Source organism: Hoeflea algicola, from assembly GCF_026619415.1.
GTDB classification, from domain to species: Bacteria; Pseudomonadota; Alphaproteobacteria; order Rhizobiales; family Rhizobiaceae; genus Hoeflea; species Hoeflea algicola.
Genome location: NZ_JAOVZR010000001.1, coordinates 2,508,141 through 2,565,607, shown reverse-complemented (window position 1 = coordinate 2,565,607; position 57,467 = coordinate 2,508,141). Strand labels below are relative to the sequence as shown.

The following is a 57,467-nucleotide window of genomic DNA, read 5'->3' as shown; positions in this document are numbered from 1 at the left end:
GTCCCGGTACAGGCTTGGGTGTCTCTTGCATTGTCTCGTCTTCTTCTACTCCGATCGTTCTGGCGGGTGAGGGCGGTTATGTCTCTCTACCGGTTCAGGATGAGCGAGAGATTGCCATTTGGCAGGTGTTGCGCAGGCGGTATTCACGCGTCTCAGCAGAACGGGTCTTATGTGGCAGCGGCTTGGTCGAGCTTTACCTAGTCCTTTGTGAGCTAGATGGTCAGCAACCGGGCCTTGCCGACCCTCCCCAGGTGGTCAAAGAGGCCCGTAGCGACAAGACTGGACTGGCGCGGGAAGCAGTCGAGATATTTATGGCGCTGCTGGGTGATACAGCCGGAAATGTTGCATTGACGATGGGCGCGCGCGGGGGCGTGTTTTTATCAGGTGCTCTGCTGGATAGTATTTCATCAATGCTGGAGGACAGCCGCTTTCGGGCGCGGTTTGACAATAAGGGCCGCGGTGAGACGTTTGTGCGGGAAATCGCGACGACCCTGGTCTTAGACCCCTTTGCGGCTTTGGGTGGGTGTCTACAAATCATTATCGCCAACCAAAATCCAGTGCAGTTAACGGAAATCGGTTATGTCGCTTCTTAAGCCATCAGATCGTCGTGTGATGCTTCGCGAGATCAACGAAATCCCTTCACGCGTCGAAAGGCAACTGGCAGTCCATGGTGAAGCATACCGTGAACGGGGCGCCTGGCTAAATCGGGAACCGCCGCGCTTTGTTACCACTTGCGCACGCGGGAGCTCGGACTGTGCTGCCTTGTACCTCAAATATCTTGTGGAAATGCGCCTTGGAATCCCGGTATCTTCAATAGGCCCGTCGGTCGCGTCGCTCTATCTTTCATCCCTGCAAACTCAAGGAGCAGTTTCCTTCGCTGTTTCGCAATCGGGTGGTAGCCAAGATATTGCAGCATTGCACCAATCACTTCAATCGGGAGGTGCGAGAGGAATTGCATTAATCAATGCAGATGATTCACTGCTCGGTAAAATTAGTCAGCATACCCTCCCGATCGGGGCCGGCAGTGAAGTAGCGGTGCCGGCCACGAAGAGCTTTGTTTGCAGTTTGGTGGCCATAGCGTCAATTGTGGCCGAGTGGGCAAATGATCAGCATCTTGCTTCCGCATTGGAAGGGTTGCCGGAGGCATTGGCAAAAACGCTTAGTCTGAATTCTGATGACCGCTTTGGTGTCTTAAGTAACAAAAACTCCGCCTTTGTCTTGAGTCGTGGGCCATCGCTTGCTGTGGCTCAGGAAGCCGCGTTGAAGCTCAAGGAAACCGCATTTGTTCATGCAGAGGCATTCAGTGCTGCTGAAGTTCTGCATGGTCCGGCAGCGCTGGTCGACAGTGGTTTTGTCTGTATGATTTTCCCACCCCAGGATCAGGCTCGCGATGAGGTTCTTGAAACTGCTGGTCAGCTTAAAAAGATGGGAGCCCAAATTATCACCATGGAGGTGGAGGAGACGACGGCTGCCATCCATCCACTCCTGGTGCCTTTGCTTCAAATCATACGGTTTTATGTTCTTGCTGAAGAATTTGCACAAAAGCGTGGACTCAATCCAGACATGTCGCGAAATCTGCGGAAGATTACTGACACTTTGTAACGTCCCGTGCGACATGGTTTGTATACGCAGCCTTCGTCTCAAGGCTTATTAGGGGATGGCATATGCCTAACGACTGGCATCAAACCGAGGTTCAAGGGCGCAATGCAACGCTCGCGGGAACAAATCTGGAAAATGCTAAGCAGCACAATCGCCGTGTGGTTCTGGAGGCGTTGCGGTTGCACGGAGAGTTGTCGCGTGCGGATTTGAAGAGACTAACGCGGCTCTCGACACAGACGGTCTCGAATATCGCCGATGAATTTATCGAGCGATCGCTTTTCGTTGAGTCTGACAGGCGCCCGACGGCAAGAGGCAAACCACCGAGAATGCTCTCGATCAACGCCAAGGGAGCGTATTCGATCGGGCTTCAGCTCGATCACCGCAAACTGATCGGCGTGCTTTTGGATCTTGGCGGAGAAGAGCTCGCGCGGACCCGCTTTGATGTGTCGCACCCCAATCCCGAAGAGGGGTTGCCTGCCTTGGAACAGGCTGTCGCCGAACTGATTACCAAGTCCAAAGTGGAACGCTCACGGATTTGCGGTATCGGGGTGGTGATGCCCGGCCCTTTCAACGTCAATGAAATTGCCGCCAGCGGTCCCACAGTCCTACCGAATTGGCAGTCATTTCCATTGGTTAAGAAGCTGTCACAGTCAACGGGATTGCCGGTTTATCTGGAAAACGATGCAACCGCCGCGGCGATGGGAGAATCATATTTCGGGGCGGCCAAAGGCATGCGCACTTTCGCCTGTGTGTATATTGGTACCGGCCTCGGTGGTGGCTTGGTTATCGAAGGCAGACCCATTCGCGGCAAGAATGGCAATGCTGGTGAAATCGGTCATGTGTCGATATTTCCTGACGGGAAGGCCTGCTATTGCGGGAACACAGGCTGCGCCGAGCAGTATCTCTCCCTGCATTCGGCTTATGAATGTTTGGGATTAAACAGCGCGACGTCTAATCCCGATTCTCTTGAAACAGCATTTGAAAACCGGGAACCAAAACTTTTTGAATGGATGCAGACGGCAGGATTGACTTTGAAACTGATGATCTTGGGGCTTGAGAATACTTTGGACCCAGAGACAGTCGTGATCACCGGCTATATGCCTGAAAAATTGCTGGATCAAATATTGCGGGTCATGGAGCCGTTGGCTCGCAGTGTTTCTGCACATGATGATCGCGAAATTCCGCGTGTCCTCATAGGAACTGCGGGTGATGAGGTGGCGGCTTTGGGTGCTGCGGTGTTTCCGCTTCTTCAATCGTTCGGTTTAGTGGCGCCCGTTTTGGGGGCGCCAAATGGAGGGTAGATGACATGACAAACAAAGCTCCCGTAAAGCTTAGCGTAAACAATGGCTTCATGATGAAGAGGTGGCCTGAGCCTCAGATCTGGGCTGACCTTATAGCTCAAGAGCTTGAGATCACTGATGTGCAATTCTCCCTCGATCTTGTAAATCTCGAATTCGGAGCGAAGTCTCTGGGACCTGCAACGCGCGAAATCCTTACTGCCTGTGCACAGTCAGGTATTGAGATTTCCAGTGTGTTCTCCGGACTCGGGCACTATTGTCAGAACCTGATGTCGCACCCCGAAAAGGGGCGCCGGCTTGAGGCTTTTGAACAATACAAGCTGGCAATTGATTTCACTGCTGCTTTGGGTGTCGACACGTTCGGAGGCCATATGGGTGCAATGAGTGTCCGAGATCATGGCGATGAGGCACGCCGTGCAGCCCTGCATGACGAATTGATGGAGCTTGTCGAACAACTTGCGCTTCACGCTGAGGGAGCTGGGTTGAAGCATCTACTTTGGGAGCCGATGCCAGTTGCCCGAGAATGGCCAAGCACTCTGGAGGAGTGCCATGAGCTTTCAGCAAAAATGCAGAAGCTTCCCGGTGCGCAATTGGGACTTTGTCTCGATGTTGGGCATTGCTGCCGATACGATTTGGGTGGGGAAGATAGTGACCCATATCGTTGGGTAAGGGAGTTGGCTCATGTCAGCCCGATCATCCACCTACAGCAAACAGACGGGACGCGTGACTACCATTGGCCATTCACAGAAGCAAACAACGAAATCGGCATAATTCATCCAGAACCTTTGCACGAAGCAATCGCACAAGCTGAAAATTCGGTAATTACACATTTGACGTTTGAAGTGTTTCCTGCATTTGAACAACCTGATGATGCTGTGATTCTCGATATGAAAGCCAGCTGCGATTACTGGCGTGGATGCGAGATAGTCAATGAACAAAAATAGGGTTCACATGGGCTGTTTTCCTGAAGGGAACCTTAGACCATACTGAAGAACTAACCTTTTATCGGATTTTCTAATGGTCGGGAGCGTGACGAATACTTGAATGCGTACCTGTTCGAAAGCCTATGGTATGCCCGCCATCTGGTCGCGGGGTGGCTCGACGATATTGATCAGTACGAATGCTCGCCTGCGGACATCCGAAATCCGTTCGTTGCGAAGCGCCGGAAGTGCCTCACTGGGAGGGGGTTAAACTATGCACCTCGGCGACATTCGGTGATGTCGGATTTGCGTTGGTCGCCTTCTGGATGGCCAGCATTTCGGCTCGGTCGCGTGCTTGGTTGATGTCACCCAAGACACTCCCATTGTTGGTTTATCTGGGTGTCGGCGTGGCGCTAACAATCGGTTTTGAATACTACTATACCCAAATTGCACACCGCTGGGCCTATTGCTGATGGGCAATGGAGACCGATCATCGAGGTTGTCAGGCGTTGCGACGACCACAAGGGCTTCAAGGTGCTTCCGCGCCGCTGGGGTGTCGAACGTACCTTCGCATGGCCGGAAAAGTCCCGCAGGTTGGCGAAGGGCTGAGAGAAATCCATCCAGCGTTCAACAGCATGGACCCTCATAGCCCATATCCTCATCCTAATGCGGCACCTGGCAAGGTACTTCCATAATTGGAAAACTTTTGAATCGGACTCTCAAAGACGAACTGCTCTGCTAGGTCTTGTTCTCATCATTGCCCCTTGCTCGGGCGAGCCTCATCAAATGGCGGCTCGACTACAGTGACAGTCGACCGCACTCACAACTCGGATGGCAAACACCAGACGAGTTGGTCACCACCTTCAACCCGCTCCAGGAACTGGCGTTGCGCAAAATCGAACGCTACGCGCCATCGCCGGTCGCATCAACCGTCTGTCAAGGCAAAAATAACGCCGGAAACGAACTCAACGCTGGATAAAAGCTGGGGGCAAGGCCACCGCGCGGAGACTATTTCAGCCACTGCGCATTCCGGAGTATCCGGCCGGCCATTCCGATAACATCCGGCCACCTAAACCGGGGTATCCGGCCACCCTTATATAGCGGCTGCGAGGCCTGATGATTTGGTTATCAGGATTGGATGCTTTCGTCACCTGTTCCGAGTTTGGTTTTCCTCATGCTCTGGCCGTCGAGTTCGACGCGATAGGCGTTGTGTACGAGGCGATCGAGAATGGCATCGGCGAAGGTGGGTTCCCCGATCACGTCATGCCAGGTGTCGATGGGCAATTGGCTTGTGATCAAGGTTGATCCAACCTCGTATCTGTCCTCGACTATTTCCATAAGGTCACGACGCTGACTGGCATTGAGGCGATCCGGTCCCCAGTCGTCCAGGATTAGCAGTTGAGTTTTGGTAAGGGCCTTGAACAGACGCGGAAAGCGTCCGTCACCATGGGCCAGTTCCAATTCATCAAAGAGACGTGGCATGCGCTTGTACAGCACAGTGATACCGTCTCGGCAGGCGGCTTGCGCCAGAGCGCAGGCCAACCATGTTTTGCCAACGCCGCAGGGGCCAGTGATCATCAGGTTGCGCTTGTCCTTGATCCAGCGCCCGGTCAGCATCTGCTGGAACATGGCTTTGTCGAGGCCGCGCCGCGACTTGTAATCCACGTCCTCCGGCGAGGCACCGACGTGGCGCAGTTTTGCTGTACGCATGCGGCTTTCAAATCGCCTCGTCTCACGACTGGCGGTCTCTCGATCAATGAGCAGCCCAAGCCATTCAGCGTGGCTAAGCCCGGCTGTGCCGTCCTGTTTTTGCATCTCGGCAAAGGCTTCTGCCATGCCGTCGAGCCTGAGTGTTTTGAGCTGATCCAGCGTTGGGTGATCAAGCATTCTCTATCCTCTTCAATGGAAGTAATCCGCACCACGGATATTGGGGTGAGTGATCGCAGGGCCGTCCGTGGTGGGTTCGCGGCGCTGACGGTCCAAACCATTCTTCAGAATGGAATGCAGGGATGTGTAGGAGTGGGCGTTGATCTCAAGCGCACGCAAACAGGCGGCATCCAGGCGCTCCCGCCCGAAGGTCTTGGCCAGCCGTAAAACACCGAGGCACGTTCTGTATCCTTGTTCGGGATGTTTGCGCTGGCGCATGATCACATCGACAAAGACCTCAACATTTGGGCCGATGCGCACAGCTTGCCCGCGGATACGCTGTGGCGTCCAATCCTCGCGGAAGCGATGATGGGCGGGCATGTGATCGCGGATCGTGGAGTGCTGGCGATTGCCCGAGGTTCTGGCGTGAGAGGCAACGCGTTGCCCATTAAAGTATACCTCTACGGTGCGTGCGGTGATCCTTGCCCATAGTTTTTGCTTCAGCAACTGATGCGGCACCGAGTAATAATGGCGGCCAATATCGACATGGTAATCGAGGCCCGCGCGGCACTGCTTCCATTCGGCATAAACATAGGCCTCCATAGACAAGGGCTTCAGAGCGGGCCGATCCAGGCGTTCAAACAGATCGCGGCGGCTTGCACCAAGATGGCGACTGACTTTGCCGTTGAGCTGATCCAGCAATGGCCGGATGGCAGCGTTCACCTCATCAAGGCCAAAAAAGTGCTGGTTGCGCAGCCGCGCCAAAATCCAGCGCTCGGCCAGCAAAACAGCGCCTTCCACCTTTGCCTTGTCTTTCGGCTTTCCAGGCCGCGCCGGAACGATGGCGGTATCGTAATGTGCCGCCATATCACCATAGGTGCGATTGATCTCAGGATCATAAAAACAGGCCTTGGTGACGCCTGCCTTGAGATTGTCTGGAACCAGCTGCGCAGGCACGCCACCGAAGAACTCAAAGGCACGCACATGGCTGGATACCCAGTCCGGCAGGCCCTGTGTCCAGCTGGCTTCGACATAGGTGTAATTGGACGCTCCCAGCGTCGCGACAAAGATTTGTGCGGTGCGCACCTCTCCCGTTTTGGGGCAGACAACATCAACTGTCGGGCCCGCGTAATCGACAAACAGCCGCTCGCCTGCAGGATGACGCTGACGCATCACCGGAGACAGCTTGCCTTCCCAGCGGGTGTAGAGCTCACAGTATCGGCTATAGCCGTATCCATCGTGATGAACCCCGCGATACTCCTCCCACAGCAGCGACAGCGTCACGCCCTTGCGCCGCAACTCGGCATGCACATGCGCCCAGACAGGCTGAGGAACCGCGCGACGGACATCGCCGGGGCAAACGGGAAACAGGCGGTTCTCAAGGTCGGCGTCCGACAGATCAGCAGACAGAGGCCAGCTCAAACCTTCCAGATCAGCGCGCCGAAAATATTCCGAAATCGTCGCACGGGCCACGCACAGGCTTTGCGCCACCTGGCGGCCTGAAAATCCATCCGCCCGAAGCCGCAGGGCTTCCCTTATCTTCCGCATAGGCAATCTCTTCATAAAGGGCTCTCTCCATCCAAAGGAACGGAACAGTAGCCCTGTTACAGATCGCCTCGCAGCAGCCTAAACTGGGTTGAAATGGGGGTGGCCGGATGCCCCGGAATCCCCGGCCGGATCAAATCGGAATGGGTGGCCGGATGCTATCGGAATCAGTGGCCGGATCGTCCCGGAATACGCACACTGTGACCTGTCGGCTGCAAAGGGCTTCCTTAATTTGGCGATTGCCCGCCACGGCCGCCCGGACCTTCGTCACCTTTTCGTCGATTGAGGAGATTAGGTGAGGCTCATGTTACCAGAGTATGGCCGGGTGGCCTCCTCGAATAAATATTTTCGCCCCTAGACGACCGGTCTAATTGACCTATATGCACTGCATGGAACCGCAAAAAGATACCCGTTCACTGATATTGTCCACAGGCCGCCGCCTTACGGCCAAGCGGGGCTACACAGGTGTTGGCCTCAGTGATTTGCTAAAGGAGGCTGGCGTTCCGAAAGGTTCGTTTTATCACTACTTTCCGTCGAAAGAAGCCTACGGATGCGCCGTGTTGGATGACTTCATCCAAGAATACAACGCGCGGCTAGGCAGTTCGCTCAGGCAACCGGAGATGGATGCGAGGACGCGGTTCCTTGCCTATTTCGAAGATTGGCACCGCAATCAGGTAAGCCCCAATCCCGAAGACCGTTGTCTGGTGGTTAGATTGTCAGCTGAGGTGGCTGACCTGTCCCCAACAATGAGCAGGATTTTACAGCAAGGCGTCATCGGCATTGTTGAGCATCTGGCCAATACTCTAGAGGAGGGCGTCGCAGATGGCACGATTGGCCCGCTTGGCGATCCCAGTGCCATGGCGGAAACGATCTATCATATGTGGCTCGGGGCTAGTCTCGTTGCTAGCCTGTCGCATGATGATGCGTCGCTTAAATCCGCAATGCGCGCCACGCAGGAGCTTATTCCTCGCCTTTGAGGTGCCGCAATAATTTGTCCGCGGTCTTGCCGAGCGGTCTAATAATGAATGGATAGACCATGAAGATTTTCGACACGACCGCCGCACCGGCAACGGGCGGACGCTCAAGAACCTCAGCCTAAACCACGGCCGCTTTTCGATCCGCCCGGACAGCGGAAAGACCGGTTTAAACCTCGAACAGCTGTTCGCGTCTGTTCTGCAGCCTGTTTTGACAGCCCTATGGACCTGACCACAACGCAGCCCACGCTTGATACGATTGGGGCAAAAATTTCGATCGAAATGGGGATCAGCCGACGCGCAGAGGGCGGTTACGGGCCTGATCTCGACTTCGCTACTTACGGTCCGAGCATGACCCGCGACGGCGCACAGCGTCTGATCGAGGTGACACGTCAGCTTGGCTCTTACTCCAACGCCCGCGGAAGCATCGACATCCGCCTGCCCATTGAAACTCAAGGAAACTGAGAAATGAAGAATTTCGACTTTCGCAATCCAACACATATCCTGTTTGGCAAGGGCCGCATCGCGGACCTGAAGGATCAGGTTCCCGCGGACGCAAAGGTGCTGATCCTCTATGGTGGTGGCAGCGCGGAACGCACCGGCGTTCTGGCACAGGTGCGCGCAGCACTTAAGAGCCGCACTATAGTCGAATTCGGTGGGATCGAACCAAACCCGCGTTACGCGACGGCGTTAAAGGCGGTTGAGGTGATCGCCAATAATGACATCACCTTCTTGCTTGCCGTGGGCGGCGGGTCGGTGATCGACGCCACCAAATTCATCGCAGCAGCCACGCTGTATGACGGCGATGCCTGGGACATTCTGACCTCGCGCGGATCTGTTGTAAAACGGGCAATGCCTTTCGGCACGGTGCTGACCTTGCCTGCAACCGGGTCGGAGATGAACTCGGGTTCCGTGATCACCAACCCTGAGAAGGGCGCGAAACTGCCGTTTATGAGCGCCGTCACCTATCCGGTGTTCTCGATTCTCGATCCAGAGCTCACCTACACCTTACCCCCGCGTCAGATCGCCAACGGCGTGGCTGACGCCTTTGTTCATGTCATCGAACAGTATCTGACCTATCCGTCCGCTGCGCGGGTTCAGGACGGTTTCGCTGAAACCCTGCTGCGCACTTTGATTGAGCTTGGGCCGAAGGCGCTTGAAACCCCGAATGACTACGACATTCGTGCCAACCTGATGTGGACAGCGACGCTGGCCCTGAATGGTCTGATTGGTGCCGGTGTGCCGCAGGACTGGGCGAGCCATATGATCGGGCACGAGATTACCGCGCTCAACGATACCGACCACGCCCGCACCCTTGCGGTCGTGTTGCCCGCGCTGATGAACGACCAGCGTGGCCCCAAACGCGAGAAACTGCTGCAATATGCTGCCAATGTCTGGGAAATCCGCGACGGTTCGGATGACGCACGGATTGATGCCGTGATCGCAGCGACACGTGAATTCTTTGAGAAGATGGGCATTAAAACCCGTCTCGGCGATTACGACATTGCCGCGCCTGAAATTGATCGCATCGTCGCTGCCTTGCAAGATCACGACATGACTGCGCTTGGCGAACATAGCGCCATTGCCCCCGACGATGCCCGCCGCATTCTTGAAACCGCTTTGTAGGAGAAAATGGACATGACACAGACCGAAACCATCAACCGTCAACTTGTGTTGGCACAACGCCCCAAAGGCGAGCCAACGAAGGACACCTTGAAACTTGTCGAGGCAGCTATCCCTTCCGCAGGTGCCGATCATATGCTCTTGCAGACTGAATTCCTGTCGCTTGACCCCTATATGCGGGGCCGGATGAGCGATGCTCCGTCCTACGCTGCACCGGTCGAAATCGGCGATGTGATGGTTGGCGGGACTGTTGCGCAGGTCGTCACCTCGAAAGTCGAGGGCTTCGCGCCGGGTGACTGGGTGCTCAGCTTCAACGGTTGGCAGGACTATGCCCTTTCGGATGGCTCGGGGGTCACCAATCTCGGCAAATCACCTGCGCATCCGTCTTGGGCGCTTGGCATCATGGGCATGCCGGGCTTTACTGCCTGGGCCGGCCTGACGCGAATCGGCGCACCACTACCCGGAGAGACCATTGCTGTGGCCGCCGCGACCGGCCCTGTCGGCGCCACTGTCGGCCAGATTGGAAAACTGCTCGGCTGCCGCGTTGTAGGTATCGCGGGCGGAGCGGAAAAATGCGCCTATGCGGTCAATGAACTGGGCTTTGACGCCTGCATCGATCACAAGGCGGATGACTTTGCCGAGCAGCTCGCCAAGGCCAGCCCAGACGGTATCGATGTCTATTTCGAAAATGTCGGGGGAAAGGTGCTGGACGCGGTAATTCCGCTTCTGAACCCCAATGCACGGATGCCGGTTTGCGGGCTGGTATCGCAATATAATGCCACCAAGCTGCCCGATGGGCCGGATCGGATGAACTGGCTAATGGGGCAAATCCTGCGCAAAAAGATCAAGGTACAGGGCTTTATCATCTTTGACGATTTCGGCCATCTCTATCCGGAATTCGCCAAGGAAATGAGCGCCTGGATCGAAGGCGGCAAGATCAAGTACCGCGAAGAGATCATCGACGGGCTGGAGAACGCCCCCGACGCCTTCATCGGTCTTCTCAAAGGCGAAAACTTCGGCAAGCGCGTGATCCGCGTTGGCCAGAACTGATAGGACATACCATGAAAATTCTGATGGTACTGACATCGCACGATCAACTGGGCGACACCGGCAAGAAAACCGGCTTCTGGCTGGAAGAGTTTGCAGCACCCTACTACGTCTTCAAAGATGCAGGGGTCGACATCACGCTGGCCTCGCCCAAAGGGGGCCAGCCGCCGATTGATCCGTCCAGCGATGATGACGGCGCGCAGACCGACGACACCCGCCGGTTCAAGGGTGATGCCGAGGCGCAAAAGCAGCTTGCGGGCACACTGAAGCTGTCCGATGTGACCGAAGATGGCTTTGACGCGATCTTCTATCCTGGTGGACACGGCCCCCTGTGGGATCTGGCCGAAGACGCAGACAGCAAACGCCTGATTGAGGCCTTTGCCGCCGCTGATCGCCCTGTCGGGGCGGTCTGCCACGCCCCCGCCGTGTTCCGCCACACACTGGGCACGGACGGGAAGCCGCTGGTTTCAGGTCGCCGCGTGACCGGCTTTACCAATACCGAAGAGGAAGCCGTGGGCCTGACCAAGATCGTGCCCTTTTTGGTTGAAGACATGTTGAAAGCCAACGGCGGCACCTACGAAAAGGGCGACGATTGGACGAGTTTCGTGTTGCGCGACGGCAAACTGGTGACCGGCCAAAACCCGGCCTCATCCGCCGCCGCCGCACGAGAAATCCTCGCATTGCTGACCTAAGGCAGGTCGCGCCAAAATGGATTCATTTGAACGATAACGTATATGCATCAGTTCGAAGAGTTACAGCGCCGCGCATCCAATTGGATGCGCGGCGCTGTAAGTGCCTGTCCAAGAACGGTTGAGACTGCCTGTAAGGTTGAGTGAAGGGCGGCAATCAGATTCTTTGTGTTTTGCGACAAATTTGGAGGGATCGAATGGCCTGGGCATCCTTCACCGACGGAACCATGGCCGGAGCAGCCTGCGCTACGCAAGCGACTTGACGGATCGGGAAAGCGAAGGGCTTTTGCGTTCGATGTTTGATATGTTGTGATTGGACCTGCCTTGCGGCGTTGGTGGCATCTGGCGTTTTTGTTGGAACCATGCGGGCATTTCAGGGGGTGTTTCAATCGTTCGGCGCTGCAGAATTACAAGTCACTGTGCAATCACGCCCTCGCAACCAAAATCATGACGAATTGTCCCAAATCGACGCCCTCACGGGCGTTTTTTGCGTTCACAATAGTTGCGCTAAGAAGCCGCTTGTCCTCGCCCGGCAGGCAATTGCGCAGCAAGCGGCTAAGAGGGGGCATTCTGGAGGCGCATCAGCCGGGGCTGGGTGCGAAGGAGCCATGACGTCAGCGATACGGCCTTCGACAAGTGACGTGCGAAGTTTGGCGGCATGGAAGGGTCGGACGCCAAGAAGCTGAAGGCGCTGGAGGCCGAGAACTCCAAACTCAAGAAGCTGCTGCCTGCGTATTCCGGGACGATCCGGCCACTGATTCCGATAGCATCCGGCCACCCATTCCGATTTGATCCGGCCGGGGATTCCGGGGCATCCGGCCACCCCCATTTCAACCCAGTTTAGGCTGCTGCGAGGCGATCTGTAACAGGGCTACTGTTCCGTTCCTTTGGATGGAGAGAGCCCTTTATGAAGAGATTGCCTATGCGGAAGATAAGGGAAGCCCTGCGGCTTCGGGCGGATGGATTTTCAGGCCGCCAGGTGGCGCAAAGCCTGTGCGTGGCCCGTGCGACGATTTCGGAATATTTTCGGCGCGCTGATCTGGAAGGTTTGAGCTGGCCTCTGTCTGCTGATCTGTCGGACGCCGACCTTGAGAACCGCCTGTTTCCCGTTTGCCCCGGCGATGTCCGTCGCGCGGTTCCTCAGCCTGTCTGGGCGCATGTGCATGCCGAGTTGCGGCGCAAGGGCGTGACGCTGTCGCTGCTGTGGGAGGAGTATCGCGGGGTTCATCACGATGGATACGGCTATAGCCGATACTGTGAGCTCTACACCCGCTGGGAAGGCAAGCTGTCTCCGGTGATGCGTCAGCGTCATCCTGCAGGCGAGCGGCTGTTTGTCGATTACGCGGGCCCGACAGTTGATGTTGTCTGCCCCAAAACGGGAGAGGTGCGCACCGCACAAATCTTTGTCGCGACGCTGGGAGCGTCCAATTACACCTATGTCGAAGCCAGCTGGACACAGGGCCTGCCGGACTGGGTATCCAGCCATGTGCGTGCCTTTGAGTTCTTCGGTGGCGTGCCTGCGCAGCTGGTTCCAGACAATCTCAAGGCAGGCGTCACCAAGGCCTGTTTTTATGATCCTGAGATCAATCGCACCTATGGTGATATGGCGGCACATTACGATACCGCCATCGTTCCGGCGCGGCCTGGAAAGCCGAAAGACAAGGCAAAGGTGGAAGGCGCTGTTTTGCTGGCCGAGCGCTGGATTTTGGCGCGGCTGCGCAACCAGCACTTTTTTGGCCTTGATGAGGTGAACGCTGCCATCCGGCCATTGCTGGATCAGCTCAACGGCAAAGTCAGTCGCCATCTTGGTGCAAGCCGCCGCGATCTGTTTGAACGCCTGGATCGGCCCGCTCTGAAGCCCTTGTCTATGGAGGCCTATGTTTATGCCGAATGGAAGCAGTGCCGCGCGGGCCTCGATTACCATGTCGATATTGGCCGCCATTATTACTCGGTGCCGCATCAGTTGCTGAAGCAAAAACTATGGGCAAGGATCACCGCACGCACCGTAGAGGTATACTTTAATGGGCAACGCGTTGCCTCTCACGCCAGAACCTCGGGCAATCGCCAGCACTCCACGATCCGCGATCACATGCCCGCCCATCATCGCTTCCGCGAGGATTGGACGCCACAGCGTATCCGCGGGCAAGCTGTGCGCATCGGCCCAAATGTTGAGGTCTTTGTCGATGTGATCATGCGCCAGCGCAAACATCCCGAACAAGGATACAGAACGTGCCTCGGTGTTTTACGGCTGGCCAAGACCTTCGGGCGGGAGCGCCTGGATGCCGCCTGTTTGCGTGCGCTTGAGATCAACGCCCACTCCTACACATCCCTGCATTCCATTCTGAAGAATGGTTTGGACCGTCAGCGCCGCGAACCCACCACGGACGGCCCTGCGATCACTCACCCCAATATCCGTGGTGCGGATTACTTCCATTGAAGAGGATAGAGAATGCTTGATCACCCAACGCTGGATCAGCTCAAAACACTCAGGCTCGACGGCATGGCAGAAGCCTTTGCCGAGATGCAAAAACAGGACGGCACAGCCGGGCTTAGCCACGCTGAATGGCTTGGGCTGCTCATTGATCGAGAGACCGCCAGTCGTGAGACGAGGCGATTTGAAAGCCGCATGCGTACAGCAAAACTGCGCCACGTCGGTGCCTCGCCGGAGGACGTGGATTACAAGTCGCGGCGCGGCCTCGACAAAGCCATGTTCCAGCAGATGCTGACCGGGCGCTGGATCAAGGACAAGCGCAACCTGATGATCACTGGCCCCTGCGGCGTTGGCAAAACATGGTTGGCCTGCGCTCTGGCGCAAGCCGCCTGCCGAGACGGTATCACTGTGCTGTACAAGCGCATGCCACGTCTCTTTGATGAATTGGAACTGGCCCATGGTGACGGACGCTTTCCGCGTCTGTTCAAGGCCCTTACCAAAACTCAACTGCTAATCCTGGACGACTGGGGACCGGATCGCCTCAATGCCAGTCAGCGTCGTGACCTTATGGAAATAGTCGAGGACAGATACGAGGTTGGATCAACCTTGATCACAAGCCAATTGCCCATCGACACCTGGCATGACGTGATCGGGGAACCCACCTTCGCCGATGCCATTCTCGATCGCCTCGTACACAACGCCTATCGCGTCGAACTCGACGGCCAGAGCATGAGGAAAACCAAACTCGGAACAGGTGACGAAAGCATCCAATCCTGATAACCAAATCATCAGGCCTCGCAGCCGCTATATAAGGGTGGCCGGATACCCCGGTTTAGGTGGCCGGATGTTATCGGAATGGCCGGCCGGATACTCCGGAATGCGCAGCTGCCCGAGCAACTCGCAATTCTCGCCGCATAACCGGTTTTGGACTAGGCCAATTCGCACTTGCCGTTAACCGTCGCAACAAAACTCTGCTCCAACGGCATGACGTCGAAATGACGATCGATAAATACTGTCGGTAGCGGGCATAAACTGTGTGTTGACCGATGGTATCCACCCGTGTACAAATGAATATATTGGTAATGCGAGCGAGGCACTACGGCTATCCACTTGATAGCCATGCAAGCCGTCGCGCGGTGAGATTGAAGATTGTGGAGGCCCAAAATGGTGGAATCATCTGGCAAAACGGACGCTGGTCGTCATGGGACGTTGTCGGCGACGGAGGCCGAGCGCCTTTCTCTGGTCGAGCGCCTGCTGCCCGGCGCGGGCATTTCGGCGTCGAACCTTGCGGAAGGGACCCGTTTCATCACGGCCCGGGCCGAGGGCGCGCGGGTTTATGATGAAAGCGGCAATTCCTATGTCGATTTCATCGTTGGCGCTGGGGCGCTGATCCTTGGCCATGCGAACGCGGCGGTGCAAGCCGCCGTTGTTGACCAAGTGACAAAGGGGACCCATTTCGCGCAACTGATAAGCAGCCCGGCGGTCGATCTCAGCCAGGAGCTTATCGACGCAATTCCGTGTGCCGAGAAGCTGGTTTACACGACCACCGGATCTGAAGCGACGTTCTATGCAATGCGGATCGCCCGGGCGTTCACGCAGCGCGGCAAGATCCTGAAGTTCGAGGGTGGCTATCACGGCAACCATGACTATGCCCTCCAAAGCACAACGCCATTCACCACGTCCAATTTTCCGGCAGGCCGTCCCGATACGGACGGAATTCCGCCGAATGTGGGTGAGAGCGTTCTGGTTGCCCCGTACAATGACCTTGAGGCAGCCAGAACCATCATTGAGGAACACAAGAGCGATCTTGCCGCCATTATTGTCGAGCCGATGCAGCGAAGCATTGCGCCCAAGCCTGGCTTCCTGGAGGGACTGCGGGCCTTGGCAAACAGCCATGGCGTGCTGTTGATTTTCGACGAGATCGTCACCGGTTTCCGTCTCGCTTACGGCGGTGGTCAGGAATATTTTGGCGTCACGCCGGACCTGGCAACCTACGGCAAGATTATCGGTGGTGGTTTTCCGCTGGGGGCCGTTGCCGGTCGTGCCGATGTGATGGATGTCTGCACAGTCTCGAGACGAGGCAAGGAGCCCTATGCCTTCGTCGAGGGTACGTTTTATGCAAACCCCGTCGCCTGTGCTGCCGCTCTTGCGACGCTTAAGGAATTGCGGAAGCCCGGTTTTTACGATCGCCTCAATGCGCGAGGTGAAGAGCTGCGTACGGAATTCCGCCAGATTATCGCCAAGCACGCAATTCCAGCGAAGATCCTTGGTGATGCATCGGTCTGGCAAATCTTGTTTTCGGATTCCGACCCTAGCAATTACGCAGAATATGCAAGTGGTGACATAGCCAAGACGAGAAATTTTGACGTCGATCTCGTCAGGAATGGCGTTCTGGTGTTGCCGTGTACCCGCCGTCAGCTTTGCGAGGCCCACACACAGCACGATATTGAAGATGCATTGCGTGCCTTTGATGCGGCATGCCGCGCAGCAAAGTAGTTCTTGCCGATATGTTCCGTGGATAAACAGGGTCTCCAGAATGAATGATCAATTCGAATCTCGCCTATTTCTGAAAAATGGTTGGCAGACGTCGAAGTCGACCTTTGATGTCTTGAACAAATTCAGCGGCGACAGCATTGCCACGGTGTTTGAAGCCGATCAGGAACAGGTTGCCGCGGCAATTGCCCATTGCCGCGACGCGTTTGGCAAAGGGGTGCCGAACCCCTATGAGCGAAGCGAGATCCTGCGTCGGGCCGCTGACATCTTGTCGGACGAACGCGCGCTTTTCGAAGCGACCTATGAAGCAGAAACCGGATTTACAAAGTCTGATGCGCGCGCCGAGGTGTCGCGATGCATCGAGACCTTCCGGCTGTCGGGCGAAGAGGCAAGAAGATTCGATGCCAACGAAACCATCCCGATGAGCGGCGCGCCGGGCTCCGCCAGGCGTTTCGGCTATTTGCGACGGATGCCGATCGGGCCGGTGGCGGCAATCACGCCATTCAACTCGCCGTTGAACACGGTTGCCCACAAGGTGGCGCCGGCAATTGCGGCGGGGAACCCGATCATTCTCAAGCCGTCATCGCAGACACCGCTTTGCGGTGCGCTTATCATTTCGCTGTTGCTGAAGGCAGGATGGCCGGGAGATCTTTGTGCATTGCTGCAGGGAACACGCAATGTCGGCCGGGCGTTGTTGTCAAACCCCGATATCGCCTTCTTTACATTCACCGGTTCGACCGAGGTTGGCAGGGATGTCCATGCTGCGGCCGGATTGCGCAAAACCCAATTGGAACTCGGGTCGATCGCGTTCACCATCGTTGCGGCAGACGCAAACCTGGATGATGCAATCGCCAAAATATGCAGTGGCGCCTTTCGCAAGGCAGGGCAGGTATGTACCTCGGTGCAGACCGTTCTCGCCGACAAGTCCATTCTTGCCGAGATGACCGAGCGGCTGGCCGAAGCAACCGGAAACGCGGTCTACGGAGACCCTTCGGCAGAAGGTGTGCTGACCGGGCCGATGATCTCGCTTGCGGCTGCAGAAAAAGCCCAGCAACGCATCGACAATGCGGTCAGGCAGGGTGCGCAGGTGGTTCGCGGTGGCAAGCGTGACAGAAGTGTGCTGCAGCCGACCTTGCTCGTCGGGGCGGATCCGACCGCAGACGTGCGATGCCGGGAGATGTTTGCGCCGGTGGTGTCGGTGGCGCCTTTCAACACGCTGGATGAGGCGATATCCATCGTCAACGCTACGCCTTACGGTTTGGCGAGCGGCTTGTTCACGACCCGGATCGACGCGGCTTTCAAGGCGGCCGAGCGCCTCGACGTCGGTAATGTGCATATCAACAATACATCAAGCGCGCGGGTGGATCTGATGCCCTATGGTGGCGTCAAGGACAGCGGTCTCGGTCGTGAAGGGCCGGCCTACGCCATGCGTGAGATGACCCATGAGAAGCTTGTCACGTTTGAGCTTTAAAATGCGCCCGTTCTCTCGGGCACTTGGGATGAGGCGTCTGACCGTGCCATGCTTGGAAGACGGGAGATCTGCTTTTGCTTGGATTTTCAGCGAATCTGTCTTTTCTTTATACCGAATTGCCATTCCTAGACCGGTTTGCTGCCGCCGCCGCCGATAGTTTCACGGCGGTAGAGTTTGTCTCTCCGTTTGAGTTGCCACCGGAAATACTGGCCACAAGGTTGGCTCGGCTCGGCTCGGCCTGGTGCTGGATCTGTTCAGTTTGCTGGCCGGTGACCGGCAATCCGGCGAGCGGGGTATCGGTTGCCTTCCTGAACGCATCGGCGAATTTCGCTGCGGCAACCATCAGGCCATTGCATATGAGTATGAGTTGGGGTGCTCGAAGATGAACTACCCGGCGGGGATTCCGGCTGAAGACGTTGAGCCCGTGCGGCTAGGTGCGGTTCTCTTCAATAATCTGAGATATGCAGCGCCGCGGCTTTCGGACGCCGGCCGGCAAATTGAAACGTGTCAACACAGATCGAAAAATAACATCTCGCGGCTTGCAGCACGTTACCCAGCCTGATGGCGCTCCGACTTTTGGCTAACAGTACTTTTTTGGACATGTCGCCGTGTCGAGATTAGGATGTGGAGCCGGTGCCCGGGATCAGATTTTCCGGACCAGACAAGATTGGCTTTGTCCGGTTCATGCGGGATAGGGATCGTGACTGGGTGCCATACAGGATACGGCTAGCGTGTCAGGGCGTGAAATAGGCGATGGATGCCTTGTCACCTTAAGTGAGCCGGACTACAAGGGCTTGGATACAACTGAATGCGAAGAATTTTGCGAGGCCGCTTTGGTACGGAAAAATGACAAGTCGATGGGCTCTGAAACAGTCGATGCACCGATACGCGGCGACGCTCTGGCGGAGAATGCATACCAGCATATTCGCGAAGCGATCAGTGATGGGACATTGCAGCCTGGACAGCGGGTGACCGAAACGCAATTGGCGAACTGGCTCTCGGTAAGCCGGACTCCCATCCGTGCAGCGATACAACGCCTGGAATCGGAAGGATTGTTTGCGCAATCGCCGCGTCAGGGCATGATCGTGCGGCAACTCGACTACCAGGAAGTCGTCGAACTCTATGCCATGCGTGAAATTCTCGAATGCAACGCTGCGCGACTGGCCGCACAGCAAGCGACGGAGCCGGACATCGATTTTCTGGCTGATATTCTCGAGTTGGAAGAGAGTGTCCCTGAAGGCGACCATGTTGCTGCCGCACGCGCCAACCGTACGTTTCATACGACGTTGCACAAATCGGCGCACAATCGCTACCTGATCGAGAGCATTGCCGCATTGTACAATGCGATGATCCTTCTGGGCGGAACCACACTTGCCGTCGACGGGCGCCGTAGCGAGGCGCTCGAGCAGCACCGGAATCTGGTGCAGGCTATTCGCGATCGTGATGGCGATGCGGCCTATGCGGCGATGTCCAATCATATCCGCTCGGCCCAGCGCAACCGGCTCAAATTGATCATGAATTCACTGGCGACATCTGCCACTCTTGATTGATGGCTTGAAGGCGCTTTTCACGCCGATATTGATGTGCCGTATAGCAGTCGCACTATGGACGCGCGCCTGATCCGCCATCAACATTGATAACGCTGCCGCTGATATAGCCGGCGCGCGATGATGCAAGAAAGGCGATGACGTTTGCAATGTCGCCGGGTTCTGCCGCTCTTCCGAACGGCAATCCTTCAACCAGTTCTGCCCAGCGCGATTCGTCGCCGAACTCGTCCGCGGCCTGCTTCTTCCACAGCAGTCGAGCCCGTTCAGTCGCGGTGACACCGGGGTTGACGCCAACGATGCGTACCCCGTGAGCCGGGCTTTCCGCACCGAGCGCCCGCGTCATCGCCACCAATGCCGCATTCGCGCCTGACAGCGCGATCGCCTTCGCATTCACGCGCTCGCCAGACATGCCAATCACATTGACAATTGCCCCCGAGCAACGCTGTTTCATCAGGGGGTAAAAAGCCTGGATCATGCCAAGATAGCCAAATACTTTTGGCTGCCATCCGGCCTCGATGTCGCTCAGGGAGAGCTCTGCAAGGCTTCCAGGCGGAACGCCGCCTGAATTGTTGACCAGGATATCCACGTCCGGAAAAGCGCAGGCAAGGGCAGACGGGGTGTCTGGGTTCCCAGTGTCATGCGATGCAACTTCGATCATTGCTCCGGTTTCAGTCGCAATCTCGCGTGCGCTGGCGTTGAGCATATCCAGGTTCCGAGCCACCATGATGACTTTGCAACCTTCCTGAGCCAGGAGCCGGGTTGTGGCCAGCCCAATTCCTTTGCTGGCTCCTGTTACCAAGGCAGTCCTGCCGTTCAATGCCAATTCCATCTCAAGTTCCTCCAGGTAATGCTATTGATCGCGACGAAGCTTGCCAACCGCCGGTTCTCACCAGCTAGCGATGACGCCGCTCACACGCGAAGGCAAATTTCATTTGATATATGCAATTGGATACAGTTAAATACAATAGAAAATTGTCACGACCAAACCTGAGAGAGCCATATGCTTGTCCACACTGCACATCTTCGTTGCCGCCCAGATGCCGTTGAGCAATTCAAGTCGCGCCTGCAAAAACATGCGGAAATTACGCTGAATGCAGAGGAAGGATGTCAGAAATTCGCTATCCACCAGGCGCGCGAGGAGCCGACCTGCTTCTTGCTTGTCGAGCACTATCTTGACGAAGAGGCGCTCGAAATCCACCGCGTAGCGCCGCATTATCTGCAATTCCGCAAGGATGTCAGCGATTGGATCACCAGCCGTGACTGGTGGTTTTGGGACCCGCTCAACTAAACGCGGATGAGATCGTTGGCCATGGTAGTCGGTTTGCCACGGTCATCCGAGAAGAGGGAACAGCTCCGGAACTGGCTGGCATCCTGCATTCGTGATGTCAGGTCAGAGGTTCTAAACCCCACCAGTCAATACGGCGCGCAGGGGAAGCCGCTTCCTGCAATCACTACGAAGGCCTTTCCTTCCGTTCGCCACCACAGGTTCCATTTTCCGGTGCGGCGTCGGCCGGTGTAGGCCCACTTGTCCGCGACCCACCGCCGGTTCATGTGGTTTCGCTTGTCTGCGATGATCTTTGGCTCCAGACACCAGACCCGGTAAAGCGCGCGCCTCCCGTTCCCCGCAGTCTGAACCGCCGCATACCCATGATAATCTGCGATCACGCCACTTCCGGCAAATCCAGGTTGTTGTGGCGGGGCACTCGTTGCGGGAATGGGCACGGTTTTGGCGCCAGTGGCTCAAACGCTTCTACGGGAAGCGCTTCGGCGAGTGGGCCAATTTCGATACGACAGCATAATGCCGCTCGTAACCGGGGCTTTATCATCCATAAATCCCGGCTAATTTAAGGGGATGATAGCTGCCCCCTTGATTCGTGAACTCGTTCGTGTACAGTTGTATCCTTAAACATCCAAAAGGGGGAACGTAATGCATAGTTTTAAGGTTAGAATTGGAGCTGTCCTGGCGGCGTCGACACTGGGTCTTCTCGCATCGGTCACCGCAAGCTCGGCTGACACATGCGGCGAGCCGGGAAAGTCCACATTGCAGATTGTCCAGGAGCGCGGCGTGTTGCGGGCGGGTGTCCGGCCTGATTTCCCTCCGATCGGCTCTGTTGATTCGACAGGCAAGATTGTCGGATTCGGCGCAGATATTGCACGTGAGTTCGCCAAGCATCTGGGCGTTGAAGTCGAGTTCATTCAGACCACCAGTTCAAACAGATTTCCCAATCTGTTGACATGCAAGACCGATGCGGATTTCGGCGCCACGACGGCGACCAAGGTTCGTGACGAGCAAGTCGACTTCGTCCCGCACTATGCTTGGGACGTCGCGGTTATTCTGGTCCAGAAAGGTCAGCCGACAGATCCGAATGTCTATTTGAAGGATGCCGATGCGGTCGTCTGCTCTACGCAGGGCGGTATCTGGGGCAATGTCTGGAAGGAAAAGGCGCTGGAGATGGGCACCGACACGGATGTCAAACTCTACCGCGAGGAACCAGACATCGTCTTGGCAATGGCGTCTGGCAAATGCGACATCGCGCCGATTGCCCTGAACACCGCACAGGTCATCCTGGGAAAGCTGGGTGAGCAGGCGGCCAACGTCGTCATTGGTGGTGAGTTCCAGAAGGATGCAAACGGGCTGTTTGTCCGGGAGAACGATTCCGACTGGCGCGATTGGCTGAATTGGGGCCAGCAGCGGCTTTATGCCGAAGGCCGGTTCCAGGAGCTCTATGTCGAGCATTTCGGCTATGAGCCGTCCTTTGTGCCGTGGGAGCAGGGCATGCTCCAGCCGCAGGTCATGGAGGTCGCCAAAGAAGGCGATAAATGGTGATCCAATAAGGTTCAAATATTTGTGCAGTATACCAGTCTGCGCAAGTTTAGTGGTCCATTGACCGCAAGATGAAAGCTGCTGAGCCGCCCCTCTTTTGCGGAGGGTCGGCGCAGCGGTGCGCAACTGGCAAAAACTGCAGGTGGAGAGCAATGACCGAAGCGCCGTCCAAACCCGAAAATACCATCATAGAGTTTTCCGCAGTCAACAAGAGCTACGGAGCCTTGCATGTGCTCAAAGATATCAACTTTTCGGTCAATTCCGGAGAGGTGGTTGTCATTTGCGGACCGAGCGGATGCGGCAAGAGCACCCTTATCAGGTGTATCAATGCCCTGACGCCGTTCAACACTGGCGAGATGATTGTTGATGGTCGCGATCTCTCCGATGCAAACATTGACGTTAACAATCTGCGTGCTGAAGTCGGGATGGTATTTCAGCAGTTCAATCTTTACCCGCATCTCAGTGTTCTGGATAACATTACGCTGGCTCCAAGACTTGTTAAGAAAATCGACAGGGCTGAGGCTGAAGAAACGGCCAGAAAGCTTCTCGACCAAGTGGGAATTCATCAGAAAGAGGATGCATATCCCGGGCAATTGTCCGGCGGTCAGCGGCAACGCGTTGCCATTGCGCGAGCCCTGGCGATGCAGCCGAAGATAATGCTGTTCGACGAACCCACTTCGGCCCTTGATCCCGAGATGATCAGCGAAGTGCTTGATGTTATGGGCAATCTGGCAGAAGCGGGGATGACCATGCTGGTCGTGACCCATGAAATGGGTTTTGCCAAACGGGTGGCAGATCGCGTTGTGTTCATGCACGAAGGCAGGATCATCGAGGAGAACCAGCCGGACGCGTTCTTTTCAAACCCGGTGGACAGCCGGCTTGTTTCATTCCTCGACAAGGTTCTTTCTCATTGAAGGACGGGACCCGGAACAGGGATCGTCGATATTCCGCAAGGAAACACAACACGATGCAAAGGCGTCTGTTAGCAAGGGGGGAGCATTTGCTCCGTAAGCGATGGATTGGTTCATACTATGGGACTATCGCGAAGATCTTCTAAACGGCATGTTGCTGACAGCCGAACTGTCGGTTGTTTCAATCATCGCCGCTACGCTGGTAGGAGTTCTGGCCGGCTGCATGCGTGCAATGCCATCATTCTTCATAAGAAGAATAGGCAATGCCTATGCCGAGATATTTCGAAATACGCCGATTTTGGTGAAGCTGTTCTTTCTGCATTTCGTATTGGATTTTGATGCGCTCGCAGCTGGTTTCGGTGCATTGGTACTGCACCAGAGCTCCTACATATCCGACTACACCCTGGCTGGCTTCAGATCTGTTCCGCCGGGCCAGCTGGAAGCGGCTCAATCCACCGGGATAAGTTACGCCAAGGCAATATGGTATATCATTATACCTCAGGCAATACGCCCAGTGATACCGCCGTTTACAATACAATATATTCAAGTCGTAAAAGACTCTTCTATTGTAAGTATTATCGCTGTCTACGACATCATGTATGTAATCAATCTTATCAACAACGATACCTTCAGGGCCGTTGAATCCGCGGTCGGTGCGACTTTCATCTATTTGAGTTTCGTGGCGGTCGTCGTTGTGTCGATGTCAATTCTGCAGTCGATCGTGGATAGGAAATTCCATCATGCCAACAGGTAGAACCCTCGAAGCTCTTTCAAGTAAAGAGGTCAGAAACGAGTTCATTTGGTACACATCCATTCTTGCCGCAATACTTAGCGGAATATGGTTGGTGCGAGACTGGAGATGGGGGTGGTTTATGACGCCATTCCGTTTCTTGCACGTACACTGGGCGTGTCCTGGGTTCTTGCAATCTTGTCCATTGTCGCTGGAATGGTGATCGCGGTGCCTCTGGCTGTCGGTCGAATGTATGGACCCATCGGCGTAAAGCAGTTGTGCATTGCCATCATCGAAGTGGTGCGCGGAATTCCGGACTTGCTCATCATATTCTGGGCTTACATGGCGCTACCAATTTTCTTCAATTTCAATGTCAGCAGCTGGTGGGCAGCGGTCATCGCCTTGACGGCATTGGCCAGCGTCAATCTTGCCGAAGTTATCAGAGGTGGCGTCTATTCGGTTTCGAATGAACAAATCCAGGCAGGAAAGGCGACCGGATTGGGAGGCGCTCAGATTTTTATGTACATCGTACTTCCGCAAGCGATCCGAAACATGATTCCGGCAATGGCCGGGCAGTTGGTCAGCATATTCAAGACAACTTCGCTGGTTTACGTGATCGGAATGGTCGAGTTCTTTCGGGCGGTTACTTTGGTCAATTCGTCAGTCGTCGCGCCATACCCGTTATACCTGACAATGGCGGTCGTGTATTTTATCTGCTGCTTTACGATATCGTTTGGTGTTCGGTTGCTTGATCCTGATTATATCGTCGTCGATTGATGAGGCCGGAGTCTGCAGGTGGTTGAGACCGGGTGATGCCAAACCTGATGGATTGGCCGCGTCTCGGTTCCCGCGGCGGTAAAGGCGGGAACTCTGGCTTCGCTGTTAGCACTGCGCCCGCAACGATGGTCCTATATGAGATCCTGGCGCTCTGACTGCACCCGCAACAAGCCTTTCGCAAAGCTGGACCGGATCAAATCTTTCCTCGGTTACCTGCCTCCGGTCAATGACCACATGCTCTATGAAGACAATCCGTTTGCCTCATTATTTGATCTCATGCACGCGCGTGAGCGATTGGGTTTCGAGCCAAAATACAGCGCCAGATCCGTGGTCGGCCTGAATGATTGAGAATGATAAGGACACCCCGAACCGTAACGCTGCGCCTGCATGACATGAATTCGCGATGATCCCCGGATGGGTCAGAATTTGTAGCCAGACGCAGGTGCGCACCTTCGCACCCACCATGATCCAACGCCATTATTTGGAGACAGACGCGACCAGATCATCGCGGGAGGTGGCAATGCCAAGGTGTGGCGGCTGTCTGTGGGAATATCGAAACCCACAATAGTGGGCCCGGGGTCGAAGGCTTCGGGAACATGTCATCGAATGCCTCGATGGAGAACATTGGGCGTGTGTCAACATTACATCTGGCCGGAAAAGGCCATGAATCTCCATTCGAGATCACTTGGTTGACAATAAGGATACATCAGGATACAAAAGAATTCAAAGAGGAAAATGAATACTGCGGATCACCACAGGCAGCATGAATATGCCTGAGGGTTTCGGGAGGCCGGGGGGGCGGCAAACACTGTCGCTTCGGCAGAGCCCTATCGGTATTTTAAGGAACCAGAACTTCGGGCAGCGGGTCGCATTCCAGGATCCGCCAGAGATGGGAGTGAGAAATAGCTAATGGCGATTAAAAAAGGTGGCGACCTGATCGCGGAATTCCTGGTCAAGGAGAAAGTTCCGTATGTATTTGGCATCTGCGGTCATGGAAATGTTGGCCTGCTGGATTCGCTCAGGGACGTACAGGATGACGTCAAGCTGGTGTCTCCACGCCATGAGCAGACGGCTGTCCACATGGCAGATGGATATTTCCGCGTAAGCCACGTTCCGGCGGCGACGCTGACCTCGACGGGTCCCGGTTCCGCAAACCTGATCATGGGACTGGCCGTCGCCCAGACGGACTCGTCGGCGATCCTGTCGATTACCGCCAACGTCCCGACCTCGCAGTTCAACCGTGGTCCGTTTCAGGAGCTGAACCAGAACCATCAGGCGGATTTCAACAACGTCATCAAGCCTGTCGTTAAGCGGTCCTTCCAGCCAAGCCGGGTGGAGATGCTTCCGCTTGCCATGCGCCAGGCGGCGACCACGATGACCAGTGGCCGCCCAGGGCCGGTCAACCTGGATATCCCCTATAACCTGTTCATGGAATCGGCGGATGTCGTCGAGGAGCCGGCGTGGAACGGGTATCTGAGCCGGCGTAGTGGTGCCGGCGCCGAAGATGTCGGTCGCGTGGTCGATATGTTGTTGGCAGCAGAGCGACCGGTGATCTTCATCGGTCACGGCGTAGCCCTTTCCGAAGCGCAGGATCAGCTCTGCGAATTGGCTAAATGGCTCTCAATCCCCGTCATCAGTTCGCCCAACGGAATGGGCTGCATCGATATGGAAGACCCGCTATCGCTCGGGTTTATCGGTCGCAACGGCGCCTATGCTGCCAATCAGGCCGGGCGGCATTCAGATCTTGTGTTGGCGATCGGTGCGCGCTTTGATGATCGCTCCGCCTCGTCATGGAAGCCCGGCTATTCCTGGAATTTCCCGCATACAAAGCTCATCCACGTTGATGTGGACAACGCGGAAATCGGCCGCAACTATCCGCCGGATCTCGGAATTCTTGCCGATGCAAAGGCGTTTCTGTTGCAGGTCCTGGCCGAGCTCGAGCACAGGAATGTAACTGCCGAACCACGTCGCAAGACGTTTTGGGATGATATTGCGAAATGGCGCAACGAGTGGGAGACATTCGTCCGGCCCGGGTTCGAGATGCACAGCACGCCGATCCGTCCGGAGCGCATTGTCGCCGATTGCCGTGCGGTCTTGCCCGATGATGCGATCATTTCGCTGGATTCGGGTATTCACCACAATTGGTTCATGCAATTCTGGCAGGCCCGCAGACCCCGCAGCATGCTCAACACCTGGGGCTATTCCGGGATGGGGTTCGGCCCCAGTTCGATCCTCGGCGCCAAACTCGCCGCGCCTGATCGGGTCTGCGTGTCAATCTGCGGAGACGGCGGCTTTACCATGGTTCCGCACGTGCTGTGCACGGCAGTGGAATATAATATTCCGGTCGTCTGGGTTGTCTGGAACAATTTTGCATGGGGCGCGATTCGTGACCTGCAATACGCCTATTTCGAGGGGCGTGAATACGGGACAGCCTTCTATTCCGGGCCCGACAAGAAGCCCTATAATCCCGATTTCGCGGCTTGGGCCCGCGCGGCTGGCGTCGATGGTTATACGGTCACCCGCTCGCAGGACTTCGCACAAATTCTTAGCGAGGCGGTGCAGTCAAACAGGCCGGCCTTGATCGACGTGCATGTGGATGCAGACATCCGCCCTCCCTCGACCGGCTCGTGGGAATTGCCGCCGATCACGCCGAAGGAACCAGTGTTCGGCAAACCCTGGATGCCCTCCTGACAAAATCAAATCGGCCTGCGGCGCTGTCCGCAGGTCACCTGATTCTGAATGCAGGTTGAATCTGGGCTTCGCGGCGGAGCGTGAATGAGGTTGGGGTATAACATGCAGGTGGATTACAAGCCCAGGGTCGTTGTCCTAGGCGCCGGGGCGATGGGCTGCCTTTTCGGTGGACACCTTAAATCCAGCGGACTGGATGTTTGGCTGGTCGATGACTATGCGGCGCATATCGCAGCAATTAACGACAACGGTCTGCGCATGACAGGAGACTGGGGCGAAAAAGTCGTGGAGATTTCTGCAACCACCGATGCCTCGGTTATCGAGGGCGCCGATGTGGTGCTGGTGCAATGCAAGGGGATGCAAACTGCGCAGGCAGTTTCGAAGGCGCGCCACTTATTTTACGAGGGTGGTGCTGTTGCCATCAGCTTTCAAAATGGGTTGGGCAATGAAGAGGTGATTTCGGACATTGTCGGTGCCGAAAATGTGCTCGGAGGCCTCGCTGTTCCAAGTGCGCTGCTGCTCGAGCCAGGGGTTATCCTTTGCTACAACGATATGCACCTGCCATCCTATATCGGTGAAATGGGCGGTGGGGTTTCCGACCGCACAAACCAGATTGCGGCTGCTTTCTCGAAATCTGCACTCAACGTAACGGCAAGTGCCGATATCCGGCGCGAGATGTGGACCAAGTTATTGGGCAATATCGGTTTGGGCGCGCTTTCGGGCGTTACCGATCTCACCCAGCACCAGATTATGAGTGATGCCGGTTTTCGCACCGTGGTCCTGCGCTCCATCGACGAGGCAATGGCCGTGGCCAAAGCTTCCGGAGTAGCCCTTACTATCGAGGATCGAGACTCGATCCTCGCCATGCTGACCGGCAGGGAAGGTGGCGGCGACACCAAGTCGTCCATCCGCATGGACCTCGAGCGGCACCGCAAAACCGAGATTGATCATATTTACGGCCCGGTAATCGAATCAGGACGCAAGTTTGGCGTCCATACTCCCACTCTCGATACGCTCTCGGCCATCATCAAAGGCATGGAAACACGTTATCTGAACGGCACTATTCCCTCCGTTTCGTGAAAGCAGACCGGGTTCGTCCATCCATTTAAGCAGGTCACGCAGAGGCTTGTGTGAGCCGGTTACCAAAAGCACAGAGGTGTCACAATGACGATTACATCCAGCAGACGAAGTGTACTCAGTTCGCTGGCCGACCGCCTGGTTCGTGCCTGGAACGAAGGCGATGTTATCGATCCGCCCGCTCCCGAGGTTTTTCCGGCCAATCGCTCGGAAGCCTATGTGGTACAGGACATGATGGCGGCCGCGCTTGAGGATCTGACAATAGGCTGGAAGATCGGCGCGTCAAGCGTCGAAATGCAAAAGCGGGAAGGACATGACGGCATCATCGCCGGGCGTCTCTTCAAGTCACGCGCCTGCTTCGAACCCGATGGTTTACTCGATGCCGGTATCTTCGGCGGCGCCAGGATCGAAGCGGAGTTCGCGCTCAGGCTGCTGCAGGATCTTCCCGCCGGCGCAGCGAAACTCCCTCGGAACGCGTTGCTAGACCGCGTCGCTTTCCATCCTGCAATCGAAGTCATCGGCAATCGATACCCGAAGAATGGCACCTTCAAAGGCGGAACGCTTCCGGCAATAGCCGACAATGGCGGAGGTGTTGGGATCGTCGTCGGCGCCGAAGTCGCCGGTTGGCAGGATGTGGATTTTCTGCTGCATCCGATCTCGCTGCAGATCAATGACACCGACGTCGGGCAGAATCTTGCCAGTGAATTGCGTGCTGATCCGATCGAGGCCTTGCGCGATCTCTGCGATCAGCTCGACCAGAGAGACATCACGCTGAAGGCCGGTGATATTGTCTCGACGGGTGGTTCCACGGTGCCGGTGCCGATTGCTCCGGGAGATCGTATCATCGCCGATTTCGGGTCCCTGGGATCGGTCCGGTTCTCGCTCAAGGCACTGTAAGGCGTTTTGGCCTTGGCTGCTTGCTGGGGTAGCCCCTAACTTTTCCGGAGAGGTGACACGCTCATGAAGATTCTCGTGCCGATCAAGCGGGTTGTTGACTACAACGTCAAGATCCGGGTCAAGCCCGATGGCAGCGGCGTCGATCTCGCCAATGTCAAAATGTCGATGAATCCGTTTGACGAGATCGCGGTGGAAGAGGCGTTGCGGCTCAGGGAAGCCGGCAAGGCGAGCGAAGTGATCGTCGTCTCGATCGGCCCGGCCAAGGCCGAGGAAACGCTGCGCACCGGACTGGCCATGGGCGCTGACCGGGCAATCCTGGTCGAGGTCGAAGGCACGGTTGAACCGCTGTCGGTTGCCAAGATTCTCAAGGGCATTGTCGGCGAGGAAAACCCCGACATGGTCATTCTCGGTAAGCAGGCGATCGATGACGACGCCAACCAGACCGGCCAGATGCTGTCGGCATTGCTCGGCTGGAGCCAGGCCACATTCGCTTCCAAGGTCGAAATCGGCGACGGATCGGCCAACGTCACCCGCGAAGTCGATGGCGGCCTGCAGACCATCTCAGTCAAGCTGCCGGCCATTGTTACCACCGATTTGCGTCTCAACGAGCCGCGCTATGCTTCCTTGCCCAACATCATGAAGGCCAAGAAGAAGCCGCTCGACAAGAAAACTGCCGCCGATTACGGCGTCGACACCGCGCCACGGCTCGAGGTGATCAAGACCGAAGAGCCAGGCGGCCGCAAGGCCGGCGTCAAGGTCGGCTCAGTGGCCGAACTGGTCGACAAGCTCAAGAACGAAGCAGGCGTGCTGTAAGCGCGGGAAAGGAAGAGATTATCATGGCCATTCTCATTATTGCCGAACACGATCACGCCTCGCTGTCCGACCAGACCGCCAAGGCCGTCAGTGCCGCCACCCAGATCGGTGGCGACGTCCATGTCCTGGTTGCAGGCAAGGATGCCAAGGCAGCAGCCGATGCCGCCGCCAAGCTCGATGGCGTATCCAAGGTGCTGCACGCCGAGGGTGACGAATATGCCAACCGGCTTGCCGAACCGCTGGCAGCGCTGGCTGTTTCGCTTGCCGGCGACTACGACACGCTGATGGCACCCGCCACCACGTCGGGCAAGAACGTCATGCCCCGGATCGCAGCACTTCTCGATGTCATGCAGATTTCCGACATCATTGAGGTTATTTCGGCTGACACCTTCAAGCGGCCGATCTATGCCGGCAACGCGCTGCAGACCGTGCGCTCGACCGATGCCAAGCGTGTCATCACCGTGCGCACCGCCTCCTTCTCCGCCGCTGGCGAAGGCGGATCGGCTTCGGTTGAAAGCATCAGCGCTGCGGGTGATCCCGGCCTGTCATCCTTCGTCAAGGATGCGATTGCCACCAGCGACCGCCCCGAGCTGACGTCGGCGAAGATCATCATTTCCGGTGGTCGCGCGCTTGGCTCCTCGGAGAAGTTCCAGAGCGTCATCCTTCCCGTGGCTGACAAACTTGGTGCCGCTGTTGGTGCGTCGCGCGCAGCTGTTGATGCGGGCTATGCCCCCAACGACTGGCAGGTCGGCCAGACCGGCAAGGTTGTTGCGCCTGATCTCTACATTGCCTGCGGTATTTCCGGTGCCATCCAGCACCTGGCCGGCATGAAGGATTCCAAGGTTATTGTTGCCATCAACAAGGACGAGGAAGCGCCGATCTTCCAGGTCGCCGACTACGGCCTGGTTGCCGATCTGTTCGAGGCTCTGCCCGAACTTGAAAAGGCGCTGTGAAACTTATCGCCCAGTTTCTCATCATCTTAGCCCGCGCTGGCTCCGGTGCCGCTGTTATCGTCTTTCGAGCCCGGGCGGTTGAGTCTGGTTTGCCCTTGGCAGCAGGATGGTGCATCGGGGATATCTGGCCAGCTTGATGATCTGCGCTCCGGACAGTCTGCGTTGGTCGCCAAAACGAAAAATCAGCGGCGCATGCAGGAGGCAAGCCTCACAATCATAGGGTCGGCCCGCATAAGCCGGCAAAGCCGCGGCAGGCCAACCCTGATGTGTGATCACGCTATCGCTTGCGACCGATCTTCTCCGGGTTAGCGCGCATCCATTCGGCAAAAGCGCGAACGCCTTTCTCGAGCGGGTACTGGCTGACAAAACCCGTATCCTCTGCCAGACGGGTCCCTGAAAGCGGCCCGCGCATGGGGTTGTAGGTTGTCCATGGCTCGGTGCCCGGCCCCACGGTGATCTGCGCGCCGGGCACGGCGTCGCGAATGGCATCGACCACGGCAAACGTATTCCAGTTCTGGCCATTGCCCAGATGGTAGACGTGATGATTGAGGCTGGCCGCATCGACGGCTGCGAGTAACCCGCTGGCCACATCATCGACATAGGTGAAACTGGCTTCGAAATCGCCGCCAGATGGCTCGTTAATCGGCAGTCCGAGTATCGCTTCGCGCAGCAATGAAACGATCGGTCCGCGCGGCAGATCACGGCTGAGTGGAACCAGCGGCGGGCCATATATGAACGAGATCCGGATGCTTGCCGCCGACAAGCCGTAGTCATGACGATACATCCGTGTCATGAGTTCGCCCGAATGCTTGGTTGCGCTGTAGACGCTTAGCGGAGAAACATCCGCATCCTCGAGCAGGGGTTTGGCGAAATCCGTTTCCGTCTGGAACACGGACCCCGTGCTGACATTGACAAAACGCTTCCAGCCCTGCCGCCGCGCCACTTCAAGCAAGGCTGCGGTCGCTCCGATATTGGTCTGGACAGTCTGCCAGGGTGCGGCAACCGCAAGCTTCTGGTTGGGAACCGCGCCAGAATGAATGCAGCGGTCGATGTCATGTTCAGCGGCAATTGCAGCAATCTGGAAGGGGTCCGTGAGATCGCAGGCAACCCATTTAACGGACGAGCCGGATTCGGCTATCAGATTGGCTGGAACGCGCGACGGGTCACGCACCAGCGCCACCACATCCCGCCCTGTGGCGGCTGCCATCTTAACAATGGTGCTGCCGACGTGGCCGTTTCCACCGGTAATTAGCAAACTCATTGGCATTCCCTCATGTCTAAATCTTCTCGGTTAATCAGGGTTGGTGGAAGTTACCGCCTCAGGTGTGGGGGGAGCGTTGCAGTCATCGACTCTCTGGCCGAGAATGTCTCGTACCACCGGGAGAGCGCCGGTCTTCCGTTTCGCCATTGATCGCCACCAAACCGGAAGTCCAGATAGCCGAGCATGACGCCAACTGAAATCTTGCCGATGTCGATATCGCCTTCCAGCCGAGTTTCGTTGTGCTCAAGGAGATCGAGACTACGGGCAATTACGCCCCGCTGCCGCGCGATCCACTCGTCAGATCGCTTGCTGTCGTCGCGCCGGGATTCGTGGAGCCGGAGAACGGCGGCGTCACAGACGCCGTCCGCCAGAGCTTGATTGCAAAGCACGGTCCATCTGCCTGCTCCAGGGGCTGGAAACAGATGGCCCGCAGCCAGCGAATTGAGATATTCGCAAATGACCGGGGAGTCGTAGATCACCGAGCCGTCGTCGGTGACGAATGCGGGCACTTTTCCCAGCGGATTGATGCCGACATACGGTGTCTCGGGCTCCCATACATCGACCGGGATCCGTTCAATTCTCGCCACGAGGTCCAGCTCGATGGCGAGAACAGAAATCTTGCGGACGAATGGACTGGCGGGTGAATAGAATAGCTTCATCAAACGATACCTTGCCTACATTCATTGCGTCGGCGGTTGTGGGGGTGTCGTCAGGCTCCACAACCGCCTAAACGTCTGGTCTCATTCGCCGGGTTTTGCCGCCGAATGCCCCGCCAGGCGTCCGAACACCGCGCCTGACATCAATCCGGTTCCACCAGGGTAATTGAAGAAGAACAGCCCGCCCATCATTTCCCCGGCGGTATACAGGCCAGGGATCGGGTTGAGGTCCGTATCCATCACCTGCATGTTTTTCGGATCGACCCGCAGGCCACCGAAGGTAAATGTAATGCCGCAGCCAACCTGATAGGCCTCAAACGGCCCCTCGTCGATTCTATTGGCCCAGTTGGTCTTGTTGACCGGCAACCCGGATGTGGATTTCCCGTCCTTGATGTTTGCATCAAACTTGGTGACGGTATCCACCGATTCATTGTATTTATTGATTTCCTTCAAAGCATTGGCTTGATCAACGCCTTCCAGTTTAGCACACAATTCCTCGAGGGTATTGGCGGTCACCTTCGTCACATTCCGGGTTCTGTACTCGTCGCGCAGCAGGTGAACCACCTTGCTGTCGAAAATCTGCCAGGCCAATTGTCCCGGTTGCTCCAGAATGGCGCGGCCGTATTTGGCATAGGTGTAATTGCGGAAATCCAGCCCTTCATCCACGAACCGCTCGCCCTTGGCGTTGACCATGATTCCGAAGGGGTAGGAGTGCTTCTGAAATCCGTCGCCGACGGCGAGATCACCGAATTCGGGGGCATTGAAGTCCCAGCCGACGGCGTGACAGCCTGACCAGTTGCCGGATGTGGAAGCGCCGATATCGATCGCCATGCGAATTCCGTCGCCGGTGTTGAACCGGGTGCCACGGACCTTTGCCAGTTCCCACCCGGCCCCGAGATAGCGCGATCGCCATTCGGTATTGGATTGAAACCCACCGCAGGCCAGCACCACGCTTTTTGCGTGGATGTCTTCGTAGGCGCCATTGTGTTTGACCCGCACGCCGCGAACGGCATCACCATCGTAAATCAGCGAAACCGCGCGCGTTGCATAGCGAATTTCAATGCCTCTTTTGCCGGCGATTTCAGTCTGGCGGTCAACCAGACCCGGGCCGCCGCCCCAGGCTTCAACGGTCAACCCGCCCCAGAACTTGAACCGGCCGTTGGATTTGAAGGCTTGGCGTCCATAGATAGGCACAAATCGAATGCCCAGTTCCTGGAACCAGCGCATTGTCTCGAATGATTTTGTCACGAGAGTTTCGCACAAATCCGGGTCTGTCCGGAAATTCGTGACGCGAAACATGTCGTCGAAAAACTGGGATTCATCATAGCTGCCGAAGTCGGTGGTGGCGATTTCATCCGCTGAAAGATCTGGCATGACGGCGCGAAGATCATCCAGCCCACGATAGGCAAATCTGATTGCCCCGGCCGTGAACCGCGAATTTCCACCATCTTCATCTTTTGGCGCCCGTTCCAGCATAAGCACCGACGCCCCATTTTCCTGGGCAGATAGCGCGGCAGAAAACGCCGCATTACCCGCACCTACAACAACCACATCCCAGTTTGGCAAGAGATTCACTCCTCAAGATTCATATCGAACACAATAGTACACGATTGTATTCTAACATCAACCATGGCATGCACGTACTGGAAATTCCGGTAAAAAGGCCGGTCGGAAATGGTGTAGATCGATACAAATTGGTGTTTGCGCGCGCATTCGGGCGTGGGACAGTCGGGTTCAGGACGGTCGATCAGATTAAAAGAGGAGCAGGAAATTGAAAGTACTTGTAACGGGTGGCGCGGGCTTCATCGGGAGCGCGGTAGCGCGTACACTGGCGTCTCGTGGGGATCAGGTTCTCGCCGTCGACATCGGCCCGCCGTCCAGGCGACTGGACGCGGGGCTTGCCGCATCAGCGAAACTGGAGTTTGCGACGGGTGATCTGACCGAATGGGCACAGATCGCTCAACTCATCAAGGCATTCTCGCCTGATGCGATTGTCCACTGCGCGGCGATCGTCGGTGTGCTGAATTCCGTCTCGGCGCCGTTCGCAACGATGCGGGTCAACGTCGAAGGGTCGCTTAATTTGATCGAAGCCATGCGCCTGTTTGATATTCGACGCATGGTGCATATCTCAACCGAGGAGATTTACGGTCCCTTCGACAGTGACATGATCAACGAAGATCATCCGGCTCGCCCGGTAAAGCCCTACGGAATTTCGAAATATGCGGTAGAACAACTGGCCCGGGACTATGTCCGCACCTATGGGCTCGATATCCAGCATGTTCGTACATGCTGGGTTTACGGTCCCGGTCTGCCGCGACCGCGGGTTCCGAAAATCCTGATCGATGCGATTATCGAAAAGCGTTCGCTCCACATGAATGGTGGCGGCGATTTCCGGGTCGATCATATATATGTTGATGATTGCGTCGACGGAATCCTCAAGGTGCTTGATCACCAGGATCATCGCCATGATGCCTATAACATTGCCACGGGCATAGCGCCGTCAATTGGCGAGATCGTCGCCACCCTCAAAACCCTGGAGCCGAGCGCCGACATATCAATTGCTGAGGGCGATTATGAATTCACCAAAGGTGTGTCCCCGGTAAAAAAAGGCGCGCTGGACATTAGCCGCGCTCGCCAGGAACTTGGCTACGCACCACGCTTCACGCTGAAGGCAGGGCTGGGTGCCTACCTGGACTGGAGACGGTCGAACCCGGTATGAAAACCGGGTCAGTGTCCATTTCGATTGATTCATGCGCTTACAGCGTTCTTCACGTCCACAATTGGACGTGCGGCGCTGTAAGTGTTTGCGATCCTTTTGGGCGGTCGCATCCGATCTATCTAGTGATACGGAACTTCAAAAAAGGCGGACGGAATCCCAGGGAATGGCCTGCAGCAAGAAACCAGTCCGCAACTATGTTTGGGGAGTGCTTAAACACGTGACACTATCTGAAACCCGCATGGGCCGGGACGGGTACACAGAGTTCATGACACTCTCCGGAAATGCCGACGATCTGGCTTGTAGCGCGGCGGCAAGTTGCAAGTCTCTGTACAATCCTGCCCCCGCAACCAAATCCAACAAACAACCAAGCCAACGCCCCCGCATGGTTCAGCTCAGCTCAGCTCAGCGCGGCGTTCTGCGTTCCAGATACGAAGCCTTTTCCATACCTGGGTGGGCGGGATACAAACATCACTCCTTAAGCTACGTCTTTTCTCTACGGTTTTAATCGTCGCGTTGGTTCAGCAAAACGCTGATTACCAGTTCCCGTCCCACCCTGTTGATGCCGACGCCACGAGGTCGGCGTTCGGCAAGCCCCAGTGCAATCAGACGCTCGGCCATGGCTGGCTGAAGTGCGGTGTAGGGGCCGCGGTTCAGGCGCTTGAGCGCAGTCTGCTCACTTTCGTCCAAATCGGCCCAGGTGATCGCCACGGTTCTTCCTCCATTGGTTGCGTTTGAAGATGGGTTCCAACATGAACGAGGATCATATTTTCTTCAAATCGATAATTGGTACCGCGCCGGCTATGGGGAGGGATCTTGTCGGATTTGAGCGTCAAGGACGGGATCGGATGCCGGTTTGTTTCTGTGGTTCCTGAAACTCCTGTCACTGCGGCGGCATCGATAATGTCAGAGGATGGACAAGGCGCGATCTGGCCTGAATCGCCAAACCTTCAGGATAGCGCGATCCCAGATCGGCGATATCGTCTGGATGCTTAACGTAATCCGGCGTGATCACGCTGTGACCTGGAAGCCAGTCGAGGTCTTCGCTCACAAAATCGGTGGCGCATCCGAAAAAGTAAAATCTGCTCACTCTCCGCAAGATAGGGATGTAGCGTCTCTGTAGAGCTGGAATGCGCAGGAATTTTTCCGTAGCCTGAGCAAATCGATCCCCGGTAAACTCATTTCGGTTCAAGCGGCGTCAGGAGGGCCTTCGCCCCGCCCTATGGCGTCCTCATGGCGTTTGGATAGTTGACGCAAGTCATCGAAGCGCGACGCGATATAGCGTGCCAATTTCTCAGTTGCGGATATCCGCGGGCGTTCTTCTATACGCAATATGCCCAGCGTCCGTTTTGGTTGCAGGATTTCCCCGGTCCGCACGATTACCTCGCAGCCTTTGCGGTGGGCATAGCGCACCGGATGGGGAGGCATTGTGGGGACGTCGCCACTGATGGCGATCTTGTGCGCCTGAGATCTGTGCCATTGTCCGGCTATTGACGGCGGTCGCAATTGCTGTGTCCTGAAGGAACGCTGATTTTGAAAGTGCCTGGATTGATGCCAGGGATAATTTCGAAGTACCCACCATTTCCCTTTCAGCCCCGGTTTGATCGCCGACATGATCTTGCGGCTGCGAGGGCTCTTCAATTGAGGACAGATTTTGATCAGTTTTGTCGCAAGGATGTCCCGGTGCGGCACCAGCCGGATGGATTCAGGCTGGGGTTCGGTCATCGATTCTTAGCCTTGCATGCAGTGCATAGCTGCACTGCAACATAAACCGTTTGCATCTGCGAGAAATCGAGTATGTTGTCCTCATCGAAGCAATGCACCTCCTCCCGCAGAGCTTCGTGTCTTAGAAGACCCACTCCTCCTCCCAGGGTCTTCTAAAAGGAATTGCGACATCCTCCTCCCGTCGCATTCCGTTATTCGAAAAGCCTGCCGCACCTCCTCCCGCGGCAGGCTTTTTGTTTTCTGGAGTATCCGGTGATCAGGCAAAATCACCTTGATGCAGACAAGATCCAATAAAATCAAAGAGATAGAGCGTCCCCTGTGCGCCCGAACGGATGCTCGGCGCTGCAGCCCGCACCAGGCGTGCAGCGGAGGTCGTGCTTCGGTCACCATTGGCAATGGGCGGCAATGGGCGGCGTCTGGTCGGATTCGGCGGCCCGCAAAGCCGGTGTATGGCTGCAGGACACGATATTGGTGCGGCGCACAATTGCCATGCGTAAAACTCATGCTCGTTGGGCGCCGGACTGATTTTTTGCCAGACGCGGACGGCATGCGGCCCGCGCTATCGGCGTTTCAGCGCCCGTAGCCGCGCAGATTGGCGTGTCGGTTCACATCCTTGTAGAGAAGATAGCGGAACCTGCCGGGGCCGCCGGCGTAACAGGCCTGAGGGCAGAACGCGCGAAGCCACATGTAGTCGCCGGCTTCGACCTCGACCCAGTCACGGTTGAGCTTGTAGACCGCCTTGCCCTCCAGCACATAAAGCCCGTGCTCCATCACGTGGGTCTCCTCAAACGGAATCAGCCCGCCGGGCTCGAAGGTGACGATGGTGACATGCATGTCATGGCGCAGGTCGGTCGGGTCGACAAAGCGGGTTGTGGCCCAGGTGCCATTGGTGTCGGGCATGACGGTGGGGGCGATGTCGGTCTCATTGAGAAACAGCGGGTCGGGTTTGGCGATGCCGTCAACGGCTTCATAAGCCTTGCGGATCCAGTGGAAGCGCGCATGGGCGGCGCCATTATTGACCGTCGTCCAGTTGCAGCCGGCGGGGAGGTAGGCGTAGCCGCCTGGCGCCAATGTGTGCGAGGCGCCATCCACAAACACGGTGAATTCACCTTCCACGGCAAAAAGCACCGCTTGCGCCGATGCGTCGGGCTCTGGCGCGTGGGAGCCGCCACCGGGGGCCACCTCCATGATGTAGTGGGAAAATGTCTCGGCAAATCCCGACATTGGCCGGGCAATAATCCAGAGCCGCGTATCATCCCAGCTGGGCAGGTAGGATGTGACAATGTCGCTCATCACGCCCTTCGGAATGACGGCATAGGCCTCGGTAAACACCGCCCGGCCGGTCATCAGTTCGGTCTGGGCGGGCAATCCGCCATGGGGTGCGTAATAGGATCGATCCGGGTTGGAACACTTTGTCATGGTATTCTCTCTCTAAGGCGAAACAGCACGATTTGCCCGGGCCGTTTCAGGCCCGCTACGGCGGCGCAGTCGCCGCTCTTGTCATGTTGGTGCCGATCTAGCTTTTCCATCTGTTCCTCATATTATCATTATAGGGGGATAGAAAAATTGGATTATCAAAAAGAATTGGAAAGTTTGTCCGGAGAAGCAGGGCTTCCACCGACCCGGCCTTTGGGCATGGCAGATAGAGATTCGAAATTCACCTCAAAGGACGGAGGTGTGGATATCCGCGCACCGCAGACAAGGCCTGAAATTTCTGGAGCATGACATGAACAATCTCGATCAAAATGGCACCTATCTGGGCCGCATCTGGACTGCCGAGGCGGCCGGTCCGTCGGTGGTCACAATCCGTGCGGGGCGCGTTTTCGATGTCACGTCAAAACAGGTGCCACTGGTGCGCGACATCTGCGAAATGGATGACCCTGCCGGATATGTCAGCAATGCGCCTGGCCGGGACGTCGGTGGACTTGAGCAGCTGTTATCGGCGCCGACGGGGAATACCCACCTGCTGGCGCCCTGCGATCTGCAGGCCGTCAAGGCTTGCGGAGTAACCTTCGCTCGCTCGATGGTCGAGCGGGTGATCGAGGAGCGTGCCGCCGGTGATCCCGACAAGGCCGAGGCCATTCGCAACCGCGTCGCATCGGCCATCGGTGACAGCTTGCGCAACATTGTTCCGGGGTCGCCAGAGGCGAGCAAGGTCAAGCAGACGCTGATCGCCGAAGGGCTCTGGAGCCAATATCTGGAGGTCGGGATCGGTCCCGATGCGGAGGTGTTTTCGAAAGCCCAAACGCTGTCATCGGTGGGCTATGGCGCCGAGATCGGACTGCACCCGTCGTCAAGCTGGAACAATCCCGAGCCGGAAGTGGTGCTTGCGGTCTCGTCTCGCGGCAAAATCGTCGGCGCTGGGTTGGGCAATGATGTCAATCTGCGTGACATCGAGGGCCGCTCAGCGCTGCTGTTGTCGAAGGCCAAGGATAATAACGGCTCCTGTTCGATCGGGCCTTTTATTCGCCTGTTCGATGAAGGTTTTAAGCTTGATGACGTGCGCGTCGCGGAACTTGCGCTCACTGTCGAGGGGACCGACGGCTTTGTGCTGCGCGGGCATTCCTCAATGTCGGAGATCAGCCGGGACCCTGAAGATCTCGTCGCACAGACCATCGGCCGGCATCACCAGTATCCGGACGGGCTGATGCTGTTTCTGGGAACCCTGTTTGCACCGACCGAAGATCGCGACACGCCGGGCGCCGGGTTCACCCACAAGATCGGTGATGTGGTCACCATCGCATCTGAAGGGCTGGGTGAGTTGCGAAATACCGTTGCGCTCAGCACCGATTGCCCGGAATGGAATTTTGGCGTGCGGGCGCTGATGACGAATTTGAGCGCCAGAGGTCTGCTATGAAAACGCGGCGGTCGTGCTGAAGCCAAGGCGAGTGATCGCCGAGGCACAAGATCGGCGACGCTGGAGCGTTCCCGGTGCCTGGGGCTCAGCTGTAGATGCGTTGATCCATCGGCGTGGTGTCGATCTGGTTGATGAGGCCGGCAAGAAGGGCTGCCTCGGCGCGGTTGGGCTTGGCATGCGGGTTCCAGACGACATGCACGTCGATCGCCGGCGGCGTTTCGTAGGGGGCAACCGCCATAGCCGTCCCCGCTCCACGTCTTCGCGCACCACATGCAATGGCAGCGGGCCGATGCCGAGGCCGGCGATGATCATGCGCCGCACTTCTTCGAGGTTGGGGGAGGTGCCGACAATGCGGGAATCAAGCTGGGCTTCGGCGCGCATTTGCGCGACCGGGCGCAACGCATCATCCATCTGGTCGGTTATGAAACTCACCGAGGAATGACCGGCCAGATCGGCGATGGTAATCCCCTCGCGGCCAAAAAGCGGGTGGGACGGGCCACAGAACAACCCGAAATACTCGCGGAACAGCCGTCGGTATTCCAGTTGCGGGCTGCGGTCCATGACAAGGCAAATGGCCAGTGAAGCGCGGCGGGCGGCGACAGCGGTCAAGGCGCTCCGGCTGGCCATGGCCTCTATCGACAAGGTCGCGCGCGGGTGGGCACCATGAAACCGGTTCAGCGTGTTATCGAACAGCGGGCTGACCACGTGGCTCGCCATGACGATGCGGACATGGCCGGTGATCTCGTCCTCTACATCCCTGATGACGGTGCCCAGGCGCAGGATGGCACTGTGGATGTCGATTGCCTCATCATAAAGAAGCCGGCCGGCGGCTGTGAGTTCGAAGCGCCCCGGCTTGCGGTTGATCAGCCGCTTGCCGAGCCGGTCTTCGAGCCGCTTGAGCGCGCTCGAGACGGTCGGCTGCTTCAGTGACAATCTTTCGGCGGCATCGGTGACCGAACGGGAATCGGCCAGGACAAGGAATGTCCGAAGCAAATTCCAGTCGAGATCGCGGGCCAATCGTTCCGGTGGAGTCAGGCTATTCATAGAGTATTGATATCATCTATGGTTGGGATATCAATTATCAATTTGATCAATGCGCTATCCTTTCGCATCATGGATCCCACAAGAAGCGCCGGGGAGCGCCGGGAACATGAGCATCGAACAACGCGAGGCACGGCAGCCGTGGATCTTGCTGACGCCGGCACTGACGGCGGTCGGGCTTTTGCTGATCGTGCCGTTGATGTTTATCGTGGTCTATTCGTTCTGGCTCAAGAGCGCGGCGGGCGCCGATACGTCGGGCCTGTTTCTCGACAACTGGAAAGAGGCGCTGACCGACCGGTTTTACCGAGACATCCTGCTCAATACGCTCAAGATTTCCGCCATTACCACGCTCGCCTGTGCGGTGCTTGGCTATCCGGCAGCCTATTTCATCGCCCGTTCGAGAGGCAACAAGTTGATCCTCTTGGTGTTGCTGATGCTGCCGTTCTGGATCAGCTACATCATCCGCACGATGAGCTGGATCAATATTCTCGGTATCTCCGGGGCGCTCAATTCGGCGCTTGTGTGGCTTGGTCTGATCAGCGAGCCGGTACAGATGCTCTACAACGAGACCACGGTGATCCTCGGGCTGGTGCATTTTCTGCTGCCGTTCATGGTGCTCAATATTTATGTCAGCCTCGATGGTATCGACACCAATCTCGAGGACGCGGCCTTATCGCTCGGGGCAACCCGCTGGCAGGGGTTCCTGCAGGTGACACTGCCCTTGTCGATGCCGGGACTGGCCGCCGGTGGGCTGTTGTGTTTCGTGCTGTCTGCCGGCACCTACATCACGCCGGTGATCCTCGGCGGGCCGCGCGACGCGATGTTTGCCAACCTGGTTTATGAGGCGATCATCAAGCAGCTCAACTGGCCGCTCGGTTCGGCGCTGTCGCTGCTGCTGTTGGTCGTGCTTGGCGTGCTGGTTCTCATCTACAACCGCTATCTCGGCATGGCGCAACTGGCGAAGGGGCTTGGCTGATGGGCTGGCGTCTGATCCGCATCTACACGATCCTGGTCTATCTGTTCATGTTCCTGCCGATCGCGGTAGTGGTGCTGCTGTCGTTTAACGCCAACCAGTTCGGCAGCTTTCCCATGACCGGCCTGTCGACCCGCTGGTTTGAAGCCTTGTGGAACAATGATGCGATCATGCGGGCGTTTCGCACCTCGATCACACTGGGGCTGATGACAGCCGTCATCTCCACCGTGCTCGGTGTGCTCGCAAGCCTGGCGCTGGTGCGCTACAAAATACCGGGCCGCAATCTGATCACCACCTTGCTGATCGCGCCTATCCTTGTGCCCGAAGTGGTGCTGGCGGTGGCGCTGCTGCTGTTTTTGAACTTCCTCAATATTGGCAAGAGCTTCACGCTGCTGCTGCTGGGGCATGTCATCTTCACGCTGCCCTTCGTCATTCTGGTGGTGCAGGCGCGGCTGGTCAGCATCCGGCGCGATGTCGAGGAAGCTGCGCTCAGCCTTGGCGCCTCGCCAATGCAGACGTTCTTTTCGGTCACATTGCCGTTGCTGATGCCGGCAGTCGCTGCCGGCGGACTGTTTGCCTTCACCATCAGCTTTGACGACATCACCGGAACCCTGTTCTGGAAGCCGGGCGGCATCGAAACAGTGCCGACGCAGATTTTCTCGATGCTTCGCAATTCGATCTCTCCGGAGATCAACGCTCTTGGCACGGTCATCATCGTGCTGACCGTGGGGCTGCCGCTGATTGGAGCGGCGATCGCCCGAAGACTTGCAACAAAAAGCGGCGGATAAACCGCCCACTGACCTCGAACCAGAGATGGAGAACAAAATGGACGATACAAGACGCTATGAACGACTGCGCGAGCGGTTCCAGAATGGTGACATCAGCCGCCGCAGCTTCTTCGGCCTTCTTGGTGCTGCCGGCGCTGCCTACGGGTTGCAGATGCCTTTCGCACGTCAGGCCTTTGCTGCAGGCGATGTTACCCAGGTGCGGTTTGACGGCTGGGGCGGGGTCGTTTCCGAGGCATTCCGCAAGCATGCCTTTGATCCCTACACTGCCAAGACCGGCATCAAGGTGATTGACGGGACGTTCCCCGGCGGTGACGAATATCTTGCCCAGGTGCGCGCCAGCAAGGCGGGAGAATACAATATTGCCCATCTTTCGGGTGTTTTTGACTATGCCCGCTACCACAGCTTCGATCTGACCAGCGAACTCAATATCGACAACATCCCCAACATGGCCAATGTCATGCCGGCGCTGATGAATGCGTTCAAGTCGATCACGCCCGACAGCCTCAGCGCAGCCCCCTATGATTACGGCACCACCGGGCTGGCCTATAACCGCAAATTCATCAGTGACGACGAGATGAAAGAGAAGGGTGCCAAGATCCTGATCGACGCCAAGCACAAGGGCAAGATCGGCGGCTGGTCCGACTGGCGCACGCGGATGTGGTATGCTGCGTTGCAAACCGGCCAGGATCCCAACGACATCAAGGACGTCGACGCAGCCTGGGATGCTGTGCGTCAGCATCGCGATCTGGCGCTGAAATACTGGGCGTCGGGCGCCGAATTGATGAGCCTATTGTCCGAGGAAGAAATCCACGTGACCGAAGGTTGGTCGGGCCGGATTTACGCGCTGCAGGAGCAAGGCCACGACATCGGCTATTACGATCCGCCGAATGGTTTCGGCTGGCAGGAGTGCCTGTTCGTGCTCAAGGGCAGCCCGATGGCGGCCTGCGAGGAGTTGCTCAACTTCATGCTCGACAGGGACACCTCGATTGCCGTGGCCGAAGGCCAGAGCTATCCGCCGGCGCTCGATCCAACCAAGGTCGATCTCGGCGACAAGATTCCGAAACTGCCGGCCTTCGATGCCACCGGCACGCTGTCAGGTCTGACCTTTGCCAATCCGGCCTACTGGAATGGCAATGAGGCTGAATGGGCCAAGGAATTCTCCCGCGTCCAGCGCGGCTACTAAGCTTCTACCCGGCCCCGCCGTGCTGGCGGGGCCGGATTTTACTTCAACCGGAGGCACGATGCCGTGAGCGCCGTTTCCCTGACCCAGATCGTCAAGCGTTTTGGTAATTTTACCGCTGTGCACGAGATGTCGCTGGACATCGCCGAAGGCAGTTTCGTTACGCTGCTGGGACCATCCGGCTGCGGAAAAACCACCACCTTGCGGATGATCGCCGGCCTGCTCGATCCGAGCGAGGGCGAGATTTCCATCAAGGGCAGGCGCGTCAACGATGTGCCGATTCATAAGCGCAATCTGGGGTTGGTGTTCCAGAATTACGCGCTGTTTCCGCACAAGACGGTGGCGGAAAATGTTGCCTTCGGACTCAATTACCGCAATGTCAGCAAGCCCGATGCCCAACGCAAGGTGGCCGAGGCGCTGGATCTGGTGCAATTGCCTGATCTCGGTGCGCGCTACCCGAAGGAACTCTCCGGCGGCCAGCAACAGCGAATCGCACTGGCACGCGCCATCGTCATCGAGCCGGACGTGCTCTTGCTTGATGAACCGCTGTCGGCGCTTGATGCCAATTTGCGCGAAGACATGCGGGTTGAACTCAAGCGCATCCAGCAACGTATTGGCGTGACCACTGTGTTTGTCACCCATGACCAGACCGAAGCACTGGCGATGTCGGATCAGATCATCGTCATGTCGAAGGGCCGGGTCGAACAGGTTGGTGCGCCGGAAGTTGTCTACAACACGCCGGCGACCGAATTTGTCGCCCAGTTTCTTGGTGCATCCAATCTGCTGTCGGCAAGCTGCACCGATGTTTCAGGGAGCGAAATCAACCTGGAGCTGCCGGATTTCCCGCGTTTCTCGATCCCAAAACAACGCGCCCCGCAAATTGCCGCGCCGGGTCCGGTCAGGCTGGTGATCCGGGCTGAAAAGTTGCACCTGATGCCGGCTGGCAGTTCGACAGAAGGAGACCTGACGGTCAAGGCCACAGTCGAGAATGTTGATTACCAGGGACAGTCAGCGCGCTATTTCCTGCGGGTCGGCGATCATCAACTGCAGGCCGTCAACATGATTGATGAACACCCCTTTGCCACCGGCGCCGAGGTGCTGTTGCGGTTTCGGGCGAAGGATTGCGCTGCGTTGCCGGTGGAGAATGAAACGTGAAACCGAAAAGCCATCTGTTTTATCAGACCCGCTCGCGCCGGCCGGTGCTGGCGGAGGCCCGCGGCGTCTACATGTGGGATGTCGACGGCAAGCGCTATCTCGACGGCTCCTCGGGCGCGATGGTTTCCAATATCGGCCATTCCAACCCCCGGGTCCTCGAGGCGATGCGGCGGCAGATGGAAAAATCGACTTTCGGCTACCGGCTGCATTTCGAAACCGAACCGGGCGAACGGCTGGCTGCAAAGGTGGCGGCCTTGTCGCCTGAGGGCATGGAGAAGGTGTTCTTCGTCTCCGGTGGTTCGGAGGCGGTGGAAAGTGCGATCAAGCTGGCGCGGCAATATGCGGTGACAGTCGGACAGGGATCGCGTTGGAAAGTGATTTCACGCAATCCCAGCTACCATGGTTCGACACTCGGCGCGCTGGCGTTGACCGGCTATGCGCCGCTGGCGGATCCGTTCCTGCCGATGATGCAGGCGATGCCGAAAATTCCGGCGCCGCGCGCCTATCTTGATGGGCTCGACATGGACGATCAGGCAACCGGTGCGCATTACGCGGCGATGCTGGAAGCCAGGATCATCGAAGAAGGGCCGGAAACGGTGTTGGCCTTCATCCAGGAACCGGTCGGCGGTGCCTCCACCGGTGCGCTGGTGCCGCCTGCAGGCTACATGCAGGCTGTGCGCGAGATCTGCGATCGCCATGGCGTGTTGCTGATCCATGACGAGGTGATGTCGGGCGGTGGTCGCACCGGCAAGTTCATGGCTGCCGAGCATTGGGGCGTTGATCCCGATATCATCGCCATCTCCAAGGGTTTCGGAGCCGGTTATGCGCCACTCGGTGCGATGATCGCCCATGACCGGCTGATCGATCCGGTGCTTGATGCCGGCGGTTTCCAGCATGGCCATACCTATGCCGGCAATCCACTGGCCTGCGCCGCGGGCCTGGCAGTACTTGAGGAAATCGAGAGCGGGGAACTGATGGGCAATGCCGCCCGTATTGGGGCTCTGCTCAAAGCCCGGCTTGCGAATCTGATGCAACGCTACGGGTTCATCGGCGATGTTCGCGGGGAAGGGCTGTTGCTGGCGTTCGAACTGGTGGCCGACCGGCAGACCATGCAGCCGTTGCCGAAAGAGCTCAATGCGTATGTCGAACTGGTGGAGCTCGCCTATGAACAGGGGCTGATCATCTATTCGCGCCGCACGCGGGGTGGCATCGATGGCGACCATTTTCTCGTTTGTCCGCCGATGATTGTGACCGAAGGCCAGGTCGATGAAATCATCGACATGCTGAGCGCAGCGCTGGACAAGTTTGCCGTTCGGGCAGGCTTTGCCGTCGCCACAGCCTGACAGGAAACCGCATGTCGAAAATCATCATAAGCTGCGCCGTCACCGGGTCGATTCATACGCCATCGATGTCGCCCTATCTGCCGGTGACGGCCGAAGCGATCGCCGAACAGGCTATTGGCGCTGCCAATGCAGGGGCTGCGATCCTGCATCTGCACGCGCGCAACCCTGAGACCGGCCAGCCATCGGCTTCGGTCGCGCATTACATGGCGTTTTTGCCGGTTATCAGTGCCGCCACCGATGCGGTGGTGAACCTGACCACCGGCGGCAGCGCGGTGATGACGCTGGATGAACGTCTCGCGGCGCCGCTCGCAACCAGACCGGAAATGTGCTCGCTCAATATGGGCTCGATGAATTTTGCGCTCTACCCGATGCTCGGCAAACGCACCGAGTGGCTGCATGATTGGGAAGAACCGTTCCTGCGCAATTCCGATGATCTGGTGTTCAAGAACACGCCGCGCGACATCGAGGGCGTGCTCAGGCTGATGGGGCAGGAGCGCGGCGCGCGCTTCGAATTCGAATGCTACGATCTCGGCCATCTTTACATGCTGAAGCATTTTGCCGATCGCGGGCTGATCAAAACCCCCATGTTCATCCAGTTCGTGATGGGCGTGCTGGGCGGGGTGGCGGCCGAACCGGAGCATCTGGCCCATCTCAAGCAGACCGCGGACAAATTGTTCGGCGACGATTACAAGTTTTCCGTGCTTGCCGCCGGGCGCCAGCAGATGGCGCTGGCCAGGCTCGGCGCTGAAATGGGCGGGCATGTGCGGGTTGGGTTGGAAGATAATCTCTATATCGCCCGCGGCCAGCTGGCCAAGTCCAATGCCGAGCAGGTGGCGCTGGTGCGCGAGATGGTCGAGGATCTGGGGCGTGTGGTGGCGACACCGGATGAGGCGAGGGCGATGCTGGGTTTGAAAGGCAAGCAAGAGGTAGGGTTTTGAGTAGTGTTGATGTCAACATCAGGCTGGCCGGGCGCGCCGATGTGGCTGCCGTCAACCGGGCGCTGCGGCAATTGTCCGCCGACATGGGCGACGAGCACCGCGCCACCAACGCCGATATCGAGCGGTTCTGTTTCGGACCTTCACCAATTCTGCACGCTCTGCTGGCGGTGACAAAAGATGGTGATGTGGTCGGTGTCGCCGCCTATTCACCGTTCTTTTCGACAGTGTTTGGAACCGTCGGCATCTATGTCTCCGACCTCTGGGTAGCCGGGTCTGCGCGTGGAAAGCGGCTCGGGGTACGGCTTCTGGCAGCGGTTCGCGATGCTGGCGTAAAGACCTGGGACGCGGATTTCCTGCGGCTCAATGTCTATCACAACAATCCGAGGGCGCTGGCCTTCTATGAACGCATCGGCTTCGTCCCCACCACAGAAACCCAGTACATGACGCTGGCCGGCACGGCGCTGGACACTCTTGGAGAGCAATCGTGAAAGCCATCTTCGACGAACGCCAGAGGGTCCATGACCCTAAGCACTTCATGGCCAATGGCCGGCTTTCGCCCAATCCGGAGCAGCCGCAGCGGATCGAGGAATTGCGTCGCGGCGCAAGCGCCGCGGGGTGTGAATTTGCAGCGCCGACAGACCACGGGCTGGGCCCGATTGCCGAGCTCCACTCGCCCGAATATCTGACATTTCTGGAAACCATCCATGCGCGCTGGATCCGCACCGAGGGTGCTTCCGACGAGGTTATCCCCAATATCCATCCGGATCGGCGGACCGCCAGCTATCCGAAGTCCGCATCGGGGCAGGCGGGATTCCATCAGGCTGATACATCGTGTCCGATCACAGCCGGCACCTGGCAATCTGCCTATTGGTCGGCGCAATCGGCACTGAGCGCGACCGACGCAGTGCTTGACGGGGCGCCGGCCGCCTATGCGCTGTGCCGTCCGCCCGGTCATCATGCGTTCGGCGATCTGGCCGGCGGCTTCTGCTTTCTCAACAATTCGGCGATTGCCGCGCAGGCATTGCTACGCGCTGGCCGCCGTCCAGCCATCGTCGATGTTGACGTCCACCATGGCAATGGCACGCAGGGAATTTTCTACCAGCGCCGCGATGTGCTGACGGTGTCGATCCATGCCGACCCGGCCCGGTTCTATCCGTTCTTCTGGGGCCACACGGAAGAACGCGGTGAAGGCGAGGGGCTGGGCTACAATCTCAACCTGCCGCTGCCGCGCGGCACAAATGATGCGGAGTTCCTCGCAGCCTTGGAGATTGCGCTGGCGCGGGTGCGTTCATTCGGTGCCGATGTGCTGGTGGTGGCGCTTGGCCTTGATGCGCATGAGAACGATCCGTTCCATGGTTTCAAGGTGACGACACCCGGTTTCGGCCGGATTGCGGCAGCCATTGCCGGGCTGGCTCTCCCTGTCGTAATCGTGCAGGAAGGTGGGTACCTGTCGTCCGATCTTGGCGATAATCTGACCAGCTTTCTCAAAGGGTATCAGGCAGCTTCAGCATGAAAACGGACATTCTGGTTATTGGCGGCGGAATTGCCGGCATCAGCGCAGCCGCTCGGTTGGCGCCCGAGGCGTCGGTCACAGTGCTCGAAGCCGAGGCGATGATCGGCCATCATTCGTCCGGCCGCTCAGCGGCAATCTTCATCCGCAACTATGGCAACGCTACCTTGCGCGCATTGAATGCGGCCTCTGCGCCGTTCCTGGCCGCACCCGAAGGGGTCTCCGAGACGAGCCTGCTCTCGCCGCGCGGCGAAATGCTGGTGGCAACGGAAGCAGACCTGCCCCATTACGAAGCCTATCTAGATGGCAGCGACGGCCTCGAGCGGCTTTCAGCGCAGCAGGCGCAGGAACTGGTGCCGATCCTGCGCGCCGATGTGATCGCTGCCGCGGCAATCGAGTGGGATGCCCAGGATATAGATGTGGACCGGATGCTGCAGGGTTTTGCCCGCTTGCTTCGCGCCCATGGCGGCCGGATCGTGAATAATGCGCGAGTGCAGTCGATCGCGCGTCGTGATGGTGTCTGGACGGTGACGACACCGGCCGGCGAATTCAGTGCACCGATCGTGATCAATGTCGCCGGCGGCTGGGCCGATCAGTTGGCAGAAATGGCCGGGGTGCGGGCCGTGGGGCTGCAACCGCTGCGCCGTTCGGCGGCGCTGATTCCGGCGCCTGTGGGCCATGACATCAACCGCTGGCCGCTGTTCGCCAATGCCTCGGACCAATGGTATGCCAAGCCGGAGGCCGGCAAGCTTATGATCTCGCCGGCGGAGGAAGATCCGGTTGAACCGCATGATGTCTGGGTCGATGACATGGTGCTGGCCGAAGGCCTGCACCGTTTCGAGCAGGCAGTGACGATACCGGTGACGCGCGTTGAGCATTCCTGGGCGGGAATGCGGACGTTTGCTCCGGACCGGACGCCTGTAGTCGGCTTTGCGCCTGAGGTGGACGGGTTTTTCTGGCTTGCGGGGCAGGGTGGTTACGGTATGCAGACCGCACCGGCGCTATCGCAACTGGCCGCCGATCTGTGTCTGGGGCGACGTTCTGCGCTGGACCCGAAGGTGGTAGGCGCGCTAGACCCTGCCCGGACATCAATTCAATCCCAACAAGGATAATGACATGAGCGATATCAAACGTATTGAATCCGGCACCCGCATGAGCCAGGCCGTGATTCACGGCAACACCGTCTATCTGGCCGGCCAGGTCGGCACGCCGGGCGCCAGCGTCACGGTCCAGACCCAGGATATTCTGGCCAAGATCGAGCGGCTGCTGGCCGAAGTGGGATCGGACAAGAGCAAGATCCTGCAGGCCACGATCTGGATGGCGTCGATGGATGACTTTGCCGAAATGAACGCGGTCTGGGACACCTGGGTGTCGCCCGGCAATGCACCGACTCGGGCTGCTGGCGAATCCAAGCTGGCGACGCCGGAATACAAGGTCGAAATCATCTGCGTCGCAGCGATCTGACTTCAAAAAGCTTGTCTGCGCCTCGCGGCGAGGGGCGGACCTGTGCCATAGTGCAGGCCGTCCCAAGAAAGCGATTCCATGCCGCAGACACATAACCGCATCGTCCCCGTGATTGACAACAAAGGGACGGAAGCCCCGCTTGATATCCTCAAGCGGATCTATGGCTATTCTGAATTTCGCGGCAAGCAGGCGGCCGTCGTCGACCATGTGGTGGCGGGCGGTGACGCCGTGGTGCTGTTTCCGACCGGCGCCGGCAAGTCGCTGTGCTTCCAGATTCCGGCCCTGTGCCGCAACGGCGTCGGCATTGTCATTTCACCGCTGATCGCACTGATGCGCGACCAGGTAGAGGCGCTCACGCAGCTTGGCGTGCGCGCGGCAGCCCTCAATTCCTCGCTGAGCCGCGAGGAATTCATGGAGGTTCGCCGGGCGGTCGCCCAAGGTGAACTCGAACTGCTCTACGTTACCCCCGAACGTGCCGTCACTCCCGGTTTCAAGGACATGATCGGCAACGCCAACATAGCGCTGTTTGCCATCGACGAGGCGCATTGCGTTTCGCAATGGGGGCATGATTTCCGACCTGAATACCGGGATCTCGGCCGGCTTGCCGATGAATATCCCGGGGTGCCACGGATGGCGCTGACCGCGACAGCCGACCCGCATACCCGTGAAGACATCATCGACAAGTTGGCACTGCGGTCCGGTGAGGTCTTTACCACCTCGTTTGATCGCCCCAACATCACCTACGAGATTGTCGAGCGTGATCAGCCGCGCCAGCAATTGCTGCGTTTCCTGGCGGATCACGAAGGGGCGAGCGGTATCGTCTACTGTCTGTCGCGTGCCAAGGTTGAAGACACCGCCGAATGGCTGAACAAGCAGGGTATCCGTGCGCTCGCCTATCATGCCGGTCTCGACCGGGGTGTGCGCGATAACAACCAGGATGCGTTCCTCAAGGAAGAGGGTGTGTGCATGGTCGCCACCGTCGCTTTCGGCATGGGCATCGACAAGCCGAATGTGCGCTATGTCGCCCATCTCGACCTGCCAGGGTCAGTGGAGGCCTACTATCAGGAAACCGGGCGCGCCGGGCGTGACGGACTGCCTTCGGTGGCCTGGATGGCCTATGGCATGGCCGATGTCATCCAGCGCGGACGGATGATCGACAATGGCGGGTCGGGCGACGATATCAAGCGGGTTGAACGCGCCAAGCTGAATGCGCTGCTGGGGATTTGCGAAACCCCGGGCTGCCGCAGGCAGGCGATCCTCGCCCATTTTGGCGAAGCCCATGCAGGCGGTTGCGGCAATTGTGATACCTGCCTCAAACCGGTCGAAACCTGGGACGGAACCGATGCCGCGATCAAAGCGCTGGCGGCGGTCTACCGAACCGGCGAGCGGTTTGGCACCGGCCATCTGATTGATGTGCTGACCGGCAACGAGAACGAAAAGACCACCCGCTTTGGCCATGTCGAGATGCCGGTTTTTGGCGCCGGCAAGGATATTCCGGCCAAGACCTGGCAATCGGTTTACCGCCAGCTTCTCGCCGCCGGCCTGGTCAGCGTCGATCATACGGCATTCGGGGCGCTAAAGCTCGAGCCGGAAGCGCGCGCCGTATTCAAACACGAACGCGAAGTGCGGTTCCGCAAGGACCGCCCGACCACCGGAAAGGCGTCACGCCGTGCGTCATCCGGTTCGACAAACGCCAAATCCGCACTGGAAGAGGCCGATATCGAGCTGTTCGAGGCGCTTCGTGCCGCGCGGATGGCGATCGCCAAGGAGAAGTCGGTGCCGCCCTATGTGATTTTTCCGGATACGACACTGGTAGCCTTTGCAACCAACCGCCCGGCAGACCACGCGGGGTTGCTTGCCACATCCGGCGTCGGACAATCCAAGCTGGAACGCTATGGCGATGCTTTTCTCGACGTGATCAGGACGCACCAGAAGTAGGCTTTGATGCCTGTGCCGGGCTCTGGTCCGTTGGTTAGGCCGATGGCGCCGAGCCCGAAAATTCCTTTTCAGATTCGTTGAGCCGGGCTGGCAGGCGAGGGCATTTCCACGCCCTCAGGCAGCGCTTGCGCGACGATGCAGCCATTCGCACAACACGGTCGTAGAATTGCTTACACTACACACACATTGACAACATACCAACTGGTTGGTATGTAAAATTCAAGCAATTGGAGAACCTGATGGCTAACGTTGCAGCAAAACCGGATGCAAAGGCAAAACTGCTTGATGCGGCTTTGACGGTAATCCGTACCCAGGGCTACTCGGCCACCACGGTGGACGATCTGTGCAAGGCTGCTGGGGTGACGAAGGGGGCGTTCTTCCATCATTTTGCCAGCAAGCAGGATCTGGCGGTGGCTGCAGCAAATTACTGGACCGAAATGACCGGCGGACTGTTTGAAACCGCCCCGTTTCACGATCCCGCCGATCCGCTAGACCGTGTGCTTGCCTATATCGCTTTTCGCAAGGCGATCCTGCAGGGCAATATTCCCGATTTTACCTGCCTGGTGGGCACAATGGTGCAGGAAACCTACGATACCAACCCAACGATCCGCGATGCCTGCTGGGCCAGCATTTCTGGCCATGCCGATACCCTGGTGCCCGATATTGAAGCGGCAATGCGTGAGCACGGGATCGACGCGGATTGGAGCGCTTCAAGTCTGGCGCTGCACACACAGGCCGTGATCCAAGGGGCCTTCATCCTCGCCAAGGCGAGCGGTCGTGCGGATCTTGCCAGTGACAGCCTTGATCACCTCTACCGCTATGTCGAGCAATTGTTTGGAAACGAAACCGTCAGCAACCGGAAAGGATAAGTCATGGCTGATAGAACGCCTGTGGAACCAAAGTCGGCGCCACCCAAGGGCCCGGCCTCCTATTTTCCGTCGATCGAGAAGACCTATGGGCGCCTGATCGATGACTGGATCGCTTTGGTTCGAAGCAGGGCCGGAGAAACTCATATGCAACGCGTTAACTGGCTGAAGAACGAACATGGCATGGGCCATGGCCACGCCAATGCGCTGGTTGCCCACACGCTTGCCGCCGACAAAAAGGCGCGAAGCTAGACCGGCCGAGCACCATGCCCCGTCAACACCGAAAAGGAGGATACCGTGATGACCACCACTAAAAGTGATGCCCATGCTGAAGCGAAGGAACTTAAGCTCGAACGTCTGATCGATGCCCCGGTAGCCAAGGTCTGGCGGTGCTGGGCGGAGCCTGACCTGCTCAAGCAATGGTTCTGCCCCAAACCTTGGTATGTATCGGACGTGCGGATGGACCTGTGTCCGGGCGGTGAGTTCTTCACCGTGATGAATGGCCCCAACGGCGAGCAATTTGACAATGCCGGGGTGTTTCTTGCGGTTGAGCCGCACCGGCGGCTAGTCAGTACCGACGCGTTTCGCCCCGGCTGGGTTCCTTCAGAGCGCGCCTTCATGGTGGCCGAGACCACTTTCGAGGACACGGGCGAGGGGCAGACCCGCTATACGGCGCGGGCACTGCACTGGACCGTCGAAGCGCGCAAGGAACATGAAGAAATGGGGTTTCACGAAGGGTGGGGCAAGGCAGCCGACCAACTGAAGGAACTGGCAAGAAGCCTGTGATGTCGCCGTGGTCTACGCGGCAGACGGGCAGCGCACCGAGCGGTCCGGCGCCATCTTCAGGATCGTCTCCAGGCCGCAATTGTCGCGCACCAGATCGTCAAGGGTGATCGGATCTAGCTCGCGATAGAACGCCTCGACCGCCCGCGTGAGGAAATCGCGCAGCCGGCAGTCGGCGATCAGCGGACAGCTGTTGTCGGTACTGGCGAAACACCCGGTAACAGTCGCGCCTGCTTCAAAGATCCTGAACAGCCGGCCAATGGAGATGTCGTGCGGCTTCTTGTTGAGCATGAGTCCGCCGGCGCGGCCCCGAAATGTGGAGACATAGCCGTGGTGCTGCAATTGGTGGATGACGTGGCCGAGATGATGGCTCGAGGCATCATAGGCGCGGGCGATATCCGAGGTTTTGACAACCTGACCCTCATGCGTGGCGCAGAATATCAGGACACGGGTTGCAAGACTTGTGCGTGTGGTCAGGCGCATGGGGAGATCCGATCCGGTTTGATTTGCGGGCAATATGCAGCAGTTTGAATGGGTGCAGGTTGATTCAGATCAGCTTTCCGCCCATCACCACCGGCAATCGGAAACGAATCCCGGCGGGATGACATGGCGCGACCAGACAGTGGAAAATCCACCCCGGACGAAGACACGCTTGAGCGCTTGACGCGGTCTGCCAGCAGGCAGGTCAGGGCAGCGTCTGCGTTGTCGGTGTTCTCGGCGCTGGTCTGGCCGCTTCAGGCAGGTATCGTCGCGCTGGCGATCGCCGGACTGCTTCCCGGCTCAATCGGGCCCGGAGTCTGGGTCTCGGTGCTGGCATTTGCCGGGTTTGGTGTGTTGCGCGCCGGGCTCAATTACCGCGCCGAAAAGCTGCTGTTTGCTGCGGGCACCCAGATTGTCGTTGAGCATCGCGGCCAAATCCTGCAACGGGAAACAGTAACCTCCGGCGGTGGGCGGGCGGGATCGGTCGCAGCCCTTGCCGTCGAAAAACTCGATCTGTTGATGCCCTATGTCACCCGCTACCGGCCGGCACGGGCGCGGGTGATGGTGGTGCCGTTGTTGATCCTGGCTCTTGCCTTCTGGTTTTCCTGGGCGGTGGGTCTGGTTCTCCTGGTGTCGGGGCCGCTCATTCCGGTGTTCATGGCGCTGATCGGGCTGGCTGCGAAGGAAGCGAGCGCCCGGCAAATGGCTGAAATCGGTACACTGAACGATCTGCTGATGGAGCGGCTTTCGGCGCTGGTCGATATCCGGCTTCTCAACGCCGGTGAAGCCGTGACCTCGAGCTTTGCGGCCGGCGCCGAGCGGCTGCGCGCACGGACCATGGCTGTGTTACGGATTGCCTTCCTGTCGTCGACGGTGCTGGAGCTGTTTTCGGCGATCGGTGTGGCAATGGTGGCGGTTTTTGTCGGTTTCACGCTGCTTGGGGCTATTTCCTTTGGCAGTTACGGAGCGACGCTCAGCCCGGCGGCAGGGATTTTCCTTTTGTTGCTGGCACCCGATTTCTACCAGCCAATGCGGGATCTTTCGGCGGCCTGGCACGACAAGGCGGCGGCGCTGGCGGTGGCGGCTGACTTTGCCCAATGGGAAAACGAGGCACCACCCCGGCTGATTGGAAGTGGCGCGGCAACGGCGCGGCTTGAAGGCGAGGCCAGCATCGAACTGCACGATGTTTCCGTACGTATTGGTGAGCGGCTGATCCGCTATCCCGATTTTGCAATCCTGCGGGGCGAGACGGTTGCCCTCAGCGGGCCATCGGGCGCCGGCAAGACAACGCTCTTGAAATTGATGGCCGGCCTGCTTGCGCCGGAAACCGGACGGATTCTGGTTGGCGGGCAACCGCTTGATGCCATAAATGCGGATGCTTGGCGGGCTCGGCTGGGATGGATGCCGCAAGCACCTCATTTTCTCGATGCAAGCCTTGCCCGCAATATCGGGTTTGGCGAACCGGGTGATCTCGATGCGGTGTTGCGCGAGGCCTCGGTTGATGCCGTGGTTGAGGGGCTGCCCGGCGGTCGCATGGCTCGGCTCGGTGAAACCGGTGGCGGACTATCGGGCGGGGAAGCGCGCCGGGTGACGCTGGCGCGGGCGATCTTTGCCCAACCCGATGTGCTGCTGGCGGATGAGCCAACAGCAGATCTCGATGCCGTCACCGCGGAGGCGGTGATGGCGGGATTGCTGACACTCAACCAGCGTGGCTGCAGCCTGGTGATCGCCACGCATGACCCGGCGCTGTGCGCGCGGATGCAGCGAACCATTGTGATTGGCGGTGCGGCATGAGCGCGCTGTGGCGAATCTTTCTGCTGGTGCTGCGGGATCAGAAAACAGCGCTGATCCGTGGCGCGGCCTTGAGCGTGGCGGTGCTGCTGGCCGGGGTCGGGCTCTTGGGGCTGTCGGGTTGGTTCATTACCGCAGCAGCTGCTGCCGGGCTTGCCGGCGTGGGGGCGGTTTTTGATGTTTTCCGGCCCTCGGCGATGGTTCGCTTTCTGGCGCTGGGGCGGACCGCGGCGCGCTATGGCGAACGACTCCTGACCCACGATGCAACATTGCGGGCGCTGGCGTCGATCCGGGTTCGGCTGCTCGAGGTGACTGCGGCTGCGCCATTTGAAAAGGCCGTGCGATTGCGCGGAGCGCGGGCGCTGAACCGGCTGATGGCCGATGTCGATGCGCTCGATGGCGTGCCGCTCAGGCTGGTGCTGCCGATTGGTGCGGGGTTGTTGGCGCAAGTGCTGACATTTGCGGCGTTGTGGTGGCTGGTTGATATCCGGGTTGCGTCGCTTGTGGTGTCGGGGTTTCTCGCTGGCGCCGGTCTCGCGTTTTTCTGGTCGGCACGAGCTGCTGTCGCGCCCTCGCGTCGGGCAGAAACTGCCGCACAAGCGTTTCGCACCCGATTTATCGACCTGATCGGCGCGCGGAGCGATCTGGCAGTCTATGGAAGACTGGCCGGTCAGGCAGAATCGGCCGCGGGTGCCGATGCGCGGCGGCAAGAAGACCTGCTCACGCTGGACCGGATCGAGCGACGGGCCGGGTTGCTGCTCTCGGTCACTGGAACGCTGGTAGCGGCCGGCGCGCTGGGGCTGGGTATGGTGCTGGCACAATCGGGTGA

56 protein-coding genes and 2 pseudogenes (2 of these 58 cut by a window edge) are annotated in these 57,467 nt (G+C 58.0%); 46 read left to right on the top strand and 12 right to left on the bottom strand.

The genetic code is table 11. The annotated features are described in order from the left end of the window. From glk to OEG84_RS25525, 6 genes and pseudogenes are all read left to right on the top strand, one after another. A protein-coding gene (gene glk, locus OEG84_RS12575) for a glucokinase (RefSeq protein WP_267654085.1) crosses the window boundary here: on the top strand, positions 1-593 show its 3' portion. It extends 403 nt beyond the left edge of the window; only the last 593 of its 996 coding nucleotides appear in the window; its start codon lies off the left edge, out of view; its stop codon occupies positions 591-593. Then, positions 580-1,602 carry an SIS domain-containing protein gene (locus tag OEG84_RS12570; protein WP_267654084.1) on the top strand — a complete coding sequence of 341 codons (1,023 nt, stop codon included), beginning with the start codon at positions 580-582 and terminating at the stop codon, positions 1,600-1,602. The genes glk and OEG84_RS12570 overlap by 14 nt, the downstream gene beginning before the upstream one ends. A 62-nt stretch (positions 1,603-1,664) precedes the next feature. Beyond that, positions 1,665-2,900, top strand: a complete 1,236-nt coding sequence (locus OEG84_RS12565; protein ID WP_267654083.1) for an ROK family protein — start codon at positions 1,665-1,667, stop codon at positions 2,898-2,900. A 5-nt stretch (positions 2,901-2,905) separates the two neighbouring features. After that, positions 2,906-3,841: a sugar phosphate isomerase/epimerase family protein gene (locus tag OEG84_RS12560; protein WP_267654082.1), complete on the top strand. Its 936-nt coding sequence runs from the start codon at positions 2,906-2,908 to the stop codon at positions 3,839-3,841. Between the two features lie 450 nt (positions 3,842-4,291). After that, positions 4,292-4,504, top strand: a pseudogene (locus tag OEG84_RS25530) (transposase); the annotation flags it as partial. 58 nt (positions 4,505-4,562) lie between these two features. Continuing rightward, positions 4,563-4,796: an integrase core domain-containing protein gene (locus OEG84_RS25525; RefSeq protein ID WP_425602848.1), complete on the top strand. Its 234-nt coding sequence runs from the start codon at positions 4,563-4,565 to the stop codon at positions 4,794-4,796. Positions 4,797-4,945: 149 nt separating this feature from the next. Here OEG84_RS25525 and istB (OEG84_RS12550) read toward each other — a convergent pair whose 3' ends face one another. Both istB (OEG84_RS12550) and istA (OEG84_RS12545) read right to left on the bottom strand, forming a co-directional pair. Continuing rightward, positions 4,946-5,704: an IS21-like element helper ATPase IstB gene (gene istB / locus OEG84_RS12550; RefSeq protein ID WP_267652424.1), complete on the bottom strand. Its 759-nt coding sequence runs from the start codon at positions 5,702-5,704 to the stop codon at positions 4,946-4,948. A 12-nt stretch (positions 5,705-5,716) separates the two neighbouring features. Further along, the gene (istA, locus tag OEG84_RS12545; RefSeq protein WP_267652423.1) at positions 5,717-7,246 is read right to left on the bottom strand and encodes an IS21 family transposase; all 1,530 of its coding nucleotides are present in this window, start codon (positions 7,244-7,246) and stop codon (positions 5,717-5,719) included. Between the two features lie 371 nt (positions 7,247-7,617). Between istA (OEG84_RS12545) and OEG84_RS12540 the strand changes: the two genes are divergently transcribed. From OEG84_RS12540 to OEG84_RS12485, 12 genes and pseudogenes are all read left to right on the top strand, one after another. After that, the gene (locus tag OEG84_RS12540) at positions 7,618-8,205 is read left to right on the top strand and encodes a TetR/AcrR family transcriptional regulator (RefSeq protein ID WP_267654081.1); all 588 of its coding nucleotides are present in this window, start codon (positions 7,618-7,620) and stop codon (positions 8,203-8,205) included. A 219-nt stretch (positions 8,206-8,424) separates the two neighbouring features. Beyond that, entirely contained in the window at positions 8,425-8,667 is a 243-nt protein-coding gene (locus tag OEG84_RS12535) for a hypothetical protein (RefSeq protein ID WP_267654080.1), read from the top strand. A gap of 3 nt (positions 8,668-8,670) precedes the next feature. Beyond that, positions 8,671-9,828, top strand: coding sequence for an iron-containing alcohol dehydrogenase (locus tag OEG84_RS12530; protein ID WP_267654079.1), 1,158 nt, complete (start codon positions 8,671-8,673; stop codon positions 9,826-9,828). A 12-nt stretch (positions 9,829-9,840) separates the two neighbouring features. Further along, on the top strand, positions 9,841-10,875 hold the full coding sequence (locus tag OEG84_RS12525) for an NADP-dependent oxidoreductase (RefSeq protein ID WP_267654078.1): 1,035 nt from the start codon (positions 9,841-9,843) through the stop codon (positions 10,873-10,875). Positions 10,876-10,886: 11 nt separating this feature from the next. After that, positions 10,887-11,564, top strand: coding sequence for a type 1 glutamine amidotransferase domain-containing protein (locus tag OEG84_RS12520; RefSeq protein ID WP_267654077.1), 678 nt, complete (start codon positions 10,887-10,889; stop codon positions 11,562-11,564). A 537-nt stretch (positions 11,565-12,101) separates the two neighbouring features. Then, positions 12,102-12,288, top strand: a pseudogene (locus tag OEG84_RS12515) (transposase); the annotation flags it as partial. A 180-nt stretch (positions 12,289-12,468) separates the two neighbouring features. Further along, a complete protein-coding gene (gene istA / locus OEG84_RS12510) occupies positions 12,469-13,998 on the top strand; it encodes an IS21 family transposase (protein ID WP_267652423.1) in 1,530 nt (509 codons plus the stop codon). A gap of 12 nt (positions 13,999-14,010) precedes the next feature. Beyond that, positions 14,011-14,769 (top strand): IS21-like element helper ATPase IstB, encoded by a 759-nt coding sequence (gene istB / locus OEG84_RS12505; RefSeq protein WP_267652424.1) that lies wholly within the window; start codon positions 14,011-14,013, stop codon positions 14,767-14,769. A 387-nt stretch (positions 14,770-15,156) separates the two neighbouring features. Continuing rightward, entirely contained in the window at positions 15,157-16,488 is a 1,332-nt protein-coding gene (locus OEG84_RS12500) for an aspartate aminotransferase family protein (protein WP_267654076.1), read from the top strand. Continuing rightward, the gene (locus tag OEG84_RS12495; RefSeq protein WP_324288198.1) at positions 16,376-17,956 is read left to right on the top strand and encodes an aldehyde dehydrogenase family protein; all 1,581 of its coding nucleotides are present in this window, start codon (positions 16,376-16,378) and stop codon (positions 17,954-17,956) included. The genes OEG84_RS12500 and OEG84_RS12495 overlap by 113 nt, the downstream gene beginning before the upstream one ends. A gap of 241 nt (positions 17,957-18,197) precedes the next feature. Next, entirely contained in the window at positions 18,198-18,518 is a 321-nt protein-coding gene (locus OEG84_RS12490; protein WP_267654074.1) for a hypothetical protein, read from the top strand. Positions 18,519-18,813: 295 nt separating this feature from the next. Then, positions 18,814-19,506 (top strand): GntR family transcriptional regulator, encoded by a 693-nt coding sequence (locus OEG84_RS12485; protein WP_267654073.1) that lies wholly within the window; start codon positions 18,814-18,816, stop codon positions 19,504-19,506. 52 nt (positions 19,507-19,558) lie between these two features. Here the strand turns inward: OEG84_RS12485 and OEG84_RS12480 are convergent, their stop codons facing one another. Further along, positions 19,559-20,326 (bottom strand): short-chain dehydrogenase/reductase, encoded by a 768-nt coding sequence (locus OEG84_RS12480; protein ID WP_267654072.1) that lies wholly within the window; start codon positions 20,324-20,326, stop codon positions 19,559-19,561. Positions 20,327-20,503: 177 nt separating this feature from the next. Here OEG84_RS12480 and OEG84_RS25520 point away from each other — a divergent pair, with 177 nt between their 5' ends. From OEG84_RS25520 to OEG84_RS12430, 10 genes are all read left to right on the top strand, one after another. Then, positions 20,504-20,791 carry a putative quinol monooxygenase gene (locus OEG84_RS25520; RefSeq protein ID WP_425602847.1) on the top strand — a complete coding sequence of 96 codons (288 nt, stop codon included), beginning with the start codon at positions 20,504-20,506 and terminating at the stop codon, positions 20,789-20,791. 639 nt (positions 20,792-21,430) lie between these two features. Further along, entirely contained in the window at positions 21,431-22,330 is a 900-nt protein-coding gene (locus OEG84_RS12470; RefSeq protein ID WP_267654070.1) for a substrate-binding periplasmic protein, read from the top strand. A gap of 149 nt (positions 22,331-22,479) precedes the next feature. Further along, positions 22,480-23,241, top strand: coding sequence for an amino acid ABC transporter ATP-binding protein (locus OEG84_RS12465; RefSeq protein WP_324288197.1), 762 nt, complete (start codon positions 22,480-22,482; stop codon positions 23,239-23,241). A 100-nt stretch (positions 23,242-23,341) separates the two neighbouring features. Further along, the gene (locus tag OEG84_RS12460; protein ID WP_267654069.1) at positions 23,342-23,992 is read left to right on the top strand and encodes an amino acid ABC transporter permease; all 651 of its coding nucleotides are present in this window, start codon (positions 23,342-23,344) and stop codon (positions 23,990-23,992) included. A 111-nt stretch (positions 23,993-24,103) separates the two neighbouring features. Then, complete coding sequence (locus OEG84_RS12455) at positions 24,104-24,745, top strand: amino acid ABC transporter permease (RefSeq protein ID WP_267654068.1); 642 nt, start codon at positions 24,104-24,106, stop codon at positions 24,743-24,745. A gap of 909 nt (positions 24,746-25,654) precedes the next feature. Further along, complete coding sequence (locus tag OEG84_RS12450) at positions 25,655-27,436, top strand: thiamine pyrophosphate-binding protein (protein WP_267654067.1); 1,782 nt, start codon at positions 25,655-25,657, stop codon at positions 27,434-27,436. Positions 27,437-27,538: 102 nt separating this feature from the next. Beyond that, positions 27,539-28,513, top strand: a complete 975-nt coding sequence (locus OEG84_RS12445; protein WP_267654066.1) for a ketopantoate reductase family protein — start codon at positions 27,539-27,541, stop codon at positions 28,511-28,513. A gap of 84 nt (positions 28,514-28,597) precedes the next feature. After that, positions 28,598-29,407: a 2-keto-4-pentenoate hydratase gene (locus tag OEG84_RS12440; protein WP_267654065.1), complete on the top strand. Its 810-nt coding sequence runs from the start codon at positions 28,598-28,600 to the stop codon at positions 29,405-29,407. A gap of 63 nt (positions 29,408-29,470) precedes the next feature. Next, on the top strand, positions 29,471-30,220 hold the full coding sequence (locus OEG84_RS12435) for an electron transfer flavoprotein subunit beta/FixA family protein (RefSeq protein ID WP_267654064.1): 750 nt from the start codon (positions 29,471-29,473) through the stop codon (positions 30,218-30,220). Between the two features lie 23 nt (positions 30,221-30,243). Next, positions 30,244-31,173 carry an electron transfer flavoprotein subunit alpha/FixB family protein gene (locus OEG84_RS12430; protein WP_267654063.1) on the top strand — a complete coding sequence of 310 codons (930 nt, stop codon included), beginning with the start codon at positions 30,244-30,246 and terminating at the stop codon, positions 31,171-31,173. A gap of 277 nt (positions 31,174-31,450) precedes the next feature. On the opposite strand, the gene OEG84_RS12425 is transcribed toward OEG84_RS12430, so the two are convergent. The 3 genes from OEG84_RS12425 to tcuA all read right to left on the bottom strand — a co-directional run bounded on the left by OEG84_RS12425 (position 31,451) and on the right by tcuA (position 34,656). Beyond that, positions 31,451-32,434 carry an NAD-dependent epimerase/dehydratase family protein gene (locus OEG84_RS12425; protein ID WP_267654062.1) on the bottom strand — a complete coding sequence of 328 codons (984 nt, stop codon included), beginning with the start codon at positions 32,432-32,434 and terminating at the stop codon, positions 31,451-31,453. Between the two features lie 50 nt (positions 32,435-32,484). Continuing rightward, positions 32,485-33,093: a glutathione S-transferase N-terminal domain-containing protein gene (locus tag OEG84_RS12420; protein WP_267654061.1), complete on the bottom strand. Its 609-nt coding sequence runs from the start codon at positions 33,091-33,093 to the stop codon at positions 32,485-32,487. Positions 33,094-33,174: 81 nt separating this feature from the next. Next, the gene (gene tcuA / locus OEG84_RS12415) at positions 33,175-34,656 is read right to left on the bottom strand and encodes an FAD-dependent tricarballylate dehydrogenase TcuA (protein WP_425602846.1); all 1,482 of its coding nucleotides are present in this window, start codon (positions 34,654-34,656) and stop codon (positions 33,175-33,177) included. 205 nt (positions 34,657-34,861) lie between these two features. Here tcuA and OEG84_RS12410 point away from each other — a divergent pair, with 205 nt between their 5' ends. Next, positions 34,862-35,809: an NAD-dependent epimerase/dehydratase family protein gene (locus tag OEG84_RS12410; RefSeq protein WP_267654059.1), complete on the top strand. Its 948-nt coding sequence runs from the start codon at positions 34,862-34,864 to the stop codon at positions 35,807-35,809. Between the two features lie 501 nt (positions 35,810-36,310). On the opposite strand, the gene OEG84_RS12405 is transcribed toward OEG84_RS12410, so the two are convergent. The 4 genes from OEG84_RS12405 to OEG84_RS12390 all read right to left on the bottom strand — a co-directional run bounded on the left by OEG84_RS12405 (position 36,311) and on the right by OEG84_RS12390 (position 38,950). Then, positions 36,311-36,517 (bottom strand): hypothetical protein, encoded by a 207-nt coding sequence (locus OEG84_RS12405; protein ID WP_267654058.1) that lies wholly within the window; start codon positions 36,515-36,517, stop codon positions 36,311-36,313. A 172-nt stretch (positions 36,518-36,689) separates the two neighbouring features. Then, positions 36,690-36,857, bottom strand: a complete 168-nt coding sequence (locus OEG84_RS12400) for a hypothetical protein (RefSeq protein WP_267654057.1) — start codon at positions 36,855-36,857, stop codon at positions 36,690-36,692. Between the two features lie 137 nt (positions 36,858-36,994). Next, a complete protein-coding gene (locus OEG84_RS12395; RefSeq protein WP_267654056.1) occupies positions 36,995-37,531 on the bottom strand; it encodes a hypothetical protein in 537 nt (178 codons plus the stop codon). Positions 37,532-38,101: 570 nt separating this feature from the next. Then, positions 38,102-38,950 (bottom strand): bifunctional allantoicase/(S)-ureidoglycine aminohydrolase, encoded by an 849-nt coding sequence (locus tag OEG84_RS12390; protein WP_267654055.1) that lies wholly within the window; start codon positions 38,948-38,950, stop codon positions 38,102-38,104. Positions 38,951-39,257: 307 nt separating this feature from the next. On the opposite strand from OEG84_RS12390, the gene OEG84_RS12385 reads away from it, so the two are divergent. Further along, complete coding sequence (locus tag OEG84_RS12385) at positions 39,258-40,388, top strand: fumarylacetoacetate hydrolase family protein (protein ID WP_267654054.1); 1,131 nt, start codon at positions 39,258-39,260, stop codon at positions 40,386-40,388. On the opposite strand, the gene OEG84_RS12380 is transcribed toward OEG84_RS12385, so the two are convergent. After that, positions 40,383-41,432, bottom strand: a complete 1,050-nt coding sequence (locus OEG84_RS12380; protein ID WP_267654053.1) for a LysR family transcriptional regulator — start codon at positions 41,430-41,432, stop codon at positions 40,383-40,385. The genes OEG84_RS12385 and OEG84_RS12380 overlap by 6 nt on opposite strands. A gap of 106 nt (positions 41,433-41,538) precedes the next feature. Here OEG84_RS12380 and OEG84_RS12375 point away from each other — a divergent pair, with 106 nt between their 5' ends. The 14 genes from OEG84_RS12375 to OEG84_RS12310 all read left to right on the top strand — a co-directional run bounded on the left by OEG84_RS12375 (position 41,539) and on the right by OEG84_RS12310 (position 54,370). Then, the gene (locus tag OEG84_RS12375; protein ID WP_267654052.1) at positions 41,539-42,405 is read left to right on the top strand and encodes an ABC transporter permease; all 867 of its coding nucleotides are present in this window, start codon (positions 41,539-41,541) and stop codon (positions 42,403-42,405) included. Continuing rightward, positions 42,405-43,190 carry an ABC transporter permease gene (locus OEG84_RS12370; protein WP_267654051.1) on the top strand — a complete coding sequence of 262 codons (786 nt, stop codon included), beginning with the start codon at positions 42,405-42,407 and terminating at the stop codon, positions 43,188-43,190. The genes OEG84_RS12375 and OEG84_RS12370 overlap by 1 nt, the downstream gene beginning before the upstream one ends. A 37-nt stretch (positions 43,191-43,227) precedes the next feature. After that, a complete protein-coding gene (locus tag OEG84_RS12365) occupies positions 43,228-44,373 on the top strand; it encodes an extracellular solute-binding protein (RefSeq protein WP_267654050.1) in 1,146 nt (381 codons plus the stop codon). Between the two features lie 63 nt (positions 44,374-44,436). Continuing rightward, entirely contained in the window at positions 44,437-45,525 is a 1,089-nt protein-coding gene (locus OEG84_RS12360; protein WP_267654049.1) for an ABC transporter ATP-binding protein, read from the top strand. Further along, entirely contained in the window at positions 45,522-46,868 is a 1,347-nt protein-coding gene (locus OEG84_RS12355) for an aminotransferase family protein (RefSeq protein WP_267654048.1), read from the top strand. Before OEG84_RS12360 ends, OEG84_RS12355 begins: the two co-directional genes overlap by 4 nt. An 11-nt stretch (positions 46,869-46,879) precedes the next feature. Then, positions 46,880-47,806 (top strand): 3,5-dioxohexanoate:acetyl-CoA acetone transferase, encoded by a 927-nt coding sequence (gene kce / locus OEG84_RS12350; RefSeq protein ID WP_267654047.1) that lies wholly within the window; start codon positions 46,880-46,882, stop codon positions 47,804-47,806. Further along, positions 47,803-48,294, top strand: a complete 492-nt coding sequence (locus OEG84_RS12345; protein ID WP_267654046.1) for a GNAT family N-acetyltransferase — start codon at positions 47,803-47,805, stop codon at positions 48,292-48,294. Before kce ends, OEG84_RS12345 begins: the two co-directional genes overlap by 4 nt. Then, positions 48,291-49,319: a histone deacetylase family protein gene (locus OEG84_RS12340; RefSeq protein ID WP_267654045.1), complete on the top strand. Its 1,029-nt coding sequence runs from the start codon at positions 48,291-48,293 to the stop codon at positions 49,317-49,319. Before OEG84_RS12345 ends, OEG84_RS12340 begins: the two co-directional genes overlap by 4 nt. Then, complete coding sequence (locus OEG84_RS12335) at positions 49,316-50,428, top strand: NAD(P)/FAD-dependent oxidoreductase (RefSeq protein ID WP_267654044.1); 1,113 nt, start codon at positions 49,316-49,318, stop codon at positions 50,426-50,428. The genes OEG84_RS12340 and OEG84_RS12335 overlap by 4 nt, the downstream gene beginning before the upstream one ends. A 4-nt stretch (positions 50,429-50,432) precedes the next feature. Continuing rightward, a complete protein-coding gene (locus OEG84_RS12330) occupies positions 50,433-50,780 on the top strand; it encodes a RidA family protein (RefSeq protein WP_267654043.1) in 348 nt (115 codons plus the stop codon). A gap of 78 nt (positions 50,781-50,858) precedes the next feature. Beyond that, positions 50,859-52,718, top strand: coding sequence for a DNA helicase RecQ (gene recQ / locus OEG84_RS12325; RefSeq protein ID WP_267654042.1), 1,860 nt, complete (start codon positions 50,859-50,861; stop codon positions 52,716-52,718). Between the two features lie 239 nt (positions 52,719-52,957). Next, complete coding sequence (locus OEG84_RS12320) at positions 52,958-53,587, top strand: TetR/AcrR family transcriptional regulator (protein ID WP_267654041.1); 630 nt, start codon at positions 52,958-52,960, stop codon at positions 53,585-53,587. A 3-nt stretch (positions 53,588-53,590) separates the two neighbouring features. Further along, on the top strand, positions 53,591-53,836 hold the full coding sequence (locus OEG84_RS12315) for a DUF4287 domain-containing protein (RefSeq protein ID WP_267654040.1): 246 nt from the start codon (positions 53,591-53,593) through the stop codon (positions 53,834-53,836). 48 nt (positions 53,837-53,884) lie between these two features. Continuing rightward, positions 53,885-54,370, top strand: a complete 486-nt coding sequence (locus OEG84_RS12310; RefSeq protein WP_267654039.1) for an SRPBCC family protein — start codon at positions 53,885-53,887, stop codon at positions 54,368-54,370. Between the two features lie 12 nt (positions 54,371-54,382). Here the strand turns inward: OEG84_RS12310 and OEG84_RS12305 are convergent, their stop codons facing one another. Then, positions 54,383-54,850: an RrF2 family transcriptional regulator gene (locus OEG84_RS12305; RefSeq protein WP_267654038.1), complete on the bottom strand. Its 468-nt coding sequence runs from the start codon at positions 54,848-54,850 to the stop codon at positions 54,383-54,385. A gap of 123 nt (positions 54,851-54,973) precedes the next feature. Between OEG84_RS12305 and cydD the strand changes: the two genes are divergently transcribed. Both cydD and OEG84_RS12295 read left to right on the top strand, forming a co-directional pair. Further along, on the top strand, positions 54,974-56,641 hold the full coding sequence (cydD, locus tag OEG84_RS12300; RefSeq protein ID WP_267654037.1) for a thiol reductant ABC exporter subunit CydD: 1,668 nt from the start codon (positions 54,974-54,976) through the stop codon (positions 56,639-56,641). Further along, positions 56,638-57,467, top strand: the 5' portion of a protein-coding gene (locus OEG84_RS12295) for an amino acid ABC transporter ATP-binding/permease protein (protein ID WP_267654036.1). The gene runs 850 nt beyond the window's last position; 830 of the gene's 1,680 nt are visible here — the first part of the coding sequence; the start codon lies at positions 56,638-56,640; its stop codon lies beyond the right edge, outside the window. Before cydD ends, OEG84_RS12295 begins: the two co-directional genes overlap by 4 nt.

Bases quoted from the DNA above. Each gene is read 5' to 3' on its own strand.
- OEG84_RS12570 (WP_267654084.1), top strand. From the start codon at position 580: ATGTCGCTTCTTAAGCCATCAGATCGTCGTGTGATGCTTCGCGAGATC.
- OEG84_RS12565 (WP_267654083.1), top strand. From the start codon at position 1,665: ATGCCTAACGACTGGCATCAAACCGAGGTTCAAGGGCGCAATGCAACG.
- OEG84_RS12560 (WP_267654082.1), top strand. From the start codon at position 2,906: ATGACAAACAAAGCTCCCGTAAAGCTTAGCGTAAACAATGGCTTCATG.
- istB (WP_267652424.1), bottom strand. From the start codon at position 5,704: ATGCTTGATCACCCAACGCTGGATCAGCTCAAAACACTCAGGCTCGAC.
- istA (WP_267652423.1), bottom strand. From the start codon at position 7,246: ATGAAGAGATTGCCTATGCGGAAGATAAGGGAAGCCCTGCGGCTTCGG.
- OEG84_RS12540 (WP_267654081.1), top strand. From the start codon at position 7,618: ATGGAACCGCAAAAAGATACCCGTTCACTGATATTGTCCACAGGCCGC.
- OEG84_RS12535 (WP_267654080.1), top strand. From the start codon at position 8,425: ATGGACCTGACCACAACGCAGCCCACGCTTGATACGATTGGGGCAAAA.
- OEG84_RS12530 (WP_267654079.1), top strand. From the start codon at position 8,671: ATGAAGAATTTCGACTTTCGCAATCCAACACATATCCTGTTTGGCAAG.
- OEG84_RS12525 (WP_267654078.1), top strand. From the start codon at position 9,841: ATGACACAGACCGAAACCATCAACCGTCAACTTGTGTTGGCACAACGC.
- OEG84_RS12520 (WP_267654077.1), top strand. From the start codon at position 10,887: ATGAAAATTCTGATGGTACTGACATCGCACGATCAACTGGGCGACACC.
- istA (WP_267652423.1), top strand. From the start codon at position 12,469: ATGAAGAGATTGCCTATGCGGAAGATAAGGGAAGCCCTGCGGCTTCGG.
- istB (WP_267652424.1), top strand. From the start codon at position 14,011: ATGCTTGATCACCCAACGCTGGATCAGCTCAAAACACTCAGGCTCGAC.
- OEG84_RS12500 (WP_267654076.1), top strand. From the start codon at position 15,157: ATGGTGGAATCATCTGGCAAAACGGACGCTGGTCGTCATGGGACGTTG.
- OEG84_RS12495 (WP_324288198.1), top strand. From the start codon at position 16,376: ATGGCGTTCTGGTGTTGCCGTGTACCCGCCGTCAGCTTTGCGAGGCCC.
- OEG84_RS12485 (WP_267654073.1), top strand. From the start codon at position 18,814: ATGGGCTCTGAAACAGTCGATGCACCGATACGCGGCGACGCTCTGGCG.
- OEG84_RS25520 (WP_425602847.1), top strand. From the start codon at position 20,504: ATGCTTGTCCACACTGCACATCTTCGTTGCCGCCCAGATGCCGTTGAG.
- OEG84_RS12470 (WP_267654070.1), top strand. From the start codon at position 21,431: ATGCATAGTTTTAAGGTTAGAATTGGAGCTGTCCTGGCGGCGTCGACA.
- OEG84_RS12465 (WP_324288197.1), top strand. From the start codon at position 22,480: ATGACCGAAGCGCCGTCCAAACCCGAAAATACCATCATAGAGTTTTCC.
- OEG84_RS12460 (WP_267654069.1), top strand. From the start codon at position 23,342: ATGGATTGGTTCATACTATGGGACTATCGCGAAGATCTTCTAAACGGC.
- OEG84_RS12450 (WP_267654067.1), top strand. From the start codon at position 25,655: ATGGCGATTAAAAAAGGTGGCGACCTGATCGCGGAATTCCTGGTCAAG.
- OEG84_RS12445 (WP_267654066.1), top strand. From the start codon at position 27,539: ATGCAGGTGGATTACAAGCCCAGGGTCGTTGTCCTAGGCGCCGGGGCG.
- OEG84_RS12440 (WP_267654065.1), top strand. From the start codon at position 28,598: ATGACGATTACATCCAGCAGACGAAGTGTACTCAGTTCGCTGGCCGAC.
- OEG84_RS12435 (WP_267654064.1), top strand. From the start codon at position 29,471: ATGAAGATTCTCGTGCCGATCAAGCGGGTTGTTGACTACAACGTCAAG.
- OEG84_RS12430 (WP_267654063.1), top strand. From the start codon at position 30,244: ATGGCCATTCTCATTATTGCCGAACACGATCACGCCTCGCTGTCCGAC.
- OEG84_RS12425 (WP_267654062.1), bottom strand. From the start codon at position 32,434: ATGAGTTTGCTAATTACCGGTGGAAACGGCCACGTCGGCAGCACCATT.
- OEG84_RS12420 (WP_267654061.1), bottom strand. From the start codon at position 33,093: ATGAAGCTATTCTATTCACCCGCCAGTCCATTCGTCCGCAAGATTTCT.
- OEG84_RS12395 (WP_267654056.1), bottom strand. From the start codon at position 37,531: ATGACCGAACCCCAGCCTGAATCCATCCGGCTGGTGCCGCACCGGGAC.
- OEG84_RS12390 (WP_267654055.1), bottom strand. From the start codon at position 38,950: ATGACAAAGTGTTCCAACCCGGATCGATCCTATTACGCACCCCATGGC.
- OEG84_RS12385 (WP_267654054.1), top strand. From the start codon at position 39,258: ATGAACAATCTCGATCAAAATGGCACCTATCTGGGCCGCATCTGGACT.
- OEG84_RS12380 (WP_267654053.1), bottom strand. From the start codon at position 41,432: ATGAATAGCCTGACTCCACCGGAACGATTGGCCCGCGATCTCGACTGG.
- OEG84_RS12375 (WP_267654052.1), top strand. From the start codon at position 41,539: ATGAGCATCGAACAACGCGAGGCACGGCAGCCGTGGATCTTGCTGACG.
- OEG84_RS12370 (WP_267654051.1), top strand. From the start codon at position 42,405: ATGGGCTGGCGTCTGATCCGCATCTACACGATCCTGGTCTATCTGTTC.
- OEG84_RS12365 (WP_267654050.1), top strand. From the start codon at position 43,228: ATGGACGATACAAGACGCTATGAACGACTGCGCGAGCGGTTCCAGAAT.
- kce (WP_267654047.1), top strand. From the start codon at position 46,880: ATGTCGAAAATCATCATAAGCTGCGCCGTCACCGGGTCGATTCATACG.
- OEG84_RS12335 (WP_267654044.1), top strand. From the start codon at position 49,316: ATGAAAACGGACATTCTGGTTATTGGCGGCGGAATTGCCGGCATCAGC.
- OEG84_RS12330 (WP_267654043.1), top strand. From the start codon at position 50,433: ATGAGCGATATCAAACGTATTGAATCCGGCACCCGCATGAGCCAGGCC.
- recQ (WP_267654042.1), top strand. From the start codon at position 50,859: ATGCCGCAGACACATAACCGCATCGTCCCCGTGATTGACAACAAAGGG.
- OEG84_RS12320 (WP_267654041.1), top strand. From the start codon at position 52,958: ATGGCTAACGTTGCAGCAAAACCGGATGCAAAGGCAAAACTGCTTGAT.
- OEG84_RS12315 (WP_267654040.1), top strand. From the start codon at position 53,591: ATGGCTGATAGAACGCCTGTGGAACCAAAGTCGGCGCCACCCAAGGGC.
- OEG84_RS12310 (WP_267654039.1), top strand. From the start codon at position 53,885: ATGACCACCACTAAAAGTGATGCCCATGCTGAAGCGAAGGAACTTAAG.
- OEG84_RS12305 (WP_267654038.1), bottom strand. From the start codon at position 54,850: ATGCGCCTGACCACACGCACAAGTCTTGCAACCCGTGTCCTGATATTC.
- cydD (WP_267654037.1), top strand. From the start codon at position 54,974: ATGGCGCGACCAGACAGTGGAAAATCCACCCCGGACGAAGACACGCTT.